We start from the raw sequence: 57,671 nt of genomic DNA, 5'->3' as shown, positions 1-57,671 counted from the left end.
AGCTCCATTTTGAACCTCTGTAGTTTCAGGCAAGCACACGATATGGGTCTGCTCCCATGAAGCGTTATTGAATACGACTACCTCACGCGCGGATTGATCCCGAGCTAATAACGAGACGGAACGTTCCCACTCCTTCCGTCCCATAGATAGAGCCTCGTCATACTCCGCCCGACTGTCTTCATACACCTCACGAATCGATGAGCCCGGAATAATATCGTGGAATTGATTCCGTAGAATAATTTTCCAACCCTCCAGTAAGGACTGATGGGGATCAGCACCTGCTTCACGTTCGCTCCCGTTTAACAAGCTGCCCATCACCTGCAGCCATTCCGTTTCCCGATACAACAGCTCCAGCTTGCGGTTCATCCGCTTGTTGTATGCTTGGCTGGTATAGGTGCCTCGGTGCAGCTCCAGATACAGTTCTCCATCCCATGTATGCACATAGGATTGTGAATGTTGAACCTGCTGCTGCAGCTCTTCAAAATAGGTGTCGGCGCGTCCAGTTTTCACAGCTGGAATGCCTGGTATCTGATCCAGCCTGCGTCTCATCTCCAGCATTTCGCGGTTGACTCCCCCGCCTCCGTCCCCGTAGCCATAGGCAAGCAGTAACGAAGAGTTCAGCGCTTTGTCCCGGTAGCCTTCCCAAATCCCCTGCACCGATGTCGGCGTCACTTTCCCGTTGTACGTATAATAGAAAGCTCCTTCGCTCGAACCGGGATCCGGTGTCGTAATAAAATGCGTCAAAACTTCCGAACCATCGATGCCGCGCCACTTGAATGTATCGTGAGGCATACGGTTGTATTGATTCCAGCTGATTTTGGTTGTCATAAAGGTTTCAATACCGGATTTCCGCAAGATTTGCGGCAGCGCCCAGCTGTATCCGAATACGTCCGGTAACCACAAATACTTGCAGTTCACGCCAAATTCCTCGCGGAAAAACCGCGTTCCGTACAAGAGCTGGCGCACAAGCGATTCCCCGGAAGCTAAGTTGCAGTCTGCCTCCAGCCACATCGCGCCTCCGGCTTCCCATCGACCTTCGCGAACACGCTGCTTAATACGCTCATAAATCTGCGGATAATCCGATTTGATATATTCGTACAGCTGCGGCTGCGTTTGTAAAAAAACATACTCCGGGTACTGCTCCATTAATCGCAAAACCGTAGAAAACGATCTCGCTGCCTTCTCTCTAGTATGCTTCAGCTGCCAGAGCCAGGCCACGTCGATATGCGTATGGCCAATGCACTGAACGACAACGGCATGCAGCTTGGGCATGGCTGAGAGCTCCGCTTGCAGCTGCTTCTGAGCTTCGGCAACCGAGCTGTAAAAAGTAGCACTGCCCGGCTTCGACCAATCAAGGACCAAATAAGCCCGATCCAGCATGGACAACAGCTGATGCCGTTCCGGGCGATGCTCATCCAGCATGCGAACCGTCTCCAGCAGTGCTTTAGACGTATAGTATAGATCATCGCATGCTTCGTCTAGCCAGCACATAGCTGCCAACTCCAGCTTGCTTTCCATCTCACGGTAATTCTGGTAACCGCCCAAACCAGACCACAAACGGAAGCGAAGCTGCACCGCGGATCCTATTAATTTCTCGAGCATAAACACTTCCTCATGATTAGAATCTACGCCCTGATACGGTTCCCCGTTCACAAATAGCAGCGACTCAAAACCGCTATTCGTCCCTTCTCCGGTTTGTCCTAATCGAAACCTGCCGAGTACCTTTCTACCAGCCCATTCAGCTGGAATTCCTACATCAGCAGCCAGCCAATAGTAGACATCGCGTCCTTTCCAGCGGTCCCCTATCCGAATAATACTCCAGTCGCCGTCCTCAGACGGATACTCTCAATATGACCATCTGGATCAAGTTTGATCCGAAACGTATCTATAACTCGTTCATCGCGATAGCGGAACGGTTCTAATTCCTGAATTCGAGCATGTAATTTCTCCACTGTCCAAAACATAAGAACTCTCCCTTCAAGCCTTGAGTAATCACCCTGTAAAATCATATTGTAACGGATGATCATCGCGTGACGTGATAGGCGATCTGATGATTGATAGGGGGGAAATCTATTTTTTCATGCTGTCTATGCTTGATAAAAAATAGAGGCGGAGGAATTCCCCCGCCCCTTCACATCATTTACTTTTCGAGAATGGTCTTCGCAACTGCTGCAAGGTCAAGTATGTCAACAACACCATCACCGTTAACATCCGCCGCTTTGTATTGATCCCAATCCGCATCTGTAGAAGCCTTACCGTAAGCCACGGCCACCAGTGCCAAGTCACCAACGCTGACGTTATTGTCTTCGTTGACATCACCTGATGTACGCTGCACTACCGAGGCTGTGAACACTCTCAGCGCCTCCGTCAGAGCAGTTACCGCTTGGTCTGCTTCCGCTTGCGTGACTGCTGCGTTAGCAAGAACCGCATTAGCACTGTCGATAGCGGTTTGAAGGAGTGCTTTCGAACCAGGATGGTATTGTCCGACCGCAGATCCTTCCACTGCCGCATCATGCTGGCTTTGGGCACTGACAATCAATGTGCGAAGTGCCGTCGTATCTACGCTTACAACAGAGCTTGTGAATGCTTGCAGTGCCGCAGTCAAATTATTGACCGCCTGGGTAACATCAGCCTGCGTCGCATCCGGATTCGCAAGCACCGCCTTCGCACTGTCAATTGCACCTTGAAGCGCTGCTTTGGAGCCTACAGGATACTGTCCTGCACCCGTTCCTTCCACTGCCGCATCATGCTGGCTTTGAGCGCTGGCAATCAGCTCACTAAGCGCTGCAGTGTCTACAGCTGTAATTTGGATGCTGTGCGACGCGCCGTTCACTTGTGTTTCCGCACCTGTATCGTCTGCTACAACCACATTCGATACGGCTACCGATGTTTCAGTCGGCTGTGTCGATGCAGCCTTAAACGTTAAGGTCAGCCAATCTCCGTTCGACTGATGGTCTCCCCCAAGTTAGCTGTAATCAGACGCACTTGACCTGATGTTGCAGCTTTCTCAACAATGACAAATTGTTCACTCAGTGAATCCGCTGAAACAAATTCCAGCTGATCCGGGTCATAGGTAAACGTAATATCCTGCGCATAAGATTGCTGCGCAATTCCTTGAAGACCGTAGGTCAGTGTAATCGACTGTCCGGATTTTACAGTATCGCTGCCGGATAGAAGCGCTCCCGATACAATCTGCAGCTCAGTAACAGCCGTGTGTAGTGCTGCTGCCGCCGCATCAACCTGTTCCTGTGTGGCATTCGTGTCCGCGCTGACGTTGACGGATGTATTCAGCACCTCTTGCAGCGATGCCCACGATTCCGCTGTGTAACTATCGCTGTTCAATGCTTGTGCGGCTGTAATTTCCGCTTGCAGCGACGTCTTATTGACGGACATCAGCTTATACACATTAAAATTGTCGAGCCACGGAGCCCATGACATGGTAGCGCCGGAATTTCGTGTTGCATAAAGCTCGAGTCCGCCAAAGTTGTTGTTGAAGGAGACGCCAGCTGCAAACGGAACCGTCACTGTCGCAGTCTGCGCTGCATCTGCTGCATTCGTTAGCGTGAAGCTTACTAGTTTGTTTTCCATATCGAGAGTTGCACCTACATGATACGTAGCGTTTGCTGTATTAAATCCGCTGCTCGCGACTTGTGTGGCATTCGATGTCGAAAGCACAGTACCGGAAGAAATCAACGTAGGATCGGTTGTATAGACCATTCGATTAGCCGCCCCTGTCGGAACCCCGATGGCAACATACGTATGATGGGAACTGTCTTGGATTCGAAGCTGGCCCGTGCCGCTGCTAGGGGACCCTACATTCCAATCAAACTTGAGCTCCACCTTGCTGCTTGCAACCGGCGTGGCTAATGTTTTGTAAGCACTGCGTGCACCGGTTCCGCCACCCGTGAAATTGAGCACCTGACCCGTTACACCTGACGCTGGGCCTACCGATGCGGCTATAGCGCCTGCTGTGCTGCCCTTGGTGACACCCCAATTAGAGCCTGAGGTTTGATTTTCAAAGCTTTCGCTGATCGTCGGAACATACACACTAGTCGTTACCGAATAACCGCCGTCCACGGTAGTCGCCTTGATGGTGGCCTTTCCTTCCGTAAGTCCTGTTACCACTCCAGATGCATCAACCGTTGCTACAGACGGATTGTCTGAGCTCCAAGTCACTCGTGTATTGGTCGCATCGACAGGTTGAATGCTTGCAATCAATTGTGTCTTTGGCGCATAAGCCGATGGGTTGGTTCCTGAGAAATAATCCGAAGCAAGATGATATTCAGACGTATTCACACTTACACCCGTGACAGCCGTTTGATCCGCTTGCACGGTAATATCGGCTGATTTGGTATAGCCGCCATCCTGTGTCTTGGCCGTTATCACGGCATTTCCAAGTGAAACACCCGTTACGTTCCCATTCTGATCTACGGTTGCAACAGTAGGGTCCGAGGTACTCCAAGTAACTGCTTTGTTATACGCATCGGCAGGCGTAATGACTGCGATTAGCGGCATGGTGGTACCCGGCACGAGATGCAGGATCGACTTATCCAGCGTAATGCCGGATACCGCTGTCGAGCTGATTGCTGCCGTTCCTATAGACAGGATGGCACTTGTATGATCTGTTTTTGTATCCGTATAGGTCGCGTTCGCGCTCAACTGCACCAGATACCCCGGATAGTAGCTTGGAGGCGTTACATTCCACTCTACCTTTTGCGATTGACCGGGTTCAAGGCTTCCGCTTACGTTCCCGCTCTTTATCGAAACAGTCCAATCCGTTGGTGTATCCAGATTCACACTGCTTACCTCAATAGGCTGAGTTCCATTGTTTGTAAGAACCCCTGTGATCGTTTCTGTTTGACCGCCAGCAATGGTTGTAGACGGTGATGTGAGTGACATCACTGCGTTGTCTGTAACCGTCGGCGATACGCCGGAGAACAGCGTGCCGTAGTCTGGACTATTGTTCATTTGCACAGGAACGCCGCCTGCATAATTTCCAAGCTGCTGAAGACTTACCTGCCCAAGCCCAGTTGATGTACCGTCAAGCGCCCAGACCGCTATGGCTACATCGTTGCTGCCGTTTGGATTCAATACACCTGGCGGCAGGGAAAAGAGATGCTGAGGGCCTAAGTTATTGATATATTGGCCGACAAGCCAACCGTTGACATAGATATAGGCGCGATAGTTCTTGGAATCCGAGTCGCTGATGTTTAATCCCAGAGGAACATCGCTCATCGTTGGGAAATTCAAATCGAAGGACGTCCGATACCAGGCAACGCCTTCAGGGAGTCCGCGCTGTGACCAGTTATCCGGAAGACTAACGTCACTCCAGGACTGCTGCGGGAACCCTGGCAGCGCCCAGCCGTTGTTCTCTCCAAATAATCCTCCTGCATTCATCACACCGCGAGTTGGATCAGCAAGCGTTTCTCCGCCTTGATTTCCTTGAATTTTCCAAGCAATGGATGTGGATGCTCCTTCTACAGATGCCTGAAGTAGACCACGAGGACTCTTCTGGGCATCGTTAGACCCGCCATCTTCGTCATGCCCCATATTTTGCACCATGACCGCTACTACGTTGTCACCGTCTTTGTTCAAAATGTCAGATGGGAACGTGAACTTTTTGGTACCGCTGAGGGAAGAACCGAGATAAGACCCATTCAGCCATACCGCGTACGCCCCGTTGTCTCCTCCTTCGCCGTCAAGCGTAATCCCTGTTTCGTTGCCGCTAGCTGTGAAGTGACCGCGATACCAAATCATCCCGTGATGGAATCCGTAATCATCCGCATACAAAACCGTTGGAGTTGAAGGCTTCGTCGGATTGTTGGTTGTCGTATGGTCCGCTGCAGTCCAAGAGGAATCATTGAAGCCCGGGCTTGCTTGCTGTGTTTCGTAGGAAAACTTCCAATTGGAAAGCTGCGGAACCGCAATCGACGCCGGCGCCGAAACAGAGAATACATAAGAACCGTTTGGCGTTGACGTCGCTTCCATCGCAACCCCATTCCATGTAATCTGGCTGGATGGCGCTCCGAAAACTTCAATCGTACCCGCTTGCTCACTGTCGCCTTGAAGCGCTAGTGTTCCATTCACATCTGTCGATGCAGAACGCAGTAAATAAGGACCTTGTACCAGTACAGCCCCGCTTCCTGTATCACTGCGCCAGAACGTGCGGGCTGTTGTCTCGGTTGTCAGCAGCAGTAGAAGCTCCTTGTCTCCTTCTTGGATAAGTACCTTCGCTGCGCTCCCGTCATGTGTATAATTCAGACGCAAGTCGCCGGTTGCCTGATCATACGTCGACGTTACATCCCCGGATAAAACCGTGACGGTCGGCTCTGAAGCGTACCGTAAGACCGTTTCACCATCAGACCCTTGCCCGCCGTAAAAAAGTGCGGTATCCCGATTTCCTTGTGTCACATGCGTATACAGATTGGAAGTCGAATAGACCAGATGCTCCGAGCCCAGCTCGTAATTGGCGACCAAGAATTTAGACTCTTGTCCGTTTATTTCTATGGAAGTGCCCTGTTTTTGCGGAATGGTATATGTGCCATCGCTGCTCGTCATGTTGAGTGTAGTTGTGTCTTTCGTTGTTGATGCAGCATTGCTATGCCGCAGTATGTAAAACTGGGTACCCGTATCCGGATTTTTCAAAGCATTCATCGTCAGATTCGCATTGCTAGGAGCAGCAGCGCTTAGAGAATCCGTCTTCGTGAGTGGAGTAAGGGTTTGATACATGGTGGCAAGAAGCTTCTCCTCATTATATTTGTCCCCGATTTGACGGCTTTCACTGATCGCCGCCGTGTAATCATAGGAAGAATATACCCCAGGAAATGGAAGATAGCCCCAATTCGTTCCTCCGTAGGTCATATAAATGCTCATCATGGTAGCGCCTTGCGAAACCACGTGATTGTAGACAATGTTCTCGTAATTCTCGTTATGCGATGGCGCTAGCGCGGGAAACCCTTTTCCGCCCCAAGGATCGAACCAACCGCCGCCGAGTTCAGCAATAAAAATCGGACTATTAGGAGCAAAATTATGAGAATCTCCGTAATAGGTCGGAAGACCGCCAAGACTTGGATAACTGTCAAAAGCATACATATCGGGTGCACCTGTTCCGCTTGCCCACGTTCCTCTAGGACCGCTCTTGTCGTTGTGGAACAAAGGAACATTGATGCCGTCAGCGTGTGCTTTGTCCGCAAGCTGCTTCATATAGGTCGAATCCGAGCCCGTATACTCATTCTCTACTTGATACAAAATAACACTTCCGCCATTTGTAATCTGGTGATTAGCAATAATGGAATCGATTTGAGTCAACCATTCTTGATAAGCCTGCGTATAATCGGACGCCGATGAGCGTGCACGGCCGGATTGCTTCATGAGCCAACCTGGGAAGCCGCCGCCATCCGTTTCGGCGTTGATGTACGGTCCCGGTCTAGCGATCACGTATATCCCAGCTTGCTCGGCCATAGTTAGAAGTTTGTCCACATCACGAATACCTGTGAAATCATACTGTCCAGGTGCCGGAGAGTGGAAGCCCCAGTTGAAGTAAATAGTAACCGCATTAAATCCGGCGGACTTCATCTTTTGCAGGACATCGAGCCATTCGGATTGACTTGGCAGACGCCAATAGTCAAACTCACCTGAATATACGAATGTACGCTTGCCATCAATCATAAGAGAATAATGATCGAAGGAAACGGTGTGCGAACCGGTTAAAGCCTGTGAAGCTGGCAGTGTAAATGTTCCTTGGTTCTCTACTTGGAGGACCGGTTGTGTATCGGCATACGTGATCGCAGGTGTCCCCACCAACGAGATCGACAAAGTAATACCCATAAGATTGACGGTTACTTTTTTAAAATATTTACCTAAATTAGTCACGCTTCTCCTACCTTTCTCATCCTCGATAGCGCTTACAATGAATAGCAGCTTGATGATGTTTGATGATACATATTGATACAACCTTAACCGTCCCATATCGGTTCAGGACAACGTTAAACGCCTATCCGCCTCCTCCTGCACAACGAAAGGTTTGATACAATTTGTATCATTAACATCATAGTAAATGAGTTCCTATATTTATTATTGATCATAATCTTCTCGATGTACACTTAAAATTCTCATTTTTTATATCAATATTCTCATGTAATGAGGCCGTACCCAGACTGTGATCGTCCAGGCACAGCCTATTCGGTAGAATTTCATACCGGCCAGCTTCGGGATTTTGTTTTATGATGCACCTGCACCTACTATGAATAATAGATAAAATTAGCTTTGATCGAGGCGGAAATTTGTAATTCACCGGGCTGAATTGGAGTACCTTCACTTTTCGCATATAACGGCGCAGCATGATAGGGCGTTGGGCCTTGCATACGTGATAACTCTTGAACCAGACATGGAGTAGGATGAACCGTCACGCCTAATGTTCTTGCTATGGTTGTTGCCTTGAGCAGGCTATTTTTGATCGCGATGGATAATGCATGATTGTAGGCGATTTCTGGATTCGCCATGGTGAATTGAATGCTCGAGACCGTGTTGGCCCCATATTTCACGGCAGTATCCACGATGCTTCCCGTCATATCGATGTGATCGTTGGTTATTTGGAGCAGATGGGTTACTTTATACCCCCTAAACAATTGCTTGCCATCTTCATAGTTATATTGAATGTCAATACTGTACTGCGTTGTTTGAATATGTTCTTTCGGAACGGATAATCGCAGCAAGGCTTCGATGATATGAGTGACAGAGCTTGCATTTTCTTTTTGGGCCTCCGTTAGGCTTATACTCTCTGATATCACACCAAGAACGATAATGGCCTTGTTGGGTGCTGCTGAGACCGTTCCTTCCCCTATGACTTCCATCGTTTTGTGCCCACCGGAGAAAAAGGGTGAAGCGATTGAAGGATATGGTAACCTTGGTTGATCGTGCATGAGCTTTCCCCCTTCATTATTCATACTTTACTTTCCCTAATGTATGGACATATTTCGTCCATGATTCTCATCTTCTGGCTTGGGATTCCACATCGCAGCTCTATCACCAAATTGAAAGGAATTTTCTTTCTTCTACACGAATGTGTATGAATTCACAACAATTATGTATTCACATCTTTCAGAAAAAGGAGAGAGCCTCATGTCTCTGCGTCACAAGATCATCTTCTTTATCGTTCTTTCCTCGATCCTGCTCATGTCCGTTATCGCCGTTTTGGCTGAAAAAATAGTGATGCAAAACTATCTGGAGTTGGAAAAGCGCGATACGCTTTTATACACCAATAGGGTGATTAATTTGATAAATGAAGATATAAACAAACTGTATTCCATCAACATCAGTTGGTCCTGTTGGGATGATAGCTATGAATTTATGGGAAAGAATGGAGAGTCGAGTTCAGATGACCCTTACTTAGAAAGAAACTACAGCTCTGATGACTTTTCTACGAACGGGTTTGAATATGCGATTTACTTGAATAATGACCATAAGGTCGTGCTCGCCTTGGAATATAACAAAACGACCGGTACTGTGGATGTTTTGAATGATAAGTTGTATGCCTACATTCAGAGCCATGCCGCTCAGCTGCAGGCTAAGCAAGATCCAAAAATCATTACTGGCGGCATCGTTCATGTCGATGAACAAAACATTCTCTTGAATTCCTCGCCGATTCTTAAGAGCGACTTCACCGGGGATATGCGCGGTACTTTAATCCTGGGGCGCGCCCTCGATGAGGACTACACCCAATCCATATCGGACAGAATGCTGATCTCTGTTGAGCTAGAACCTGTGGACCAGGCGCCTCTTCAAGGCTCCCTGCCAGTGGCCAAGCTGCCTGAGCATCAGATTCTTCCCCATTCGGAGATCTGGACGGTTCCTCAAGACAGCAATACCATTACCGGATACAGCCAGATGTACGACCTTGAAGGCAAAGCTGCGTTTACGCTCAGCATATCTCAGCAGCGGGATATTTATCGCCAAGGTCTGCAAAATTTCCGCTTGCTGGTAATATCCTTATTCCTGTCTGCGATCATGTTCTCCCTCATCGTGCTGATCTTCCTGAATCGATCGGTGCTGCGAAGACTTGCAACCTTGACTGCAAGCGTGGACCGGATTACGGAAAGCAAGGATATTACAGCACGATTTCAAATAACCGGTAACGACGAAATCTCTTCCTTGAAGAAAAGCTTCAATAATATGATGGGTGAACTCGAGAACTATCAACGAATGCTGCAGCATCGTGCCAATCACGATACGTTGACGGACTTACCGAATCGACAATATTTGAGGGAACGCTTCGAGCAGGAGATGCAAACCGCTCGGGAGTCGGGGTGCAAATTAACTGTCGTCTACGTGGATCTAAACAATTTCAAAGAGATTAACGATCATTACGGTCACGAAGCAGGTGACCGCCTGCTTGTTCATATCGCGAATAGTTCTGCGAAGCAGTATTTCTGAACAGGAATTTGCTGCAAGGGTTGGAGGCGATGAATTTCTATTAATGTCGCGGTTTTATACGAGTAAAAAAGAGGTTGAAGCCTGGATTCATCAAGTGGAGAACAAGCTGCAGACTGAAACATTTCGTATTGGGGGAAGTTATATATCGGTTTCGGCCTGCTTCGGAATCAGTCTGTATCCCGATGACGGCGATGATTTAACCACACTAAGCCGGCATTCCGATCAGAGGATGCTTGATGCTAAACGCAAAAAAGAGGAGAGAATACCTCGGTAAGAGCAATCTGTATCAAAATAAATACGTGCTATTGTAAAACAAAATAGCCTTACTTACCGATACATGTAAGCGTTATTTTGATATTTAATGAGACATTGGATTGAATTCTTATTTCGTCCTGTGATATTCTAAATTAATATAATTTTTTTGAGGTGAAGATTAATGCAGTCAACTGATGTTCAAAAAGGCCCTGGAGCTTACTCGCGGACGAACCCGTTTCCAGCGAAAGTTCTCAAAAATGTTAACTTAAACGGAACCGGCTCGAAAAAAGAAACGCGGCATCTCGAATTATCCTTACAAGGCTCCGACCTTTCTTATCTTCCTGGCTATGCCCTCGGCATTGTTCCTCAGAACGACCCAGAGCTGGTAGCTGCTCTTCTTGAAGAATTAAAGTTGGATGGAGATACTATCGTTACGGTTGGTAAAGAAGGCGATTCACTTACACTTAAGGATGCGCTGACCAATCATTTCGAAATTACGCTGCTATCCAAAAAGATTCTACAACAAGCAGTAGAATATTCGGAAAACGAAGCATTGAGAAATCTCTTGTTAGCTGAGAACGCAAATCAGCTGAAAGAATATACGAACGGCCGCGATTTACTCGATATGCTGCGCGATTTCGGTCCATGGAAGGCTTCGGCCCAAGAAATCGTTTCTCTTTTAAGAAAAATGACCCCTCGTCTCTATTCCATCGCCAGCAGTATTGCCGCTCATCCGGATGAAGTGCATTTAACAATTGGTGCTGTTCGCTATACAACTCACGGACGTGAACGCAAAGGTGTATGCTCCGTTCAGGTTGCCGAGCGTATTCAAGAAGGCGATACACTGCCAGTATTTGTTCAAATCAATAAACACTTTCATTTGCCGGAAGCTCAAGAGAAAGATATCATCATGGTGGGTCCGGGGACAGGTATTGCTCCGTTCCGTTCCTTCATTGAAGAGCGCGCCGTGACGAAAGCAACAGGAAGATCCTGGTTATTCTTTGGAGACCAGCATGCCGCGACGGATTTCCTTTATCAAGACGAGCTGGAAGGCTATCAACAAGACGGCGTTCTGACCAAGATCGACGCTGCTTTCTCCCGCGACAGTGAGCAAAAAGTATATGTACAGCACAAAATGCTGGAGAACAGCCAAGAATTGTTTGAGTGGCTGGAACAAGGAGCCTACTTCTACGTGTGTGGAGATAAGACGAACATGGCGAAGGATGTCCACAACGCACTTCTTCAGATCATTGAACAAGAAGGCAAACTTTCCGCTGAAGAAGCGGAAGCCTATCTTAGCGAACTGCAAAAGCAAGGACGCTACCAACGCGATGTCTATTAATAGGTAATGCAAAAAGAGTGACTTCTCATTCGCTGACAGCGAGTATGGAGTCACTCTTTTTTCACATATGTATATGTCGCAAAATAAATGATTCTACCTTTTGTATGTCGAACCATTGATGTAACATCATGAATTCAAGTATAAGGAGAAATTGCTCAAATGTTCAAATTAACGGTTAGTAAGAAACTGTACGGTATGGCTCTGATCATCATTCTTTTATGCTCATCTTCGTCCCTGATCGGTAACAGTATTATGCGAAGCCTAGGAGAGACAATAAACAAAATAGGATCTTCATCCATGCCCTCTGTGATCTTATTAGGCGATATGCAAAGTTCAGTAAATCTTTTAGACCGAAACAGTGTATTGTCTGTTTTAATTAAAATGATGCCTGCGGGAGGACCTCCAAATGGTACTACTCCTTCTGCGAAGGATAAGAATTCGTCAGCAGCACAGCCTGACATAACAAATGACACCCTAGAAACAATGAAAAAAACCGCATCAAAAATGGACGCAGATATTGAAACCTATAAGAATAACTACATTAATTCTGATAAAGAAAAAGAGCTTTACATGGTATTTTATACTTCTTGGGTCAAGTATAGAGATGTCGTCATGTACAATTCGGGAATTACCAAAGATACAAAGCCATCTGAAGAAATGGATCAAAATAAAATTCCAGAATTATACGAAGCGACTTTAAAAAGTATTACAGATCTAAAGGATTACAACGTCTCTGAAGCTGAAGCAGTGATTAGACAATCGGAGCATAGTAGAGGATTAGGAAGTCTTGTACACACCTTAGCAGCAGCCTTAAGTGTGATTCTAGGCTTACTGACAGCATTTCTTACTGCAAGATCCATTACTAGACCTCTCTCCAAAATTGTAAATCAGGTTAAATTGGTAACAAGGGGGAACCTGCGGGTCGATCCCGTACAAATCAAATGCAAAGATGAGATTGGAGAGCTTGCAACAGATTTTAATGAGATGTGCCTATCTTTACGTACGATGATGAACACGATTATTGAGAACTCCCTCATCGTGGCCTCAACATCCGAACAATTGACAGCAAGCGCTGAGCAAACAAGCACGGCAACGGAACAGATTGCGACCAATACTAACGACATGGCGGAAGGCGCCAAATTACAATTACAAAGAATATCCGCCACATCTGATACAGCTTTAGGGGTCTCCAAACGAATCGAACATATATCAGAGAGATTTCATTCTGTAGCCAATCTTATTATGCGAACACAGGATAAAGCCTCTAAAGGGAATGCCGTCATCAGCTCTACCATCAATCAAATGAAAGAAGTTCAGGATAAAGTTGTCCAATCCTCTGATTCCGTGAATCATCTTGCACAAAAGTCTGCTGAGATTAGCCAAATCACATCCATGATTAGTGAGATCGCAGCTCAGACCAATCTATTATCCCTTAATGCAGCCATCGAGGCTGCTAGAGCCGGGGAAGAAGGAAGAGGTTTTGCTGTTGTTGCCTCTGAAGTACGCAAGCTGGCCGGACAGTCTGAAGATGCATCAAGGAAAATTTCCAATCTCATTGAAGAGATCATGTTAAGTACCAATCAAGTCATGCTTTCTATGCAAGATGGAGTGAAATCTCTCTCGATCGGCATGGATCTTGTTGAAGGTGCTGGAGCTTCCTTCTCTGACATTGTTCAATCTGTAGAAGAAGTAGGAATGGAAACAAATCACGCAGTCGAAGAATCAAAATCGGTAAATACAAGCGCCATGGAGATGGTTACTTCCATGAAGGAAATCGCTGAGATCGCTGATCGTACATCCTTAAACACTCAAACCGTCGCAACTGTAGTTGAGGAGACGATGGCATCCATGGAGGAAGTATCCGCAAGTTCTAATATGCTTTCAAAAATGGCAGATGGCTTGAGCGAAGCCGTTTCGAATTTCAAAGTGTAATCGGATTAGAAGATTCGCACACTATAAAAGAGGCCCACAGTGCATAACTAGCTGTGGGCCTTAGACTATTGATAAAGCGGAAATGGGGAGCTCAGCAGCTTTCGAAGAAGCGTAGTTTACAAGCTGCCATTGATATCTTTTTGCAGACTTACTGAAAATACAGTCCCTTGAGAAGAGCTTGACAGCAATTTAATTTCGCCGCTAAGCTCTTTCATGATCATTCTGCAAAGTGGCAGCCCTAGCCCCATACCTCGTATTTTATTCTGCTTACGTTCCCCTCTGAAGAAATTTTCAAATACATATGACTGCTCATGCTCCGGAATCCCCGCACCTGTATCATGAACTTCCATGACCGCCACTTCTTCATGTTGGATCAATATCACCTTGATCAAGCCTGTGCCTTCAGTAGAGGCTTTGGCATTGTTCAACAGGTTGACCAGGACCTGCTTTAATCTGATACCGTCCGTCATTACGAATACAGGATGGTCGGGGACTGACATCTCCACTTTTACATCACCGGCCGTTTCGATTAGCGACCATTGCTGGATGGCTTCCTTGAGCCATTCGTTCAAATTTATTTGTGCCGTCTGTATTTTTACAGCACCTACAGCATAGGAGTTAAATTCAAGCAAATCCTCCACCATACGCTGCAAATGCAGCGTTTCTTTATAGCACAAGTCCATAAATGTACGGGCATCCTCCCCGGTGACCACCTCATCCCGAACCGCTTGGACAAGTCCGCTAATTGAAGTCACCGGCGTCTTGAGCTCATGTGTAACACCTGCCAGCAATTTCGTTCGAAGGTAATCAAGCTGGCCGAGCTTCACCGCCATTTCACCAAACGACTCGTGCAGCTCGTACAATTCTTTCTCCTTTGCTGTGACTCTTTTTTCTGCAGGATACGAGCCGTTCATAATTTGCTTAGCTCCATCCGCCACCTGTTTCAGCGGTTTGATTAAACGCCTTGTCAGCACATACAGAATGCTCCAGCCCAGTACGAAGGTAACGGCGAACATAAGATACACCGTTTTTTTATAGTCAGGTACATCAAACATTTCATCCGGAACTAACAGGAGATATAGATATCCTATTGTCCTCCCTTGCCATTGGTATCGCTTAACAAAGTAAGAGGTCTCCGCATCCTTCATACGAATCGGAAGGGGATCATCACCGGTCTCAACGTCCCGCTGCGTATTGGCAACCTGAACCAACTCCAAGGGCATATTGTCCGGATGGGCACTTATCATCCTGCCATGAGCATCCACGAGATAGATCATAAATTGGGCCGATGATTTCATGTCTTTGGCTATGGTGTCATGAGTGATATCGTCTATATATCGGCGATCTCCCGGCTCCAGACGTCCCTCCTTCACTTGAATGACGGACGACAGCACTTGAAATAGCTTACGCCCAACCTCTAAATGCTTCTGTGCTTCCTTCATCTCCAAAAAATAAAATGAACCGGCACCGATAATAAGAAGCCCGACTGCCAGCACGATCATATAGCGGATCGTCCAATATTGCAAAAGCGTTTTACGCTCACCTGTTGATTTTAACACGTGCCTGGTACCCCACTCCCCTAATTGTTGCGATCTCTCCTTCTTCCGATGGCCAATCGCGCAGCGTTTGCCGAATCCGGTTGATCGCCAAATCGACGGCTCGTTCACTGCCTTCGTAATCGTAGCCCCATACATTCTCAATGAGCTGATCCCGGGTCAATGTTTGATTCGAATGGGTAAGCAAATACAGCAGCAGATCCAAGTCCTTTGGCGTAAAATGGAGCTCCGCACCATGTAAGTGAACGGCGTGCGATTGGAAGCCTACCTTCAGGCTGCCAAAATACTTGGCGTCATCTTGCTCGAATATGCGTTCCGAACGCCGCAGAACCGCATTCACACGGGCAACTACTTCTTCGCCGACAAACGGTTTCGTCATATAATCATCTGCACCTTGATTCAATCCCTGCAGCTTATCTTGAATCGTGCCTAGTGCCGTGAGCATGATCACCGGACAAGCACTTCGCTCTCGTACAAATTGGAGCATGCTCCAGCCTGAGTCATCCGGCAGCGTAACATCCAACAGCACAAGCACCGGCGGATATAGTTCAAACGCTTCCTTCGCCTCCTTGCAGGTATACGCTTGCCGGATGAAATATCCTTATTTTTCCAGATAAACCTTCAGTACCAAGGAGATTGTTGTGTCGTCTTCAACAATCAGAATTTGTCTCATGAATATCCCGCCTTAACCAACGTTGTGGGTATAATGCATATTGTCGTTATTTAATTCTTCATGTCGAATGTTTCCTCCTCCCTCAAAGAAAAAAGGGACTGTCCGCAGACAGTCCTGAGTTTGTTGATCAAGTAGGGTTCACTAACGAAGGGAGAATTCATTCTCATAAAAACGTGGAGCAACGCTACACAGCAAAAAATGAATACATATCCTCCGAGAGCCTGAACTTCGTATGCACAAATTGGTTGGATTTCTTGTCATAAAGGTAATCCTGCTTCCACACATCAGTATGTTGAGTAATTTGGGAAACGGCATGCACAAGATCCTCTGCTTCTTTATTCGTCATAACCGGGTGCAAGGAAATGCGGATCCATCCCGGCTTCTCGTTCAAATAACCGGCATCAATGCGATTAGTGATGGCTTTGGAATCGGGTTTTTCAATGCCGAGTAAGTAATGGCCGTAAGTTCCGGCACATGAGCAGCCCCCTCGGGCCTGGATGCCAAAACGGTCGCTTAACAGCTTTGTAAATAAGTTATAATGGATCGATTCCGAGTAAAAGGAAATGATGCCAAGCCGCTCCGTTTGATCCGGCTCCAGCACCTTGATTTGAGGGTTATTCTTTAATCCGTTCCATACAATATGCAGCAGCTCTTTTTCTCTTTCCTGAATCGACTTCAGGCCCATTTGATCCTTCAGCTTGAGACTGAGCGCGGTCCGAATCACTTGCAAAATGCCAGGCGTCCCCCCGTGCTCACGCTCCTCAATATCATCACAATATGCCTTCTCTCCCCAGGGATTGGTCCACTTTACCGTACCGCCTCCGACCGTATCCGGTATACGATTCTTATACAACCGTTTATCGAATAAGAGCACACCGCAGCTGCCAGGGCCCCCGAGGAATTTATGAGGAGAAAAGTAAATAGCATCTAGACGTTCCATAGGGTCAGCAGGATGCATGTCCATATGGATATAGGGAGCAGCGGCGGCAAAATCAACAAAACAAAGCCCGCCATATTCATGCATAAGTCTCGCCATCTGGCTGTATGGGGTGCACACTCCGGTCACATTGGAGCATGCGGTGAAAGCACCGATGATCAGCCTCCGGTGGCGATTCGCTTCCAACAGATCTCTTAAATTATCAAGGCTAACATTACCGTCCGCTCCAGGCTCCAGTACCTCAACATCTGCTGTAGTTTCAAGCCATGATGTATGATTCGAATGATGCTCCATATGCGTAACGATAACTAACGGACGCTCCTCATCTGCCAAATTGACTTGAGAAGCGAGCGATTCCGGAATGCGCAACCCCAGTATGCGTTGAAACCTATTGATTACACCTGTTGTTCCGGAACCGCAGGTTAACAGCACATCTTGCTCAACATCCGCATTCACATGTTGTTTGATCACAAGTCTCGCGTACCGGTACCAGTTACTCATCATCTCTCCAGCTGCACTGGCTTCTGTATGCGTATTTGCCATAAATGGCCCTACGATTTCCGTTATTTTCTTCTCAATCGGCCCGTACAACCGCCCGCTTGCTGTCCAATCTGCATACACCATTTTCTTCCACCCATAAGGCGTTTCAAATCGGTGATCAACCCCAACTACACAATTTCGGTAAGCTTGAAAAAATTTCTCTAATGTTGACATCTGCATGTATACCTCCGCTATGATTGCTTAGGTATAACTTAGCATTGCTAGATTGTATTCAGATTTTAAAAAAGATGCTCTTCAGCACATTTTCCCGTTGTTTTTTGAAATACTTCTGAAATATTGCGAGCAAGCTTTAATATTCTCCTTTAATCACAAAGAACGAGCCCCGAATGGTACCAGCTAAAGCAGACTTCATCTTGGCGAACTTAAACTTTCCTTCTAACTCCTGCGGTACGTCCATCCCCTCCGAAAGTTTAAAACCAACGGCCCGTTTTTTGGGGTCATCTATCGTGTACATCACATTGATCCCGAGACCGTCCTCATAAAAGACGTAGGCAAATTTAATATTTTCCACTTGAAAGCGCGACGTTTCCAAAGGCTTGGCCGCAAACTCAATATTGCGTTCTTGTAGAACCCGGTTCACGTAGTCAAGGGTCTCCTGACTTTCACTAGCAGGAACAACCGTAAAGACATGCTTGTATTTATTCATAAAATAACGGGCTTCATGCGCACGTAATCCAGCTAGCGCTTCTGCTACAGGTGAAGACTCTAAACCAGTCGTAGATACCGTTTTAAAATCAACGACGTTAGACATTTTCATCTCTCCTTACAGGTTTTTATTTGGTTTCTAGATGACAAATCATGGAATTACTTTACCATAAAAATGCATGATTAAAAAACTTTATCCACATCAATCTCCTGCTTCAGTTTGGAGTTCGGTTCGGTAATGCTTGGGAGAGAGTCCCTTTACCTTTTTGAACATTTTGGAGAAGAGTAACGGGTCGTTGTAGCCCACGGACCGGGATATGTCACCGATCGAAAGCTCTGCATTTCCCATCATTTCGCAGGCCTTATTGATTCGGCAGCGAATCAAGTAGTCTTGAATGCTCGTATTCATCCGTTGCTTGAATAATGAACACAAATAGCTCCGATTCAGCCCGATTGCATGTGCGATGTCCTCCATCGTTATTTTTTGTGCATAGTTGACTTCAATAAGGTCCAGCACTTTTTCAACGTAAACTTCTGAACGAACTGACTTCGGACTGTTGGGCTCAACCGGTCCTGACTCCACCAGCTCCGAAAGCATGAGATACAGCAGCCCGTTTAATCTGGATTCACGAGATCTAGGAAAATCCTTTTTTGAATCATCCATCATCTGAATATACCTATATAATCGATCGTCACTATTATAGTGAAGGATTGGCGATGATAACGTTAAACCTGCTTGTTTAAGGAGCCATTCAGCCAGTGTTCCGTTAAAGCCCACCCAGCAATAGGTCCACGGATGTGAGGCATCCGCTTCATAATAGGTGACAACACCCGGGCAAATGAGAAAACCTTGTCCCTTCCCTAGTGTGTACGTTGTACCTCCAACCTCAAAGCTGCCCCTTCCTTCTAAAATGTAATGAAGCAAATAGTAATCTCTTACAGCTGGTCCATGAAAATGGCGGGGGATGCACGATTCTATCCCAAATTGAGTGAGGTGCAGTTCTGTGTGATGCTTGCTCTTTTGCAAATACTCAATCATGATACATCTCCTATGTTTTCAAGCATTATACCATATTAATTAAGTACCACGCCATGTACGATAAAGCTATTATCATATATCATTTCACTATATAGTGTTGCCAGTTTTTCACATTTCATCAAGCTTAAAGACATCTTATTGTATCAAATGCGTTTCGAGCCAAACACGATAACTGAACTTTAAATTCTGGGAGGAGTTATTTATCAATGGCAATTATCGTTCAAGAGAACCCTTTACTGTTTCACCTTACAACTTCCAACATGAGTTATTTTATTCAGATTGTAAACGGATATCCTGTGCATGTTTATTGGGGAGGCAAGCTGAAGCATCGTGGGCCGATGAAGGATTTATTGATCCACACTCCGGAAAAGGCCGGCTGGATCGGCTGCCTCAGGAATACCCTCAGTATGGGAGCGGAGACTTCCGAAATCCTGCCTATCAAGCAGAACTGAAGGATGGAACGCGCATTACGGAATTAAAGTATGAAGCCTACCGAATGATGAAGGGAAAGCCCTCGCTAACCGGATTGCCGGCTGTTTATATCGAAGATGAGAACGAAGCCGATACGCTGGAGTTGGTATTGAGTGATGCCTATTCAGGACTTAAGGTAGTCCTGCTATACACCATTTTCGCTGATCGAAACGTCATCATTCGTTCAGCTCGCTTCAGCAATGAAGGAGATAAGGACCTTCGACTGCGCAGGGCGCTGAGCGCTAGTATTGATTTTGCGGAGAAGCGCGATTTAGAAATTACCTATCTCTCCGGTGCCTGGGCCCGGGAAGGTAACCTTACACGCAGAGCGCTTCTGCAAGGTGAAACCCGGATCGATAGCAAGCGAGGTATGAGCAGCCATCAACTCAATCCATTCGCCGCTTTGGTCACCTCTGAGACGACGGAATGCCATGGGGATGCATTCGGCTTTAGTTTGGTGTACAGCGGTGGCTTTGAAGCGGTTGCAGAAGTAGATGCGTTTGGCTCTACCCGATTTAGCCTGGGAATAAACTCATTTGACTTTACATGGCTGCTCGCTCCGGGAGAGAGCTTCCAAACACCGGAGGTCGTGATGGTATATTCGGGCCAGGGGCTCGGAGACATGTCCCGCACGTATCACCGCTTGTATCGTACCCGACTGTGCCGAGGAAAGTATCGGGATGAAGAGCGGCCTATCCTCGTAAATAACTGGGAAGCGACCTATTTTAACTTTGATGCGGATAAACTGGTCTCTATCGCGGAAGAAGGCTCCAAGTTAGGTATCGAGCTGTTTGTCCTGGATGACGGTTGGTTCGGAAAACGGGATTCTGACAATTCCTCTTTGGGAGATTGGTACGAAGATCGCCGTAAGCTGCCGGATGGACTTGCGGATGTTGCCGCACGCATCAATAAGCTGGGTCTTCAATTCGGACTCTGGTTCGAGCCCGAGATGATCTCTCCCGACAGTGAGCTGTATAGAAAGCATCCCGACTGGTGCCTGCATGTTCCGGGGCGGAGACGCAGCGAGGCCAGATGGCAATTCGTGCTCGATTACACTCGCAAAGAGGTGCGCGATTACATCTATGACTCACTTTCTGCCATTTTCACCAGTGTGCCGGTTTCCTACGTCAAATGGGATATGAACCGCTGCCTGACAGAAATCGGTTCCGCAGCTCTGCCTCCTGAACGCCAGGGTGAAACCGCCCATCGTTATGTACTGGGTCTCTACGAGCTGTTGGAACGCGTGACTGCTGATTTCCCTCATATTCTATTTGAGAGCTGTTCAAGCGGCGGCGGTCGATTTGATCCCGGTATGCTTTATTATATGCCTCAAACCTGGACCAGTGATAATACGGATGCGGTGGAACGTTTGAAGATCCAATATGGCACAAGCCTTGTTTATCCGGTAAGTACAATTGGAGCGCATGTGTCAGCTGTGCCCAATCATCAGGTCGGACGAATAACACCTCTGGACTTCAGAGGAGATGTCGCCATGTCAGGTAACTTCGGATATGAGCTCGACCTGACGAAATTCACCGATGAGGAGAAAGAGACGGTCAAGCAGCAAGTCGCAACCTACAAGCAGTTTCGAGGCTTGGTTCAGAAGGGCGACTTATATCGTCTCAAGAATCCGTTTGACGGAAACGAGTCGGCATGGATGTTTGTGTCTGAAGACAAAAGCGAAGCGCTCGTCTATTATTTCCAAGTGATGGCCGTTCCGAACGCACCGCTCCGTGCCTTGCACCTAGACGGTCTAAACCCGGAATTCGAATACGAAGTGCAGTCCAGTAAAAGCGAGGAACGGACAATCCGGGGAGGAGACAGTCTTATGCTGGTGGGTCTACCTACGGTCTTCGGACAAAAGGACTACGAAAGCGGTTGGTTCAAGCTTCAGGCTGTAAATCTGGATCATGTTTGAGCAAGTGGACTCGGGAGCGTGAACCATGTTTTTTATCCGAATCATGAATGATATGAAAATGAAGAAGAAGCTGGCCATCACATTCATCTCAGCAGCTGTCCTTCCCCTCATGCTCAGCGGTCTGTTCTTGACTGCGAAGCTTCGTGCAATCGTTATTCAGGATGCCTTCCTGCAGGTATCTGGCAATGTGGAACGCGTCCGTAAACGTACGGAAGAATTGATGAAGGTTCCGCTAGATATCTCCTATCGATTAACGACGGACAATAAGATGAAGCTGGTAGCCGGCCGACAGTATAATAGCAATCTCGAAGTGATTCAGGCCTACAGGGGATATACGGACATACGGGACTATCTCCAATTGTATAAAGAGATATCCGGCATCCGTGTTTATACAGTCAATCCTGGAGCGCTTAATAACTGGGAATTCATCCAACCAGACGATGACATCCTATCGCAAGACTGGTACAAGGAAGCTATTGCGCGGAAAGGACTTGCAGGCTGGAATTTAATCAAGGATGAACGGGTCAATGAAGAGTATCTTAGTCTGATTCGTTCCTTTTCCTTAGATCCTCCAGGGCGAACAGGGGTCTTAGTCATTAATGTAGACAAGCACCGATTAAGCTCTATTCTGGATCAGGAGTCATTCCAAACTTTTATCGTGGATGACCGTAATCGCATCGTCGCATCCAATGACGCGGCACTGTTCGGTAAGAATCTATTTGAAATCCATACTGACGAGAACGTTCTGTCCCAACAAACAGGCAGCTACGATGGAATTGTGAATGGCCATGCGTCCAAAGTGGTTATTGCCAATTTGAATCCGGAAAACAGCTGGAACGGGCTTCGCATCATATCCATTTTTACCGTATCCGACATTACCCGAGATGCCAATCAAGTAATCCGGCTCGGCATCATTGTGATCTCGGCCAGTCTCATCTTCGCAGTTCTGCTCATCTATGCTTCTGCTTCTCTCCTATCCAGGAGGCTTTACCGCTTAAGCAATCATATGTCCAAGGTAGGATCGGGCTCTTTGGAAACGTATCTCCATATCGACGGAAAAGATGAAATCGGGCTGCTATCCAGACGGTTCAATTCGCTAGTCAGAAGCATCTCTCAACTAATCCAAGAAGTCCAAGAAACGAATCGTCAGAAAAGTCTTGTTGAGCAAAGGCAGAATGAAATCAAGTTTAAAATGCTGGCGAGCCAAATTAACCCGCACTTTCTATTCAATGCGCTCGAATCCATCAGGATGGAGTCCCACATTCGCAAACAGGACGATATTGCACATGCGGTATGGCTGCTAAGCTCATTACTCCGAAGCAGCCTGGAAGCTGGCAATGGCAAGATTACACTTCGTAAGGAGCTGGAGCGAGTTCGTTGTTATCTGGAAATTCAAAAATTCAGATATGAAGACCGATTGGAATATCGCTTCAAGGTGGAACCCCATCTAGAAGAGCTGCCCATTCCACCACTTATTATTCAGCCTCTAGTTGAAAATGCCATTATACATGGCTTGGATAACCGCGCAGAAGGGGCCTACATTGAAGTGGAGGTCATGAGCGTTTCGGAGGGGATCCGAATTAAGGTAAGCGACAACGGTGCTGGCTTTCCGGCTGGTCGTCTCTCCCTCATGCAGGAGGAGCTTTCTGCAAGTGTTGATGAGCAGGAAGGCCAACGAATCGGATTGCGCAACGTCAATGACCGTCTTGTTCTGCTATATGGGACAACCAGCTGTCTGCAAATCGAGAGCGAGCCAGGGAACGGCACAAGTGTTACATTTTTCATTCCAGGAGGGGTGTCACGATGCTGAAGACCGTTATTGTGGACGATGAGCCTAAGCTTCGTCAAGGTCTGCAAACCTTGATTCCATGGGGAAGCCTCGGCTTTCAAGTTATAGCTGCGGCAGCTAATGGTCAAGAAGCCTTGAATGTCTTGAAGTCAGATATGCCCGATCTCGTGATCGTCGATATCCGCATGCCCGTTATGGACGGGTTACAATTCATACAGCATGCTTCAACGCTAGGTGTTCATTTGCATATGATCATTCTCAGTGGATATGCGGACTTTGAGTACGCTCAACAAGCGATCAAATTCGGGGTTGATGGGTATCTTCTTAAACCTGTAGATATCGGGGAAATGACCGCCCTACTCAAGCAAGTGCGAGAGCGGATTGAAGAAGAACGTCACCAAGGGGAGCTGCGGCAGCTAGGAATCATAAACCGGGATTTCCTTTTGCACCGCCTGCTCATCCCGCAAGGAACAACCGAGGATCCGATCAAGATGAGGAGCAAGACGAAAGAAGCCGATCTATTGTGGGACAACTATGAAGCTGTGGTCATCTATCCGCAGGTCTTCGAAGAGGACCGTACCGATGAACTAGTCCGGATATGTGCCGGGTTAAAACCCAGGATAGAAAGCCTGATGTTGGGACTTGTAACCATTCTTGCTCCCTATACCGTGCTGCTTCTGAGCCGAGCCGCTGCGCGGGAATGACAAGCGTAAGGATTTTTACAACGAGCTTCGTCATGTAATAGGAGATGTTCCATTCGTCGCAGCGACCGGAGGAGTTGTATCAGCACCTGAGCATGTCTATTATTCCTATGTCAGAGCCCAGGAAGCCATCAAACAAGCATTTTTTAGCGAGAAGAATCGACTTCTAGGACTGAATCCACCTCTCTCCCCTACTCCGGCCTCTCCTTCTCTATCCGACGACCTTACCGAAGACGTGATGGGGACCTTCATCTTCCGTTTGTACTACAATCTTGATGTTGGAAACCAAGACGCAATCCTTCCCATATTGAAAGAGGCGGCAGCTTCGTTCATCCAGCAGGGACAAGATGAGAGATCTGTGAAAGAATCGTTCTTCTTTCTATCCAACGCCGTCATTCATAAGCTGACAGCCGAATCCCGTATGGAGCAGGAAGGCGCTATGACGGTTTCTCTTTTTTTAAACGGAATCTTTCAGCATACACATATGGACGATCTCGTAGCAGAGGCTCACCGCTTCCTCATCACATTAGCAAAAGAAACCGAACCGGGAGGCCATGAGCAGGATTTTAAAAGAATGATCGACTTCATTAACAGGCATTATGCCGACAATCTGAAGCTGGACACATTGGCTGGAATGCTGGGTTACAGTACCGCCTATTTGGGACAGCTTTTCAAGAGCAAGACCGGGGAGTACTTTAACACCTATTTGGACAAAGTACGCATCGAGAAAGCGAAGGAATTTCTGGGTCGTGGTATGAAGGTTTACGAAGTGGCCGAGCGAGTTGGCTATACGAACGTCAACTATTTTCACAGCAAATTTAAACGCTACGAAGGGCGATCTCCCTCGGAATATAAAAATCCATAATTTTTGGATGATTTTACCCGTAATCCGTTATATATGCCCTGCTCTCTCCTTGTTTTATGATGGATGTAAGAAAGGGGGGAAATAAATGAAAACGGTAACAATGAATGAGAAATACGCATACAAACGTACACAGCATGCTTGGAGGGCTATTCATAATCAGAAGTATCTGTACTTTATGTCCATTCCGTTTGTCATATGGGTTTTTGTCTTCCAGTACTTGCCTCTGTGGGGATGGACAATGGCCTTCCAGAAATATAGGCCGGGCGTTTCATTTTTTAAACAAAAGTGGGTTGGTCTTGAGCATTTCCGTACATTATTTCAGGACGCCCATTTCTACCTCGTGCTGCGGAACACGCTGGCCATGAGTTTGATGGGTCTTGTCGCAGGCTTTATCGTGCCGGTCCTCTTTGCGCTTCTGCTCAATGAGGTTCGTGTTCAGATCATGAAACGGTTTGTTCAGACTGTATCTTATCTGCCGCACTTTGTTTCATGGGTAGTTGCCGCTGGCATCATCACGAAAATGCTTTCAACAGACGGCGGTGTCGTGAATGATCTTCTTCTGGGCCTGCACATCATCGACCGGCCAATCCAGTTCATGGCGCAAGGAAATTGGTTTTGGGGAATTGTCACGAGTGCCGATGTGTGGAAGGAAACAGGCTGGAGCGCCATTATTTATTTGGCAGCCATAGCCGGAATCGGACCTGAATTATATGAAGCTGCACGTGTGGACGGAGCAAGCCGCCTCAGGCAGATGTGGCATGTTACGCTGCCGGGAATCCGCCCGACGATCATCATTCTCCTGATTATGTCCATTGGTCATCTGCTCGGTACAGGCTTCGAGAAGCAATTCCTGCTAGGCAATCATATGGTCATCGATTACTCTGAAGTGCTTGATTTGTATGCGCTTAATTATGGTCTGGGGATGGGGCGCTATTCCTTCGGTACGGCGATCAATATCTTTAATTCCGTGATAAGCCTGATCCTGCTGTTTGCAGCTAATGGCATCTTTAAGCGCTTTACCAACGAGAGCATTATGTAAGGAGGATGGATGGCATGGAGGCTGTCAATAGGACGAAGCCGGTTGGCCGACTGAAAAAAAGCTGATGGCAAAACCGGTGCAAGATCATGTTTTGGAAGTGATCGTATATCTTTCCATGTTTGCGGTCACCGTTCTGACGTTATATCCATTTTTAAACGTGCTCGCCATCTCTTTTAACGATTCTGTGGATACGGTTAGAGGTGGAATCACGATCTGGCCAAGACAATTCACATTGAAGAACTACGATTTGATATTTACCTTCAAAGGAATGATTACAGGCTTTAAAATATCCGTACTTCGTACTGTTATTGGTACCTTAGCCGGCTTAATCAGCGGTTCCATGCTAGCCTTTACCCTGTCACGGCATGATTTTTCGGCAAGAGCATTCATATCCGCCTTTCTTGCTATGACTATGTATGTCTCCGGCGGGTTGATCCCCGGATTTATCCTCATGAAGGATTTGCACTTAATCGGTACATTTGCTGTCTATATTCTGCCCGGTCTAGTAAGCGCCTTCAATGTCTTCGTTATCCGGTCCTTTATCGACGGACTGCCTTATGCGCTCCAAGAATCAGCAAAGCTGGACGGCGCTAACGATTTCACCATCTTCTGGCGTATTATTCTCCCGCTTTGCAAACCGGCTCTAGCGACGGTAGCCCTCTTCTTGGCTGTGGGGCAATGGAACTCCTGGTTCGATACGTATCTTTTTAACGGGTCGAACGAATCTTTGACCACGCTGCAATATGAGTTGATGAAGATTTTGCAAAGTACAACAACAAGCGCTACCAATTCTCAAGATTCCGCGAACATGGCTCAGCGCATGGCGCAGGTCTCGCCTGAATCCGTCAAAATGGCCATCACCATCATCGTGACCGTGCCGATTCTGATTGTCTATCCTTTTTTACAAAAATATTTTGTTAAAGGCATGACACTTGGCGCGGTAAAGAGCTAATACACGAAGGTGCTTCAGGTCCACAGCATATGCCATTCAATTTATCACAAAAAATGGGAGGTTTCGCTTTATGAACTGGGGAAAACAAGGAATTCTCAATTCTACTATACTTACGCTCAGTCTAACCGTAACACTTGCAGGATGCAGCAGCTCGACCAGCCCGACTCCGAGTGAAGGAACCAAGCTAGAAAGCGGCGCTCCATCCGGGGTAGGCTTAGAGCCCATTACACTGAGCTATTTTTCAGAGGATCCCAGCACCAATTGGAACAACATGAAAGACGAAGTCGGCAAGGTCATCACGGAGAAAACCGGTGTCACTTTAAACGCTGAATTTGCCGTTGGTGATCCGGTCCAAAAAATTTCGCTTATCGCCGCAACAGGGGACTATCCGGATTTAATCGCGGCCAAAGCGGATGTCGGTAAACTAGTCGATGCCGGTGCTATTATCGATTTAACGGATTTGATCGACAAGTACGCACCACACATCAAAAAAATGCTGGGCGACAAGCTGGTTCGAACCAAGTACAGCTTAGATGATCCCTCGATCTACGCGATTCCGACTTGGTCCTCGGTCGATGAGAAGAAGCTTAAGGCTGACGGAGGTTTCGAGCTTCAACACCGTGTTGTCAAAGAGGCTGGATACCCGGAGATTCACACGGTTCAGGATTTTGAAAAGGTCATCCAGAATTACTTAACCAAGCATCCGACTGACGAGAATGGCAACAAAAATATCGGGCTTTCTCTGAATGCCGACGATTGGCATATGTACCAGGTAACCAACTCTGGCTTCCAGACGACCGGAGGACCTGACGACGGTGAATACTTCATTGATCAGAAAACGTACCAAGCGACGTACCACTTCCGCCGACCGGAAGAAAAGGAATATTTCCGCTGGTTGAATCACATGAATAACGTCGGACTTCTCGATCCGGAAAGCTTCATACAAAAGACTGATCAGTTCAAGGCGAAGGTTGCTACTGGCCGTGTCCTCGGCCTCGCAGACCCGGAATGGGACTATGGCGATGGACAAAATGCATTAAAAGCAGCTGGAAAATTCGATCAGACCTACGGTCATTATCCAGTCACGCTGAGCAAGGATTACAAGGATACCAGCTTCTGGCCTGCCGGGTTTGACGGCGGATATGGGATCTCAATCTCAAGCAAGTGTAAGGACCCCGTACGAGCCATTCAGTTCCTCGATTTCCTCGCATCAGAAGAAGGACAGATCCTAAACAACTGGGGCATTGAAGGGAAGCATTACACGGTTGAAAACGGCAAGCGCACCATTATTCCAGCTGTACAGGAACGAATGAACAACGAAATCGCAGCGTTCCAAAAAGAATCCGGTGTAGGTCTATATTGGAACATCATGGTCCATTACGGCGACGGCATCAAGGATTCTACAGGTAATTATTTCACTCGTAATTACCCGGAGCTGCTTACGGCAACCTACAGCGAGCCTGAGAAGGAGGCTCTGAAGGCCTATAAAGCCGAGCACTGGAAAAACCTGTTTCCTAGTGAAGAAGAATTCCAACCGAGGGCATACGGTGCAGCCTATACGATGTCACTGCCTAGTGATGATCTTGCTGTGATCTTGGGGGCCAAGATGAAGGACATTACCTGGAAGCGCATTCCGGAAGCTGTCCTTTCCAAGCCGGAGGATTTCGATAAAATCTGGGATGCCTATATGGCAGAGCTGGAAAAGTCCGGTGTGAAAGAAATGGAAGCCGCCTATACGAAGCATATTCAAAGCCGGATCAAACTGTGGTCCACAAAATAGTTGGCAGCGCTAAAGAGATGACTTCTGTGTGCTCAGGAGTCATCTCTTTTTTCATTCTTTATTGAGTTAGAGCTGTTTCACTCTCTCCCATATTTCCTGATTCACAGGAATACCATTCTTTAAGTTTTCCTCGCGCTCTCTCGCTGCCCTCTCGCCGGGATAAAGGATTTCGCCGCTTCCAGCCGTCGTGGATGAAGACTTAATCGACTCAGACATATTCGTTATGTAAGCATCGGCATATTCTTCACCTGCATAGGATTTCGGATTAATCGCAATGAATACTTGGGATATTCCAATTTCTTGTCCAGCTGCCCCTATATCAGCAGCAGATCTTCCGGCAGATAAGGCAGCAACCATCATATCAATCGCAATGGAAAGTCCCGATCCCTTCCAATAGCCCGCTGGAATCACCGTGCCTCCGTTTATGATGGCATCAGGATCGTCAGTGAGATTCCCCTCAGCATCATAGCCTCCCGTAACAGGCAGTTTGTCTCCCCGAAGGGAATAAGTCTGAAGCTTCCCGAATGAGAATTGAGACTGCGCCATATCTAACAGAACATGACGCCCATTGGATTCAGGAATGGATAGGATAAAGGGGTTATTCCCTATGCGATTCTCAGTCCCTCCCCATGGCGGCATATTCGGAATCGTATTGGTCATGCAAATACCGATACATCCTGCGTCAGCTGCCCTTAGCCCATAGGTTCCGCCACGGAGCCAGTGATTCGTATTTCTAAGAGCAACACAGCCTAGGCCAAATTGTCCAGCCAGTTCAATTGCTCGATCCATAGCAATGGCCGCATTAATCGGGCCGAATCCCATCTGTCCATCCCATTGTTCCAGGGCTCCTATGGCATGTAGCTTAATCGGCAGCGCACTCGGCTTGATAGCCTCTTCGTCTAGATATTGAACTATGGTGGGGAACCTGTTCAAGCCGTGGGAATAAACGCCGTCACAGCTGTTATCCGTAATAATGGTCGCCCCGATCTCTGCTCTTTCGTCTTCAAATCCCCTAGACAAGAGAACTCTTTTGAGCTCATCTTTCATTTCATCGTACGGTACACGCATGTCCAAACCCTCCAGTTAACCGCATCGGTTATGATTGGTACGCCAATTTCTGTACAGTAATAGTTTAGCATTCTGGAATTCCAGCCTCAAATTTGTAGACTTACGAAGATGAAACATCGATCCGTTTTTGGCAGGTTCATTTAACTATTGAAATAGCATGCGTCTAAATGATCCTGCGGAATCAACCAAAAGTCAGCACGCTAGAGCAAAAAAAAAGCCGAACCTCAGTCTAATTGAGGGTCGGCTTCTTCCTTTGAGATCGAGTTTATCTGTTTAAAGCGCGTGCCAGCGCATGAACGTATTCTTTTCTCGCTTGTCTGCTTATTTCCGTGTCGTGGAAAATTTTCTCAAAACCATGGAAACATCCCGGATACAGATGGAATTCGACCGGAATGCCTGCCTGAACCAATCGGTTCACATATTCTATCGTTTCGTCCCGAAATAGATCCAATTCTCCCACACAAGTATACGCAGGCGGCAGTCCGCTTACATCTTTGGCACGTGTAGGCGCCGCATACGGCGAAACATCATCGGCATTTATGTTGCCAAGATACATGCTCCATGCAAGCTGATTCTGTTCCCTGTTCCATAATTTCGGAAACATATCTTCATTGATCTCATAGCTTGATGCTGTAACATGGCGATCGTCAAGCATAGGACACAATGGCATTTGAAAAGCAATCTTCGGTCCTCCTCTGTCACGAGCCATAAGAGTCAGAGCCGCAGTCAATCCGCCCCCTGCGCTTGTGCCGGCAATTGCTAGCTTAGACGTATCAATATGCAATTCTTCTGCCTGAGCCACCATCCACTCCAGCCCTGCATAACAATCCTCAACAGCCGCCGGATACGGGAATTGCGGAGCAAGCCGGTAATCAATGGAGACTACAACACAGTTGGCTGCAAGTACAAACTCTTCACACAGACCATCATCTAATTCATAGTTACCTAGCACGTAGCCTCCGCCATGAATCCATAGCAGTGCTGGCAACGCTGCACTCGTTCTGTTCACTGGCTCATAAATTTTAACTTTCAGTTCCGAATCCGGTCCTTGGATACTTAGCTTCGTACTCTTCACATGAGGGGATTGTTCTATCTTTGGGATCTCAACACCCTCCGGCATCCGCGGATTACGCAAATCAAAGACAGGGAGCCTGTCCATTATGTTTCTTAATTCCGGAAGCACATCATTTACATTTTTCATACGAGTCTCCATTCTGCCGCAGTCGCTCGCGGCACAAATTTGTAAGGAAATATGGTATGCGACCTCACCATACCAGCTAATATCTTTATCGTACAGTTGGGAATAGGTTAAATTCGTGTAATACTTGTTCTGCCTTGTCCAGATCAATTGTTCCTTGATAAACTTGTTCTAGCACCTCATCCAGAAAATGATCTGAACCCCTACTTGTAGATGCCTGATGAGATCCCGCTTCGGAACCGTTCAATTCTTTTTCTAAAAAACTTGCAAATTCACGGAGGGTTGGGTGATCATATACCATAGTTGCGTTCATTGCAGTACCATACCGTTTATTGATGCCCCTCATCCATTCTACCGCTATAATTGAATCCAGCCCTACGTCAATAAATTTATTGTCTACATCGATATCTTTCTGATCCACATATAATACATCAGCAAGACTTGTTACCAATTCTTTTTGCAAAATATCCAAGGAGATGCCCTTATGTTCGGCAATAGTGGACTTTATTTCATTGTCATGCCCGCCTTGCTGCAGTACTACACTTACCGGTAACAGGTTGATTGGCCGCCTGGTTGGCAAAATCGATTCAGCCGCTTGTATTCCCTGCCCGTTTACTTCATTTTCCAAATACCTCGCGAACTCTCGAATGGTTGGATAATCATACACGATAGTCGCTGAAATCGAAGTCCCATGTTGTTTGTTGATAACCCTGATCCATTCTACCGCTATAATCGAATCCAGTCCTACGTCGATAAATTTTTTGTCGATATCTATATCGTTCTTGTCTACATACAATACTTCCGCAAGACTTGTTGCCAGTTCTATTTGCAAAGTGTTCAAGGAGATGTCCGACTGTCTCGTGCTATCGGGTTTACATACACTGTCAAGCTCGCTTTGCGGCAATATCATGCTGGCTGGTGACAAAGTGATAAGTTGCCTAGTTCGCAAGTTCGGACCAACGCTTGGATGCATGATCGGCGCAGCGGCTGTCTGATCCGAATGGGACGGAGGCAATGCCACATTCTCCTTGCTAAGGTGGGAATCACTTAGTTCAGAGTTAGTTGCCGGCTGAACAGCAGGAGGTCGAGACGGTACGTATTCCTGCTGTAACAACGGGGTCGGGGCAGCATCCTGACTGATTTTAGCCCGGCTAGCTTCACGTTTCATCCCGGATATCCAGTATCGTTCCCTGGCAAACGGATATGTGGGTAAACTAACGCGTTGAACCCCGTTTCTCGCATCAAGCGTTTTCCAGTCGATTGGATATCCCTTAACCCACAATTCAGCTATTTTCCCAACCTTTCCTCTGGCCCCCCAATTATGAACCAGCTCCTGCAAATCCTCATCTTCAGCCAAGAAGTTGACGATTTCCTTGCCCTGCTTGATATTGCCCTTCCAACAGTTGGCATGCAATTTGTTCCCCTGCAAGAAGGCTTCCATCTGAGCAATCAGCTCTTGGGTATCCCCAGCCACAAATATCACACGTTCATCCATTGCTTCTCGACCTACTTGAAGCGTGTACGCCAGATTTCGTAATCTGCGCTTTTCATCTTGGGAGCCACTTTGTGCTTCCGCTTGTTCCACAGGCCAAATTCTTTTGATATGTTCTACATAAACCCGTACATATTCATTCAGACGTTCCGGATTCTTGGCTGATAGTGGAATTAGCAGCTTATCATCTGTGTTATGAATCTCCATATGATCGGATTCTTCTATCCGACTTGGAATATATTCCTCCAAAATGATATGCGCATTACTTCCCCCGAAACCGAAGGAACTAACACCTGCCCGTCTGGGGGTTGAAGAATGATGATTAACCTCCCAAGATTTTGTTTTGTTGACAATATAAAATGGACTATCGCTCATGTTGATGACAGGATTAAGCTGCTCGAACTGAACACATGCAGGCAAAGTCTTGTTCTTCATTGAAGCTATGACTTTTAGAACTCCCGCAATACCCGCTGCAGACTCTAGATGCCCGATATTGGTTTTAACCGACCCTAAACCGCAGGTTGATGGTTCCATCTTCTTGTCAAATTTCTTACATAGTTGTTGAAAGGCCATCTTCAGACCATGAATTTCAATCGGATCCCCCAGCGGTGTACCAGGGCCATGAGTTTCTATGTAGCTCACAGAATCAGGACTAATCCCTGCTTTTTCGTATAAATCGGCTATTAATTCCGCGTGTGCTTTTGGATTTGTAATGGTTAGAGAGTTGGTTCTTCCTCCATGATTCGTACCTACTCCTTTAATTACGGCATAAATATGGTCCTGGTCCTCCACTGCCTTATCCAAAGGCTTAAGCAAGAGAATGGCTCCTCCCTCGGCGCGTACATAGCCATCAGCTCTTTCATCAAATGCTCTGGACCTTCCTTCTTTAGAAAGCATCCCGCCCTGGCTGAGTGCAATAAATCGTCTTGGGGACCAACAAATATTCACACCGCCGGCCATCGCATAGTCACATTCTTCATTCTCAAGCGAACGAACTGCCTGATGAATCGCTACTAGTGAACTGGCGCAGGCTGTATCTAGTGTGATACTCGGCCCGTAAAAATCAAACCAGTACGAAATCCGGTTGGAAATGATGGCGTTGGATGTGCCGGTGGGAATATAAGCATCCACTTCTTGAACGTTTTTTTCAATAAGTTCGGTATAGTCCGTGTTGCAAACACCCATGAAGACACCTGTCTTTGTACTCTTCAGCGAACTTGCTTTGTAGCCAGCGTCTTCGATAGCCTTCCATGCAAGTTCAAGGGCAATTCTCTGCTGAGGATCCATCGTTGTGGCTTCCCGGGGAGAAACATGAAAAAAAGACGCGTCAAAGCAATCAGCGTCATCGATAAATCCTCCCCAAACACTATTCGTTTTGTTAGCCTCACTTTTGGGATCGCCGAAAAACTTCTCCTTTTCCCAGCGATTCGAGGGAATTTCCGTTATCAGGCAACTTTCGGATTGCAAATGATCCCACAATTCATCCAAATTATCGGATTTAGGAAACCGAAGACTTACTCCAATAATGGCAATTCCATTCTTGTCTTGTGTTTTGCGAAATGCTTGGTTATTTTCTGTTCCCATAGTACCCCTCTCCGGACTGTATCCATCCAAGCGTCTTTAGCCCTGTTTTTTTTCAACAAAATCAACAATATTGGACAACGAAGCAAACACATTCATGAACAGATCCTCGTCTGACATCTCAATATGCAGATCATCTTGTAAAAATGTAATGATGCCCATGTATCCTTTTGATTCGATGATTCCCGCTTTGAACAGGTCCGTGTCCTCGGTTATGTCCTCTCCGAAATTAACCAAGAACCTTTCTTCAAGAAATGATTTTACTTTCTGTGCATGATCCATTTATTCAAGCTCCCTATTCATTTATTTTTTCAATCTTGTGCCCAATAATCGTACACACTTTTCGAATCCATAAGAGACGACCATCCTGTTCCACAAAGCAGGAAGCAATCTCCGGATCCTTTAGTCCCCTATCGAGCAATTCCTTAATTCGTTTGTTGCTCTGTTCACTCTGTACTACATGTCCCACATAATCATAGAAGTCCAGTTTTGATTCTGATTCAAAAACACTTGAAAGCTTGATGCCGCTTTCTTTGTAAAGATTGAAAAATTCACGTTTCGAGTACGTTTTAAAATGACTGGCATCAATGAGCACTTCCATCTGTTCGAAAAAATGGTCCTGCTTCTCATTATCGTATGCCATAATATCCTGAATACAGATACGTCCGCCATCTTGACAGTAATTCACCATGCCGGAAAACACTTTCTGATAATTTTTCATATGATGGAACGCCGATCTTGAAACAACAATTGAAAATGGATGTTCCTCAAGTTCAATGTTTTCGACATCCTGACAGTGAAACCTAACGTTGTTCAGATGCCGTTTCATCGCATGTTCACGGGCTATGCCTATCATTCCTTCTGAGATGTCTACCCCTTGTACACTCTCAACAGCCCTAGCGGAAAAGAGAGAAAATGCCCCTGTGCCGCATGCAACATCCAACATACGATCCTCTTTGGAGAGTCCACAAAAATCAGAAAGCCCTTTCAACATTTTCTCATCCTGTGTGACCGACCAGTTATCGAAATTTTGTGCGCCTTTATTAAATTGCTCGATAATAATTTGATTTTCGCTCATAGCAGCTCACCTATTCTATAGTCAGAAAAAATCTCCTTATAGCTGATTTTCCCGCTTGAATTTTTTTTGATTTCATCCACCTCAAATATACGAGCATTGTCAAAATCAATTTTAAATTTCTTGATCAAAATCTCTCTGATCTTTTGTTTATAGATAGGGTTGGTTACGGCGATCTGAAGCAGCTCGTCATATCCACCTGCTGCGCAATCAAAGCCCTGCTGCCGCAAGTAATGTTCGATTTCATCGAGGCTTACCCGTTTCCCCACAATTTTAATAAACCGGCTATTTCTGCCGACAATATAGAAAAAACCGTCTTCATCAACATAGGCAATATCATGTGTGTTCAAGCATCCCTTGTGTTCATCTCCGTTGGCGAGATCATGTCTGCTGCTCGCGTAACCGAGCATAACATTCGGCCCTTCATAATAAAGTGCGCCTTCTACGCCTGCGGCTGTAATCTGTCTTCCCTCCACATCTCTTAAGTAGAGTTTGCCGCCTGGGATCGCCACACCTATACTCCCGCTTTTCGCAGAATTGTATTCTGGGGGCAAGTAACTCATTCGCGCAGTGGCCTCAGTCTGTCCGTACATCACAAAAAACCGAATACTCTTTTTCCTTGAATATTCAGCATATTGCGCGACCTGTTCAGCTCTGAGTTTACCTCCTGCCTGAGTGAAATAGCGAAGGGATGGCAGTTCCATATCAAAGAAGCGTAATGTTCTTAACATCTCATAGGTATAGGGAACTCCTGAGATGGAGGTTGCCTGATGTTTTTTGAAAAAGTCCCAAAAGTCCTTTTTAATGATCGAATGACCTATCAATAAAATAGTTGCCCCGACATACAAATGGCTATTAATCACCGATAGGCCATAGACATAATTCATAGGCAACGTCGTAATCGGCCTTTCGGACTCATTCAGTTCCAAATACTCTGCTATGGACTTAGCATTTTCGTTAATATTGGTACGTGACAGCCGCACCCTTTAGGGGAGCCGGTTGAACCCGATGTAAGCATAACTAAACTCAAATCCGGATGAATCGGATCCTCACTGCGGTAACCGGTTTTAACCAACTCATAAGTTTTAGGGTTCGAAATGTAAGGGTGCACAGGCTCCCTCGGCTGCCAAATATATTCCGGTTGATAAATCTGGATGATACGCTCCAGCAGTTCAATGTCAGTAGTATGCTCAACCAACATAACAGCATTTCCGCCAGCGATCCCCCGAGGTATCCTATTAAGGCTTCTACAGAATTTGTACATGTAACGAGGATAAGCACCTTTTTTCTTCTGGAAACGAGTTCCCAAACTCCTGAACCCTATTGGATAATTCATGGTAGGTATAGCAGTTCTCATCCTCATCAATAACAGCAATATTGTCTTTAAATTGATTTAAGTCGTAAAAGAGGTCCATTGGGGTCTCCTTATTTATGCCTGATAAAATTAATGATGAAATAATCGAAAATCTGAATTAGCCATGACAATGCCATATTCTTCACAAGCTTTTATGACACTGTTGTCTCTTATTGAACCGCCAGGCTGAACCAAATATTTGACCCCGCTCTGAACGGCCCTGTCTATATTATCTCGAAAAGGGAAAAAGGCATCTGAGCCTAATGATACATTGCTTAATCCTGACAACCACTCTTTTTTCTCATCAGCAGTCAGTTTTTTAGGCACTTGCTCAAAGATATGCACCCAGTGCTCCATTTCCTTCAACGTTACATCGTCTCTAAGATATTGGTCGATTGCGTTATCTCGCTCCGCCCTAGATATTCCATCTTTGAAACGTAATGCAGTGACAGCGGGATGCTGTCTCAAATACCAGGTGTCCGCCTTGGATGCCGCCAGCCTTGTGCAATGAATCCGGGACTGCTGGCCTGCTCCACAGCCAATAATTTGCCCGTCATAGGCAAAGCAGACGGAGTTGGATTGTGTGTATTTCAATGTCACCATCGAAAGCATTAAATCCCGTTTGGCTGATTCAGGGAACTCATAGCCTGTGATTACGTTGTCCAGCATATCAAACCTTGGCAATTGGTTGTTCCTTTTTTGCTCAAAGGTAATTCCATATACTTCTCTTTTTTCCAAATCTACAGGCTCATAGGAAGGGTCTACTTGAATAATGGTGTATGTTCCTTTTTTCTTTTTCCGCAGGATTTCCAACGCATCACTACTGAAAGAAGGAGCAATAACCCCATCAGAGACTTCCCTGCTGATCAATCTTGCAGTAACAGCATCAACCGTATCGCTCAAAGCAATAAAATCGCCATAAGAGGAAACCCTGTCAGCTCCTCTGGCTCTGGCATATGCCGACGCAAGGGGTGAAAGTTCGAGCTCATCAACAAAATAAGCCTTTTTCAAGGTGTCGTTCAAAGGAATGCCTACGGCTGCACCGGCAGGGCTTACATGCTTAAACGAAGCCGCTGCAGGCAGATTTAGAATTTGCCGCAGTTCCTTTACCAACTGCCATGAATGAAACGCATCAAGAAAGTTGATGTACCCTGGATTCCCGTTTAATATGGCAAATGGTAGTTCACCTTCTTCCCTGTACACCTTCGCAGGTTTCTGATGAGGATTGCATCCATATTTTAACTGAATTACACTTTCCGACATGACATCTCATCCTTTGTCTCGTATATGATGGTATACATATTTTTCTAGATCTTGTGATATGATTTCCAGCAATTGCTCTTGATTCTGATCCTCCCGTAGGAATAAGTGATCTCCAGATACCTCATGAAGTTCAAATGTCCCTTGGGTCAGCTCTTTCCAAGCATACATTTCATGTTCTTGAACCTTGTCATCCCTCTTGCCGTGAATCGCTGTAATGGGAACATCAAAACCAGCTTCCTCAGCTGCTCGATAGCTATTAACCATTTGCAATTCCGCGAGTCTTGTCGGCAAATACAATCTTACCAACTCCTGGTTCACATCATTCTCCGAAGTAATGACATTCACCATATCTTCATATTGTTCCGGTGATATGCTTGAAAGAATATCCGGTCCGGGAATATCCCCATACCCAATGTTCTTAAACTTTTCCCTTGTAAATGAAATCAAAGGATTAGGCAGGATCGTCGGCGACGAATATGCTCCAACAAACAGATGCATCGGTTTATTGTCGATTTCCTTCCATAACCTATAGGCCAAACAGTATACGAGTAAAGCGCCCGCGCTATGGCCATAGAAGGCATACGGCCGATCAAGTTCAGGAAGAAGTACCTCTTTCATTACTTCCACGGCCCTATCCATTTGATCAAATGCTTTTTCCTTGACCCTGTTCTCTTTCCCTGGCAATTGAATCGGGCAAACTTCTATATAGTCCGGCAGCTTTGCCTGCCATTCACGGTATAAAGAAGCTCCGCCGCCGCTTCCGTACGGAAAGCAAAACAATTTCATCTTAGCCAGCGGATTGGATTTCCGGTGCGCAATCCATAAATGAATGTCCTTCTTCACATGTAACGCTGCCTGGTTCTCATCCATACTGGCGACCCTGTCTGGTTGTACGGATAAAAGCGGAAGAATAAATTCGGCTATCTCGCTGATGCTTGATCCCTGAATGAATATTTCTATAGGGACGAATATTCCGAGCTCTTTTTCAATCTTTACTTTAGCCTCAATTCCCACTAGTGAATCCATGCCTACATTCATAAGAGACTCATTGATATCCATTTCGGATATCGGCATTTCAAATATGGAAGCAAATACCCCTTGTAAATATTCCTGGATGATTCCTTCCCATTGTTCTAAGCCTGTACGTTTCAAGCTTTTTATGACTTCAAAATCGTTTTCTGCATCCTTTGCCTCTTCCGCTTTTTCCAGTTGCTTTTTAAAGGCCTTTTCGCGCTCCTTGCTCAATCCCTTCATCAAACCGCTATGAATTCGAGCGATCAAATTTCCATTTTGGTCAAAGAGCCTAAATACTCCTTTCAGTTCATTGGAAGCTTCTTGAACCTCCTCGAGCACTACGTGGCACCACAATTCCTGAATGTCCGGCTGGTAATTGAAAGCAAAACCTTCCCACTTCGTAACCATATACTTGTAGTCTCTGACTCTGTTCTTAGGTAAAGCTGCATGAAATAATTGGGCGCAAGCATCCAAAACACCTGGATGAATGCCCATTTTGTATTCATTTCGCGTTTCAATTCCGGCCGGGGGCTGGAACCTTGCCAGTGACTCACCCTCTGTAGTCCACACATGTCCGATCCATTGAACACTTTTTCCCAAGGAAAGCCCTCTTTCCTCCTGGACTTGCCGATAGAATTCCGAACCGGAATACTGCTCAGTACAGCGGATTTTGAGTTCTTTCTCCAAATCCTCTCGCACCGGGAGCATCAAATCCTTTTTCCCCAACAACAAACTTCCGTTTACATGCTTGTTCCAATGACTGCCATTCTCAGAACTATAGAATGCAAATTCTATCTCTCCATGATCTCCCTGGGATAAGGTTAAGGAAAAGTTTACCATTCCATGTTCAGGAATAACCAAAGCACTCAAAAACTCCATTGCTTTTACATGAAAGGAGTTTCCGTAGATTTTGCCAACTGCCCGGCACAGAATTTCCAGATAATACCCTACGTGCACGACCCCATGGGTATCTTTTAAATCGGGAGCAATATCTAAACTTAGAAGATATTCGATTTGTTTTTCCTTTAAAGGAGAATACACCATTCTTCCATCTAAGAAGCTGCCGCCGCTTTTTCCTTCGTGATTTGCCGTCATTTTCACCATAGGACTTTCTTGGTAAGGCAGAGTCTCGCACCAGTAATGCTTTCTTTGAAATGGGTACGTCGGCAAAAGTACCTTTCGTCTGGTATATCCCAGATCAAAACCATGCCAGTTGATATCCAATCCCAAACCATAGAGCTGACCCAAGACATGTAATAGACGATCCCAAATGTTTTCCTCGTTTGAGTACGTAAAGTACTGACCTCCAGAATAGGAAACAATATCCTTCTGAACATCCGGACTGATTCCTTGACCGATTTCTAAGAAATGTCTGAATCCCTTATCAGCAAGTGATTGGATCCCTTTCCGAATATCAGGCTCAGCATCCAAAACCTTTGCCCAATAAAGTCCCGACACGGCCTCCTGCTTGTCAACGGACCTTCCCGTACTACCAGAGTACAAACGAATACGGGGCTGGTCCAGGGTATGACTAGCACCTGCTTTAACCTCGAAGCCCTCATGCTCTAAAATGAAGGCCAACGCAGTATGGATGCTCATGACCCCTGCTGCACAAGCAGCTGCGAATTCCCCGATGCCGCTTCCCAAGAGCGCAGCAGGCTTAACTCCCCAGCTGTCCCATACTTGTAACAAGCCCAATTGCAAAGAGAATGATACGACTTGATTCATAGATCCTAGACTGCCTGAATTCAACAGTAAGGAATCATTTAGGATATAAGGCAAAAATGATATGTCGGTCATTTGCTTCTGTTGTTCATCGCACAGCAGCAACGTCTCCCGGAAAACCGGCTGTGTTTCATATAATGCTTTAGCCGCATCTTTCGAAATTCCGTCATTACATAAAAAAACGAGCTTCGGATTGGATTTTTCTTTATTTTTGTGATCTACCCTTCCTGCTCCAAGCTTGCTGCCATACTCCGAAAGCTGGCTTTTCATATGCTCTAGACTTTGGGCATAAAAAGCAGTTCTATGTGAAAAATGATTTCTGCCGGCATTAGCCGTAAAGCATATATCCGCCAGGTTTTCATCGCTATTCCCTTCGAAATACTTCTCATACTTCGATACCAATTGTATCAAAGCACTGTCGTCCTTTGCAGAAAGAGCCAGAATATGCAAGGGTCTTTCGATGGAGACGCGACCTGAAATTTCGCCAGTGTCGGCGGTTCTTGGCGGTTCGGCAACAATGACATGGGCATTGGTGCCGCTGAACCCATAGGAGCTGATCCCTGCAATCAGCGGTTTTTCGCCCTTTTCCCATGAAATGGCGCTATCCGGTACAACCGCAGGAATCTTCTCGAGATGAATTCTTGGATTCACCGTATGAAAATGACGATTGGCAGAGATCTTTTTATTCTGAATACATAGTACGAGCTTGATTAAGCCTGCAATTCCGGCCGCACCCTCCAGGTGACCTATATTGCTTTTTACAGACCCGATAATGAGAGGGTCCTTCCTATTACCATCTTTGCCAAACACCTCGGTAAGTGCTTGGAATTCAATGGGGTCGCCCAGAGGGGTTCCCGTACCGTGTGCCTCCAGGTAACCGACTTCGCTCGGTAAAACGCCTGCTTTTTCCAGCGTTTTCGAGATTAATTCTCTTTGTGCCGCACCATTTGGAACGGTCAACCCGCTCCCAGGTCCATCCTGGTTCACACCGCTCCCTTTGATGACGGCCAGAATCGGGTCGTTGTCCCTCATTGCGTCTGAAAGCCGCTTCAATACGACTACGCCACAGCCCTCACCACGTCCGTAACCATCGCCGCTTGCGTCAAAGGTTTTACATCTTCCGTCCTCAGCAAGCGCATTTAATCCGCAAAGGGATACGAATCCCTCTGGCGACAGCAATAAATTGACTCCGCCGGCTAGCGCCAGTGAGGTTTCTTCTCTTTGCAGGCTTTCACAAGCAAGGTGAACAGCTACCAGAGAGGATGAGCATGCGGTATCTATAGAGATCGACGGACCGTTTATGCCTAACATATACGAGATCCTTCCAGAGGCGATATTAGACATAACACCTGTCAATGTGTAAGGGTTATTATCCTTGCGAGCACGCGGCAAAAGCGCATATTCCGAACCGATCATCCCGACAAACACACCCGTTTGGGTGCCTCTGATGCTGTCAGGGCAAATACCTGCCGATTCTAGAGCTTCCCATGAGACTTCCAAAAGCAGTCTTTGCTGGGGGTCCATTTCAGAGGCTTCTCGTGGGGAGATACCAAAAAAACGTGCATCAAAGGCTCCTACGTCCTCTTGCAGGAATCCCGCCTCTTTGAGGTACATTTTACCTGAAGCATCCCGGTTCTGATCGTAAAAGTCATCAACGTTCCACCTGTTTCCGGGCACCTCAACAATGCCATCGCCATTCTCCTGTAAAAAATCCCAAAATGACTGAGGATCTTGACATCCTCCCGGAAAGCGGCATCCCATACCGATAACCGCGATGGGCTCATTGCCCTTCTTATGCTTATCAAGGTCTGACTTTAATTTTTTAATTGTCTGTAACGAGTTGTTCAGCAGCGTCAGGTAATCTTCCTGTTTGACCCCAGTCCCCATTAAACCGAACCTCCTTCAAGATTATTTCACCGTACATCAACCCATATCGATTTGAGCCAACAAGTCTCTCAATTCATTGGCTACAAGCTCCAAATCCGCCGAAGTGTTTTCTTGCGGCCCGCCTGAAGTTAGAAGAACCAGTTCTTCAAGGAAGGATGTTTGCTCCATTGATTTGCTGCTGCTCACATTTTGACGCTCCAATTCGGAAAAAGGTATGAGGTCGAGCACGTGTTGGGATAATTCCGCAATGTTGGGATAATCGAAAAGGGCCGTATCAGAAATGTCGATGTTCAGGCTGTCTCCCAGCAAGCTTCTGAATTGTTCCGTCATGACCGATTCCATCCCCATATCGAAAAACCCCCGGTGAAGCTCCGGCACATCGTGGGGATTGAAGGCAAGCAGTGTCGATATTGAGTTTTGGATATATTCCTGAATCAGTTCCAGCCGCTCCCCTTCCATAGCCATACTCAGTTCCGTCAAGAACTTTGAATGGCCGGGGCCGCTTTGATTCTCTTCTTCCCGTACAGTTGTTACCTCTATATCTGTAAAATCTTTAACGCTCGGGGTATCATTTATTAAATCCCCGACCCAATAACTTTCCTTAGAGAAAGGATATGTGGGCAAAGGTACTCTGCGCGGCGTTCCCTGCTGATATAGTTGATCCCAATCAACTTCCATCCCGCCAACCCAGAGTTCCGCTATTTTGTCTGGCTTTATGTTTGGATATCCGTCTGCAATAAGACTTGCATCATCCAATGCAGGCAATTTATGACTTCCCGACTCGATATTCCCGAAATAGATACCTCCATTGTCATCACCTTTCCTTGGGTTCAGGAACAATTCAAGCTTTCTCGCTATTTCTCCTAGACCTTCGGCAGTAAAGGCAAGTCTGAACGGCATCGGGTCCCGCCCTGTTTGCAGCGTATATATGATGTTGTGAAACTTGTTAGGTTCCCGCTGCTCCCCGATCGACTTCTCAACATATTCCTTCAGCAGTCGGGCATATGTGCGCAAGTTGTTTTCTTTTTTGCCGACAACACAAATACGGCAGGATTTGTATCCTGCCAAGCACTGCGTGTTCTATCAGGTTGAGCATCATATTCCTCTACGATCATGTGTACATTCACTCCTCCGGCTCCGAAAGAACTGATCCCGGCACGCCGCGGAACAACATGATCCTCGCCGTCAAGCTGGATTACTGGCTGCTTCCAATCGCTAAGGCCTTGTTGGACAAAAAACGGCGTATTCTCAAAGTTGATATTCGGATTCACACGATCTGAATGGATCAAGGTCGCCGCCAGCTTCTTATGCTTCATTTGGAGAAGCACTTTCGTCAACTGGGCAATCCCGGCCGCAGCCTCCAAATGGCCTATATTCGACTTCACCGAGCCTATGGCACAATACTGTTTGTCCGCTGTGTAACTGGCGAAAGCGTCGCTTAATCCCGCGACTTCAACCGGGTCGCCAAGCTTGGTCCCCGTCCCGTGAGCTTCGACGTAGCTAATGGTGCGCGGGTTGATATTGGCAGTTTCCAGCGCTTTTTTGATAACTTCAGCCTGGGCAACGGGATTCGGAACACTATACCCGAATGTTTTCCCGTCATGATTCACAGCCGTTCCCTTTATTACGCCATAGATATGGTCAGCGTCGGCGATTGCTTTGCTAAGCGGTTTCAATAAAACAGCCCCGACACCCTCCCCAGGAACGTAGCCATCCCCGTCCTGACCAAAAGAACGGCAGCGTCCGTCGCTTGCTGCAAACTGGCCAAAACACAGCGCCATGTACTTACTAGGGTGCAGGGACAGGTTCACGCCGCCCGCAATGGCCATTTCGCATTCTCCACTTTTTATGCTTTCACAGGCCAGATGGATCGCATAAAGGGAGGAAGAACATGCGGTATCGACACTCAGACTCGGCCCTCTCAAGTTGAAAATGTAGGACACTCTGTTCGCAATTGAATAAATCTGGGAATTAATCGGTGCCATATTCCCTTTTTCAAACTCTTTTAACACATGCAATTGGTAATTATTGAAGGTTACACCGGCAAAAACGCCAACCGGACTCCTGCCATCACCTGCGCTGTCATCTCGCAAACGCTTTTTGGTATAACCGGCATCCTCCAAACAGGAAGCTGCCGATTGCAGGAACAACCTTTCCTGCGGATCCATATAACGGGCTTCAAGCGGCGAAATTTGAAAGAAGGACGGATCGAATTTGTCCACATCCGGTAAAAAGCTGCCCCATTTGCAGTACATTCCCCCGGATTTTTTGCTGCTTCCGCTTTCCTGCTTGTAGTATTTCCGGTAGTCCCAGCGTTCCTTGGGGATCTCAATTACACAGTCCATTTCGTCCTCAAGGTTTTTCCAGAATTCATCCATATTGGCTGCCTGCGGGTATTGGCCGCTGATTCCAATAATGGCTATATCATGATTTGCCGCAGGGCTGCCATGAGTTCGGATATTCGCCGGTTTCTCATCACCCGGCTCCACGGGTCTGTTTGTATGCTGCCGGGCTTGCGCATTCTTTTCCTCTTGAAGCTGGTGTTGAACTTTCTCTTCTATTTGCAGCGCATCAGAGGCAACCGAATGTTGAACCAGCATGTGAACCTTATCTTCATATTCCTTGGAGAAATACAGCGCCAGCGTTCTTATGCTCTTATATGTAAAAAATAGAGTCGATGGAACCGGACCAAAGATTTGCTCCATTTGCTCGTTTAATTGCTGAACGACAATAGAATCGACTCCGTACTTATCAAAGCCTGTATCCGGATCAATTCGTTCTGGCTTTATTTTTAAAATACGTGACAGCATGCTTACAAAATATGCGACCATGAAGGCAAGGATTGCTTCAGGTTCTTCCTTGTCTGGGGTATGACACTGCACCGACAAGTCCAACTTATCGGGAGGCTCCGGCAGATCGACGATCCCGTTTACCGGGGGGTGAACTGTATTCCCAGTTGTGGCAGTCTCCCCAGAAATCCAATAGCTCTCTCTTGCAAATGGATAACCAGGCATGTTGATACGGCGCGGCCGGGAGCCATCATAGAGCCTGCCCCAGTCAAGGTCCAAACCCTTCACCCACAGCTCGGCAATGTTTTGCAGCTTTCTACTCCGAATCCAGGTATCCAGAATGGCTCTGGCATCTTCATCGTTTTCAAAAGCCGTCACTTCGCCATTACCCTTATGTACCTGAGCAGTACATGTGGCCGCCGTTGGATTGTTAAGAATAAAACCTTCCAATGCTTGTAACAAGCTCTCTCTTGAATCCGCCGGAAAAGCCAGACGATACTCCATCGCTTCCCTGCCTGCCTGCAAGGTGTAGGCGAGGTCAGCCAGGTTAAGGTCATCTTGCGCGTCGATCCAGCCCTTTATGGATTCTGCATAGATGTGTAACTGCTGCTTGCTTTTAGCCGACAGGACAAAGAGCACAGGATTCATGCCTGTGCTCTCCCGCGTTTCTTTTTGTTGTTCCGGAAGGTACTCTTCAATGACAATATGTGCGTTTGTGCCGCTGAACCCAAATGCGCTAACAGCAGCACGCCTCGGCTCTCCCGCAGAGGTTTCCCAAGGCTGCAGACGCTTATTGATATAAAAAGGGCTGTCAATTAAGGATATATGCTCGTTTAGTGAATCAAAGTGAACGGCAGGCGGAAGCATCTTGTGCTTTAAAGCCATTAGAACCTTGATAACCCCAGCTACACCAGCAGCTGTCAGCAAGTGTCCGATATTACTTTTGACCGAACCTAATGCACAGTAACTTTTATTATTTGTATAGGACTTAAACGCCTCAGTCAGCGCTTCCACTTCAATCGGATCTCCAAGCTTCGTCCCCGTCCCGTGGGCTTCTATCAGTGAAATGGTTTCCGGATTGATGTTAAATCGATTGTATACATCCTGCTCCAATTGGATTTGTGAGTTTACACTAGGTGCAGTAATTCCGTTCGTTTTTCCATCCTGATTGACTCCCCAACCGCGAATCACCCCATAAATGGGGTCGCCGTCCCGAACTGCATCGGAGAGCCGTTTTAATAAAACGACCCCCGCCCCCTCGCCGGGAACAAATCCATTGGCTTTGGCATCAAAGGTGCAGCATTTCCCATCCTTGGACAGCATTCCTGCTTTGCTGGTCGCGATATGCATGGAGGGCCCGATCATGATGTACACCCCGCCTGCCAATGCCAAGTCACTGGTTCCTAGCAGCAGGCTGTTGCAGGCTTCCGCGATCGCCACTAGCGATGAGGAGCATGCTGTATCAATAGCTAAACAGGGACCTTTCAAGTTTAACAAATAAGAAATCCTCGCACTTAAAATGGCAGTCGACGTCCCAGTAAAGAGCTGCGCGTTAATTGCCTGAATGTCTTTGGATTGTCCGTATTCATTAGGCACACATCCTACAAACACGCCGCACCGGCTTCCGGATAGGGAATTCGGGTTTATTCCCGCGTCTTCGATACAATGCCAGCAGTTTTCGATAAACAATCGCTGCTGCGGATCCATCCACTCTGCTTCTATAGGTGAAATATTGAAGAACAGGGGATCGAATTTGTCCACATCCTCAAGAAGTCCCATCCATTTGCTATAGGTTTTTCCCGGGACCTTTGGATCAGGATGGTAATGGTCCTGAACCGACCATCGCGCGGGAGGAATTTCCGTTATACAATCTTTCCCCTGAGCTACGTTGCTCCAGAACTGGTCCAGATCCTTTGCTTCAGGGAATTGTCCCGATATTCCAATAATCGCGATCGAATCCTGCGAGACTTGGTTCCTGTGCCCATCCGGTACCTTTTCCGGTGCCTTTTTAACCTGGATATCAGTTTGATCGGTTTTGAACATGGATTCGATCCTGTCTCTGACTTCAGGCTGGTTCACAAAGGTTCTTTGATGCATCTGCAATTCATGATCAAACGTTGGACGCACCTTGTCCCGAATGGATTGGGTCATAAGGTCTTTAAGTGCAATCAATGATTCCCTGGGCGCTTGAGCTAACTCTTGGGCCAGCTGTAACGCATAAGGGAGCACCTCATTTCTAGGCAAAACCGGGAAGAGAACTCCTTTCGCCTCCAATTCCGACCCGCGGAACTGCCTTCCGGTATACAAAATTTCCTGTGCAAGAGCTGTACCGAATTTTTCCGGAAAAATTAATGTTGCTCCAGCACCAGGGGTAAATCCATATTTCATATAGTTGCTGGAATAATAGCTCTCCCTGCTCATCACAATAAAATCGCAGAACATTCCCATGGCCCAACCGGCGCCAATTCCATGCCCCTGCATGGCAGCGATGACAGGAATCCTGCAGTCCAGAGCAAGGCTATAGATATTGATATCGGTAAACTTTACCCTGCCTTCCTGTATGGCCAACAGCCCTTCTTTGGTGCCGCCGGAGGCAAAGTAGCTGTCAAACCCGGTTAGGATCACTACTTTAAGGTCGGCTCCGGCCTTAATCGTTTCAAATGCCTGAACCAACCCGTCGGCTAGCTCCTTAGAGAATGTATTTTTATTGACGCGGTCCTGCATCGTCACCAGAGCAATCCCCGAATCAATCACCTGCAGATCAACTGCCTTCTGCTGCAAAGGTTGATCCGGGGCCGTACCCATGAGCTTATTCAATTCTTTCTCAGCATTTTCAGCGCTTAATTCACCCTTTTGAAGCGCACGGAACACATCTTTTGCATTCATCCATAACCCCTCTTTAAAAGTTTTGAGATTTTATTTGGTTTGATGAAAAAGCCGTTCAGCCAGATCTATATCCAAAGTGCCCTGTTGAACATGTTGGATCAGCTCATGCAGGGAAAGCGAAGAATTGGATGGCAAAGATGGCTGGCTCCATCCTTTTCCGTGCTGATTCAACTCTTTTTTCAGCAATGCGGACAACTCTCTAATCGTCGGATAATCATAGACCCTAGTTGCCGCAATAGACAGTCCATACTGTTTATTGATGGTTTGAATCCATTCTACGCCGATAATAGAATCGAGTCCCATGTCCGTGAATTTCGCATCTATATCCACATCAGACAGTTTCATGGATAAGATCTCCAGCCAAGCTTTCCATCAGCTCCTCCTGCAAATGTTCAAGAGATATTGGCTGGGGCTGCTCCGAAACCCTGAACGGCGGTGAATTTTGAACACCGGCTGAATGCAGGGGCTTCAACTCGATTGATGGTTGTATATTTTTCGCCTGAGACAAGCTTGTTGCGGCACCCTCCGCACTATGGACTGCAGCGCTGTCTTTTTTGTCCATTTCTTTTTGCAGGAATTTCATGAATTCCCTGAGATTCGGGTAATCATAGACTTTGGTTGCAGGAATGGACAGTCCGTAGCGTTTGTTTATAGCTTGAATCCACTCCACACCTGTGATGGAATCCAGCCCTATATCCATAAAGCTTTTATCTTTATCGACATAAATCCGGCCGAGGGATAAAGTGTCCGCCAAACTTGCCGCTAACTCTTCCTCCAAATGATCCGCCCAAACCGCTTTTTTCGCTGGGATGGAGGCTTCTGTCTCATGGCTCTTCACTTGCTGCCCTAACGGAGTGCTTGGCCATGACAGCCCAACAGATGGACGGCTTTGCTCTATCGTTCCCGTTACTGTTTTGTGGTCCCAGGATAAAGGTTGAAGAGAAATCCCGCTCGGCTTGGCTGCTGCATCGCTGAAGAACACCTCCTCCGAAGCCACAGTCTGGCGCGAGTACTTCAACATTTCTGTATCCGGCTGTTGTCCGGACAGTTTTGCCGCATTTGGACTCGCCGATGCATGAGCTGCATGATTGACCGCTTGAGGCGTTACCGTGACTTGTGAAACTCCAGTTTCAGACACACCGATCCAGTAACGCTCCCTGGCAAAAGGATACGTAGGTAAGCTAACTCTTTGCGGCTTCACGTTTCCGTACAGCTTGTTCCAGTCAAAACTTAGCCCCTGAACCCAAAGTTCAAGAAGCCTTCCGTATTTTCTCTTGTTCATCCACGCCTCAACTGCCCTTTGTAAATCCTCATCCGCTGCAAACAGCGTCACAGTCTCTTTATTGCGTTTAGCCTGTCCCCTGTACAGCCCCTCAACGCCATCCTGCCCTGTGACAAATCCCCTCAGCTTCTCCTCCAATTCCTGTAAGGAACGGACAATAAAAGCCAAACGTTCTTCCATAGCTTCGCGCCCCACTTGAAGCGTATAGGCTATATCAGCTAAAGAAACATCGGCAAACTGACCCTCCGCGATCCCATTCAAAAACTGCTGGGCCTGGGCTTTAAGCCGTTCTTCACTTTTGGCCGAAAGGACAATCACTGCGGGATTCTTCGCGCTGATCGATGCTTGAGGCCTTTCCGCTCTTTCCGGAATGTATTCTTCGATAATGACATGGGCATTCGCTCCACCGGCTCCAAAGGATGAAATCCCGGCAATTCTCGGACATTCTATCTTTGTTCCGTTTAGCTCAACCACGGGGCGCTTCCATTCGGACAGTTCCCGCTGGAGAACAAATGGCGTTTTCGCAAAGTTGATATTGGCATTTAACTCCTTGGCATGCAGGCTCGGAGCAATCTTCCGGTGCTGCATTTGCAGGACAATTTTTGTTAATCCGGCAATACCTGCCGCAGCCTCGAGATGACCGATATTGGATTTTACCGAGCCTATGGCGCAGTAGCTCGTATCCTGGGTATCTTTGCGGAAAGCCTGAGTAAGCCCTGTGATTTCGATGGGATCACCGAGTTCCGTTCCCGTCCCGTGAGCTTCGATGTAGCTAACCGTGCGGGCATTTACGCCAGCTTTATCCAGCGCCGCCCTAATTACCTCTCCTTGAGCATTTGGATTTGGCACGGTGTAACCGTTGGTCTTTCCTCCGTGATTAATACTGGTACCGCGAATAAGAGCATAAATATGGTCGCCGTCTTCCACAGCCCGGGATAACGGTTTTAGCAGGAACGCCCCTACTCCCTCTCCAGGCACAAATCCGTTAGCGCCTTGTCCGAAACTTTTGCACCTGCCGTCAGCCGAAAGCATTTTCTGAGCGCACAACAGGACATAGTTGGAAGGGTGAAGATACAGGTTGACTCCGCCTGCAATCGCCATTTCGCAATCTCCGTGACGGAGGTGTTCGCAGGCTTCATGAATGGCAGTCAGCGATGCCGAACACATAGTGTCTATAGGCATGCTGGGCCCTTGAATATCCAAGGTATAAGAAATCCGGTTGGCCACAGAGCTAAAAGAAGTGGTAGGATAAAGCCTTTTGCCCTGCTTCCACAGTTCGGCTCCGTACAAATCGAAGCCTGTTTTCGTAATTCCGGCGAAGACACCCACCTTCCGTTTATACTGTACCGCAAGCTGCTCTCTGGTATAGCCGGCGTCCTCTAAGCTTTCCCAGCAAGACTCCAAGAACAGCCTCTCCTGGGGATCCATCCCCATCGCCTCGCGAGGCGAAATATTGAAGAACAGCGGGTCAAAGTCTGCAAAACCATCCACAAATCCTCCCCACTTGCTATAGCTTTTGCCTTGTGCTACTGCCTCCTGGGCATCATGATGGTAGAATCCTTCCAACGGCCAGCGTTCTGGGGAAATCTCGGTAATACAATCTTTCCCTGCCTGTAGATTCTCCCAATACTCTTTCAGATTTTGGGCCTGCGGATAACGGCCCGAAATGCCGATGATGGCAATAGGTTCCTGGTCCCTCTCAGCGTCGGAGGAGACGGGAGCTTTGCTCCTTTTCGCTTCTGCGGAAAGGGTAGAAGGAGAATGGACTGCGGAATGAAGATTGAGTGGCTCATTTACAATCGGCCTGCCCAGATTTTCAAGCCCCGCCCATCTGAAGCACTCCTGTGCATAGTCTGCAATCAGGTATTCAGCCAAAGCTTGCAGAGTCTTATATTCAAAGAACAAGGTTTTTGACAATTCTCCAAAAATTACACTGAGCTTTTGATTGAGCTGCATGATCATAACCGAATCCACTCCGTAGTTTTCCAAATGTTCATCGGCATCGATCTGAGAAACACTCATTTTGGTGATTTCTCCGAAAATAACTTTCATTTTGTGAACAATTCTGTCCTGCAAAAAGTGATGTTCCTCACGCCGGCCGGATTCATCATTCAAGTGCGAATAAATCTTGGGCGAGTCCTTCCGCATATGATCCTGCAGTTTGGATACATCTCCCTCGAACACCAGCACCTGACTTTTCCCTGAAGCTAGCCCCTGATATAAGGCCTGAACACCGCTCGAAGTCTCCATAGCAACCATTCCAATGCGTTGCCGCATGATCTCTTCCATCTCTTCGTTGATTTGCATGCCGCCTTCTTTCCACAGCGGCCAATTCATGGAGAGCGTTTGTCCCCGGCGTTGACCGGAAATCACCAAGCTGCTGCGGTATCCGGCATAGGCATCCATAAAGGCATTGGCTGCTGAATAGTCCGCCTGCCCCACATTGCCCCATGCGCCTGTCCCGGAGGAAAATAACACGAAAAAGTCAAGAGGCAGCTCTTTGCTGGCTTGATCCAGATTAATGAGCCCGGTGACTTTAGGTGCGAGAACCTGCTCGATCTCTATGTTGTCTTTTTTCAAAATAAAGCTGTCACGAATGACTCCGGCACTGTGAATGATTCCATCAAGGGTTCCATATTTCTCGGTGATATCGCGGATCATTCCTGTGACAGCTCCCATCAGAGCGATATCTGTTTGCCTGTATTCTACCTTGGCGCCCAGTCGTTCTAACTCCTTTAAACGCGCTTCTTTCTCCATACTTAAAGGAGACCTTCCGGTAAGAACCAACACGGCATCCTCGACCTTTAAGGCTATATCCTTAGCGAAAATGAGTCCCAATGCTCCGGCTCCGCCCGTAATCAGATAAACGCCCCGATCTTTCCATGGCAGGGCTGCCACTTGGGATACTTCCATCTCGCTCCAACCGGCAACGCAGCGTTTTCCGTCTTGATAGCTGATTTTATAATCACCAGGGCAGAGGCTGTTTTCCATCAGTTTCTCCGCAACGCTTTCGTCATTCTCCTCGATCCTTATGATCTGCCCTACAAGCTTTGGATTCTCCAAGCGTGCGGTTTGTAACAACCCCGACAGTCCGAAATAGACCTGCTGCTCCTCCTGACCCGGTATGACAATCTGCATCAATACCTGCTCCCTGGGTTTGCTTTCAAACATGCTGCGGATTTCTCTGAACACCTTCAAGGTATAGTCCTGGAACCTCTCATCTATTCCCACTTTGCCCGACTGCAAGGAGATACAGCGGACGCCGTCCATTCGAACTGCGATGTCTTCAGGTGAAATCCCGCGGGTTTCGCATAGTATGACCAAATGCTTTTCATAGCTTGGTACTGCTGCTTCATAGGCAATACCGCTTTCCTGCCAGACTGGCTGGAGCATCAGCTTTCTTGACGTTGTCGAAGGTTGATTGGCAGCTGTAGGGACATTCATTGAAGATCCAGTACCGGAAGCCGCCGCATGATTACCGTACTTTGCCAAATTTCCAGCTGTCCAATAACGTTCCCTAGCAAAAGGATAGGTTGGCAGGCTAATACGGCAAGGCTTCGCATCTCCGTACAACTGGTTCCAATCTACTGCCAATCCCTTTACCCACAGTTCCACGAGCTTGTCATAGTTGTTTGTTTCAACCCACGTTCTGATGGCATCCTGCAGTTCTTCATCCGATGCAAAACCAGCCAGCTCATCCTTATTTCGTTTGACTCTACCGCGGTAGAGTCCGTCAGCCTCATCCACGCCAGCCAGGAAGCTCTGCAATTTCTCGGTAAGCTCCTGCAATGACTTTGCTGTCATGGCCAAACGCTCTTCCATCGCTTCTCTTCCCACCTGTAGGGTATAGGCCATGTCGGGCATGTCTTCATCTCTGAAATGCCTCTTCCCGATTGCGGCCAGTAACTGGTCAGCTCGTTCCCGGAGCCTTGCTTCGTTCTTAGCCGACAGGATGATGACTGCAGGGTTTCTCCGTGTGATGGCAAGGCGAGCCCGTTCCCGCTGCTGCGGCATATACTCCTCAATCACGATATGAGCATTTGCTCCTCCGGCTCCAAAGGATGAAATACCGGCAATTCTCGGGTATTCTCTGACGACTCCGTCAATCCTTGCTACCGGCCTTTTCCACTCCGCCAGCTCTTGTTGAACAATAAATGGGGTACTTCCAAAGTCAATGTTTGGATTAAGAACCTTTGCATGAAGCGAAGGCACCAACTGACGGTTTTTCAACTGCAGCAGTACTTTTGTCATTCCGGCAATACCTGCCGCACTTTCGCAATGTCCAATGTTCGACTTGACCGAGCCGATTGCGCAAAATTGCTTTTCCTCAGTTTCTTGCTCAAAAGCTCTTGTCAATCCGGCAATTTCAATCGGATCTCCCAGCTCTGTGCCCGTTCCGTGGGCCTCCAGGTAACTGACAGTCCGTGGATGGACGCCTGCGCGCTTCAAGGCATCTACAACCAGTTGGAACTGTGCATGGGGATTGGGCACCGTATATCCGTTGGTCTTCCCTCCCGCGTTCAACGCACTCCCTTTGATCACTCCGTAAATATGGTCCCCATCGGCAATCGCCTTCGCCAAAGGCTTTAATATAACAGCCCCAACGCCTTCGCCGTCAACAAATCCGTCGGCTTGATCTCCAAAAGCCTTGCACTGGTCTCCGGGAGAGATCATGGTCATAGACGCCAGCCTCATGTAGTGAGCCGGGTCTACGATTAAATTGACTCCGCCTGCAATAGCACAATCACTCATGCCGCTGTACAGACTTTCCAAGGCTAAATGAATAGCTGTCAAGGATGAAGAACATGCGGTATCTACCGCCAAACTCGGCCCCTGGAAGTTAAATAGGTACGAAATCCGGTTTGCGATGGACCAATAGCTGACCCCTGTTGGGTAGTTGGCGTTCATAACTCCGGCAAACACTCCGACTTTTCTGCTTTCGCAAAGATTTAGCGGCGTATAACCGGCGTCTTCAATGCCCGCATACACAACTTCCAAAAACAGCCTCTCCTGCGGGTCCATCATCTCAGCTTCTGCGGGAGAAATCTTGAAAAATAAGGGATCGAATTTATCAATATCGTCAATAAATCCTCCCCATTTGCTGTATATATAGCCCTTTTTGCCTTTTTCTTCATGATAGTATTGCTTCCAATCCCAACGGTCCTTAGGAATTTCAGTAATGCAATTGCTGCCGGTCTTTAAATGTTCCCAAAGTTCAGCGATATTATTGGCTTGGGCATAACGCCCTGCGAGGCCGATAATGGCAATATCCCGAACTTCCGAAACCCGCGGGGCGTTCGCTTCAGTTCCTACAGAACTGTGCTGCAGAAATCGTCCTCCTCGCCTCGGCATCGGTACTGGCAGCCTATACGCCAGCGGGGCGGCAGTTTCATCAATTCCCGGAATTTCCTCGAAAGTCTGAGCCTCTTCCTCGCCTAACAGAGCTAATAACGAATCCCTTTGAGTTTTCATAAAATGCCCGACCAAAGCGTCAATAGTTTGATACTCAAAAAATAAGGTACTGCTGACATGATTGAATACCTTTCGCATGGTATTGGTTAATTGAACAACCAAAAGCGAATCAATTCCGTATCTTTCCAGAGGCTCTGCAGTGTCTATTTTATCAACAGGAAACTTGAGCGTATCAGCTACCAGTTTTTTTATATACGCCGTGCTTTTCTCCTGCAATGAATCCGCTGCTTTCCCGCCTGCCTGCTTCACGTTCTTTTTCTGGACAACCTTAACTTCCACAGGAACCGCTGCTTCAGAAGCGGCTTTATTGTCTTTCTTCCATGCAGGCCATTCTTCTGGCTTGAACCCTTGCTTTTGTCTTACAGCTCCATTACTTGCAGCAGTAATGATCTGCTGCCCCAAACCATTCGCCTCAGGAATCTGGAAACATACCGAATGGAATCCTTCGCCTTCCAGCACCTTCCTCCAAGCTTGCGCGGATAACCCCGGACATCCCGGAATGCGTAGAGCTGGATCTTCGTACAGCCACCATCCTTCCAATAGACCAAAGGTCAAGTGGGCAAACAGAGAATTGGTAATAAGCTCATTTAGAAGAAGCTGGCCGTTCTTTCTAAGTAATGCCTTTGCATTGCGCAAGGTATGACGAATATGGGTTGTGGCATGCAATACATTGGCGGCGATTGCCAAATCATACGCACCTAACTCGATATTCTGTTCTCCAACAGGCTGCTCCACATTAAAAATCCTGTAGGTCAAATAAGGATTCTCAGGACCATACTCTTTCTCCGCATGGATCAGAAAAGCTCTCGAAACGTCGGTATAGCAATATTCGCCAATATGCTCCCGATACGGGCCCAGCTTCTTGAGGACCATGCTGCTGGTTCCTCCGGTGCCCGCCCCGATTTCGATAATCCTCACCTGCGCTGACGGGTCTTGCTCTATTCGCTCAGCTACATATGCTGTCACTAAGTCGGATAATACCTCGTTATAGTAATCCGCTGACGGATTGTTCTTGTAAACCCCTTCCACTAACTCCATGGAGGAATTCGGGAACATAATGTCAGTAGGCTGGACCTTACCGGTAAGAATTTGCGGCAATGAACCCAGCATGGCCTCTAATAATGCCACCTGGGCTCTCATATCTGGATGTTCCAGCCAGTCGCCCTTCTTCCGATCCCATTCCTGCCATGCTGCTTCAAGATCCACCTCTCTTGCATCGGTAAGCACCTTGAATGCGGCTCCATCAAGCCTGATATAGTTATTCCGGGCTAAGACCGCGATACTTTCTTCCAGCCACTTGTCGTATAAGGAGCAAATCCCGCTTTTTTCCTTAAGATCTGCTGCAGCCGTATTCTCTTCTGCAAATACCTCCATGGACTGCAGCTGTCCCCAAAGCAGCTTGCACAGCAGATTGTCTAATTCTTCCTTTTGCTTCAGCGTCCCCGCTTGTTCGTCCTCCAACTGAAACTCTTGTCTTGTGCACACATTCCTGTATTCTTCTGCCAAATACCCTGCCAGTTTGTGGATGGTTTCATGTTCAAAAAGTTCAGTGTGAGAGAGTTCAAGACCACACGCTTCACGGAGCCTGTCCGCAAACTCTGCTGCTTTGTAAGGATCAAATCCGCATTCCGTTAAACGAACATCGGGATCTATTTGATCAGCATGAACATGAATTAATTCACTCGCTATTTGTGTCAAGACCGCCTTCATTTCATCCAGTGATACCCCTGTGCTCACCATATGAGCAGGCGGAACAGATTTGTGCATCAGTTGAACGCCAATTTCAGGACCATCTGGGTAGACTGTAATCGAGTCCTGTACATCCATTCCATCCAAAACCAACGGTTTTGTGGTTTTCATAAAGGCCATTTGGTTCATTGGAGCATCAAAAAGCGATTCCAAAGCTTTCCAAGCCTCTGAAGGCTCAATGGAACCTATGCCTGCCTGAACCATTCGTTCCTGGTAGGACTTGGAGGCTACGATTCCGACGCTCCCCCAATATCCCCAATTCATCACCTTCACCGCACTGTCCCGTTCAAGTGCCAGCTGATGGGCAAAAGCATCCTTAAAGGTACACCCAGAAGCGTAATTACCCTGTCCGGCAGATTTCAGGAATGAAATCATCGAAGAAAAGAACAGCACGAAATCCAAGGGCTCTTCTTGCATAACCTGAGCTATCCGCACACTCACATCCACCTTGGCTGTAAGCCCGGCCTTGAATCTTTCCTCATCCATGTTTGCAAGGCTTTGGTCCAGCAGCACAATGGCAGAGTGAACCACTCCATGAATCTTCGAATGTTTCACTTTGATTTCATCATAAGCCTCTTGAAGCGCCTTCCGGTCACTTACATCGGCACATAGATAAACAGGCTCCGGCCCCAGGGCTGCCAACCTCTCCAACTTAGCTTGAATAGCCGCATCCTTGTCCCTACGTCCGATCCATACAACCTGCGCTTGCCAGTTACGGATAACATATTCGCTCCAAGCTTCTCCGATGCCGCCTGCTCCTCCGATCACTACATATACGCCACCGTGTCTATACATAGGTTCGCCCGAAGGGATATCACGCACCGGAATTAGCTTCTGCCTGTACCATTCTTGATTACGGTACACCCAAGCATCCCCGCGGGGGTCTGAGGGCAGAGCGAACATTTCTTGAACGGGCCATTCACAGCCGGCTTCCAAGTCTATTACCCGCG

General features: G+C 47.1%; 27 protein-coding genes and 4 pseudogenes (2 of these 31 cut by a window edge). 10 read left to right on the top strand and 21 right to left on the bottom strand.

The genetic code is table 11. The annotated features are described in order from the left end of the window. From L0M14_RS06515 to L0M14_RS06500, 4 genes and pseudogenes are all read right to left on the bottom strand, one after another. Positions 1-1,964: pseudogene (locus tag L0M14_RS06515) on the bottom strand (alpha-mannosidase) (it extends 1,197 nt beyond the left edge of the window). A 176-nt stretch (positions 1,965-2,140) separates the two neighbouring features. Then, positions 2,141-2,869, bottom strand: coding sequence for a dockerin type I repeat-containing protein (locus tag L0M14_RS06510; protein WP_235121378.1), 729 nt, complete (start codon positions 2,867-2,869; stop codon positions 2,141-2,143). Positions 2,870-2,928: 59 nt separating this feature from the next. Beyond that, positions 2,929-7,872, bottom strand: a complete 4,944-nt coding sequence (locus tag L0M14_RS06505; RefSeq protein ID WP_235121377.1) for a beta-galactosidase — start codon at positions 7,870-7,872, stop codon at positions 2,929-2,931. A 368-nt stretch (positions 7,873-8,240) separates the two neighbouring features. Further along, positions 8,241-8,921 (bottom strand): SIMPL domain-containing protein, encoded by a 681-nt coding sequence (locus tag L0M14_RS06500; RefSeq protein WP_235121376.1) that lies wholly within the window; start codon positions 8,919-8,921, stop codon positions 8,241-8,243. A 199-nt stretch (positions 8,922-9,120) separates the two neighbouring features. Here L0M14_RS06500 and L0M14_RS06495 point away from each other — a divergent pair, with 199 nt between their 5' ends. The 4 genes from L0M14_RS06495 (at position 9,121) to L0M14_RS06480 (ending at position 13,960) form a co-directional block, all read left to right on the top strand. Beyond that, complete coding sequence (locus L0M14_RS06495; RefSeq protein ID WP_235121375.1) at positions 9,121-10,431, top strand: CHASE4 domain-containing protein; 1,311 nt, start codon at positions 9,121-9,123, stop codon at positions 10,429-10,431. After that, positions 10,391-10,705 (top strand): diguanylate cyclase domain-containing protein, encoded by a 315-nt coding sequence (locus L0M14_RS06490; RefSeq protein WP_235121374.1) that lies wholly within the window; start codon positions 10,391-10,393, stop codon positions 10,703-10,705. The genes L0M14_RS06495 and L0M14_RS06490 overlap by 41 nt, the downstream gene beginning before the upstream one ends. Positions 10,706-10,867: 162 nt before the next feature. Next, entirely contained in the window at positions 10,868-12,028 is a 1,161-nt protein-coding gene (locus L0M14_RS06485; RefSeq protein ID WP_235121373.1) for a sulfite reductase subunit alpha, read from the top strand. Between the two features lie 159 nt (positions 12,029-12,187). Beyond that, positions 12,188-13,960: a HAMP domain-containing methyl-accepting chemotaxis protein gene (locus tag L0M14_RS06480; RefSeq protein ID WP_235121372.1), complete on the top strand. Its 1,773-nt coding sequence runs from the start codon at positions 12,188-12,190 to the stop codon at positions 13,958-13,960. A gap of 116 nt (positions 13,961-14,076) precedes the next feature. On the opposite strand, the gene L0M14_RS06475 is transcribed toward L0M14_RS06480, so the two are convergent. The 5 genes and pseudogenes from L0M14_RS06475 to L0M14_RS06455 all read right to left on the bottom strand — a co-directional run bounded on the left by L0M14_RS06475 (position 14,077) and on the right by L0M14_RS06455 (position 19,371). Further along, the gene (locus L0M14_RS06475) at positions 14,077-15,519 is read right to left on the bottom strand and encodes a sensor histidine kinase (protein WP_235121371.1); all 1,443 of its coding nucleotides are present in this window, start codon (positions 15,517-15,519) and stop codon (positions 14,077-14,079) included. Further along, positions 15,500-16,189 (bottom strand): annotated as a pseudogene (locus tag L0M14_RS06470) (response regulator transcription factor). Before L0M14_RS06470 ends, L0M14_RS06475 begins: the two are co-directional and overlap by 20 nt. 184 nt (positions 16,190-16,373) lie before the next feature. After that, on the bottom strand, positions 16,374-17,840 hold the full coding sequence (locus tag L0M14_RS06465) for an aminotransferase class V-fold PLP-dependent enzyme (protein ID WP_235121370.1): 1,467 nt from the start codon (positions 17,838-17,840) through the stop codon (positions 16,374-16,376). A gap of 136 nt (positions 17,841-17,976) precedes the next feature. Further along, positions 17,977-18,438, bottom strand: coding sequence for a phage tail protein (locus tag L0M14_RS06460; RefSeq protein WP_235121369.1), 462 nt, complete (start codon positions 18,436-18,438; stop codon positions 17,977-17,979). Positions 18,439-18,534: 96 nt separating this feature from the next. Then, complete coding sequence (locus tag L0M14_RS06455) at positions 18,535-19,371, bottom strand: AraC family transcriptional regulator (RefSeq protein WP_235121368.1); 837 nt, start codon at positions 19,369-19,371, stop codon at positions 18,535-18,537. Positions 19,372-19,577: 206 nt separating this feature from the next. Here L0M14_RS06455 and L0M14_RS06450 point away from each other — a divergent pair. The 6 genes and pseudogenes from L0M14_RS06450 (at position 19,578) to L0M14_RS06420 (ending at position 28,886) form a co-directional block, all read left to right on the top strand. After that, positions 19,578-21,760: pseudogene (locus tag L0M14_RS06450) on the top strand (alpha-galactosidase). Between the two features lie 25 nt (positions 21,761-21,785). Then, positions 21,786-23,570 (top strand): sensor histidine kinase, encoded by a 1,785-nt coding sequence (locus L0M14_RS06445; protein WP_235121367.1) that lies wholly within the window; start codon positions 21,786-21,788, stop codon positions 23,568-23,570. Further along, positions 23,564-25,115: pseudogene (locus L0M14_RS32200) on the top strand (response regulator). Before L0M14_RS06445 ends, L0M14_RS32200 begins: the two are co-directional and overlap by 7 nt. Positions 25,116-25,200: 85 nt before the next feature. Continuing rightward, positions 25,201-26,154, top strand: coding sequence for an ABC transporter permease (locus tag L0M14_RS06430; RefSeq protein WP_235121364.1), 954 nt, complete (start codon positions 25,201-25,203; stop codon positions 26,152-26,154). 64 nt (positions 26,155-26,218) lie between these two features. Next, positions 26,219-27,106: a carbohydrate ABC transporter permease gene (locus tag L0M14_RS06425; protein ID WP_235121363.1), complete on the top strand. Its 888-nt coding sequence runs from the start codon at positions 26,219-26,221 to the stop codon at positions 27,104-27,106. Positions 27,107-27,176: 70 nt separating this feature from the next. After that, positions 27,177-28,886: an ABC transporter substrate-binding protein gene (locus tag L0M14_RS06420; RefSeq protein WP_235121362.1), complete on the top strand. Its 1,710-nt coding sequence runs from the start codon at positions 27,177-27,179 to the stop codon at positions 28,884-28,886. 66 nt (positions 28,887-28,952) lie between these two features. On the opposite strand, the gene yiaK is transcribed toward L0M14_RS06420, so the two are convergent. The 12 genes from yiaK to L0M14_RS06360 form a co-directional block, all read right to left on the bottom strand. Then, positions 28,953-29,954: a 3-dehydro-L-gulonate 2-dehydrogenase gene (gene yiaK / locus L0M14_RS06415; RefSeq protein ID WP_235121361.1), complete on the bottom strand. Its 1,002-nt coding sequence runs from the start codon at positions 29,952-29,954 to the stop codon at positions 28,953-28,955. A 265-nt stretch (positions 29,955-30,219) separates the two neighbouring features. After that, entirely contained in the window at positions 30,220-31,155 is a 936-nt protein-coding gene (locus L0M14_RS06410) for an alpha/beta hydrolase (RefSeq protein WP_235121360.1), read from the bottom strand. 85 nt (positions 31,156-31,240) lie between these two features. Then, a complete protein-coding gene (locus tag L0M14_RS06405; RefSeq protein ID WP_235121359.1) occupies positions 31,241-34,228 on the bottom strand; it encodes a type I polyketide synthase in 2,988 nt (995 codons plus the stop codon). Between the two features lie 36 nt (positions 34,229-34,264). After that, the gene (locus L0M14_RS06400) at positions 34,265-34,507 is read right to left on the bottom strand and encodes an acyl carrier protein (RefSeq protein WP_235121358.1); all 243 of its coding nucleotides are present in this window, start codon (positions 34,505-34,507) and stop codon (positions 34,265-34,267) included. 13 nt (positions 34,508-34,520) lie between these two features. Continuing rightward, positions 34,521-35,303, bottom strand: a complete 783-nt coding sequence (locus tag L0M14_RS06395) for a class I SAM-dependent methyltransferase (RefSeq protein WP_235121357.1) — start codon at positions 35,301-35,303, stop codon at positions 34,521-34,523. Then, the gene (locus tag L0M14_RS06390; protein ID WP_235121356.1) at positions 35,300-36,229 is read right to left on the bottom strand and encodes an AMP-binding protein; all 930 of its coding nucleotides are present in this window, start codon (positions 36,227-36,229) and stop codon (positions 35,300-35,302) included. Before L0M14_RS06390 ends, L0M14_RS06395 begins: the two co-directional genes overlap by 4 nt. Positions 36,230-36,744: 515 nt before the next feature. Further along, a complete protein-coding gene (locus tag L0M14_RS06385; protein WP_235121355.1) occupies positions 36,745-37,917 on the bottom strand; it encodes a phosphoribosylaminoimidazolecarboxamide formyltransferase in 1,173 nt (390 codons plus the stop codon). A 6-nt stretch (positions 37,918-37,923) separates the two neighbouring features. After that, a complete protein-coding gene (locus tag L0M14_RS06380; protein WP_235121354.1) occupies positions 37,924-42,543 on the bottom strand; it encodes a type I polyketide synthase in 4,620 nt (1,539 codons plus the stop codon). Between the two features lie 36 nt (positions 42,544-42,579). After that, a complete protein-coding gene (locus L0M14_RS06375) occupies positions 42,580-43,557 on the bottom strand; it encodes an acyl carrier protein (protein ID WP_235121353.1) in 978 nt (325 codons plus the stop codon). Beyond that, complete coding sequence (locus L0M14_RS06370) at positions 43,533-48,218, bottom strand: beta-ketoacyl synthase N-terminal-like domain-containing protein (protein WP_235121352.1); 4,686 nt, start codon at positions 48,216-48,218, stop codon at positions 43,533-43,535. Before L0M14_RS06370 ends, L0M14_RS06375 begins: the two co-directional genes overlap by 25 nt. Positions 48,219-48,248: 30 nt before the next feature. Further along, a complete protein-coding gene (locus L0M14_RS06365) occupies positions 48,249-48,563 on the bottom strand; it encodes an acyl carrier protein (protein WP_235121351.1) in 315 nt (104 codons plus the stop codon). After that, positions 48,550-57,671: the 3' portion of an SDR family NAD(P)-dependent oxidoreductase gene (locus tag L0M14_RS06360; protein ID WP_235121350.1), read on the bottom strand. 4,828 nt of this gene lie beyond the right edge of the window; 9,122 of the gene's 13,950 nt are visible here — the last part of the coding sequence; the start codon falls outside the window, past its right edge; it ends in the stop codon at positions 48,550-48,552. The genes L0M14_RS06365 and L0M14_RS06360 overlap by 14 nt, the downstream gene beginning before the upstream one ends.

The organism is Paenibacillus hexagrammi (assembly GCF_021513275.1).
Taxonomy (GTDB): Bacteria; Bacillota; Bacilli; order Paenibacillales; family NBRC-103111; genus Paenibacillus_E; species Paenibacillus_E hexagrammi.
Note: the sequence above shows the minus strand (reverse complement) of the source record. Positions and strands in the feature narration are given on the sequence as shown.

Bases quoted from the DNA above. Each gene is read 5' to 3' on its own strand.
- L0M14_RS06370 (WP_235121352.1), bottom strand. From the start codon at position 48,218: ATGAATGCAAAAGATGTGTTCCGTGCGCTTCAAAAGGGTGAATTAAGC.
- L0M14_RS06460 (WP_235121369.1), bottom strand. From the start codon at position 18,438: ATGTCTAACGTCGTTGATTTTAAAACGGTATCTACGACTGGTTTAGAG.
- L0M14_RS06445 (WP_235121367.1), top strand. From the start codon at position 21,786: ATGTTTTTTATCCGAATCATGAATGATATGAAAATGAAGAAGAAGCTG.
- L0M14_RS06485 (WP_235121373.1), top strand. From the start codon at position 10,868: ATGCAGTCAACTGATGTTCAAAAAGGCCCTGGAGCTTACTCGCGGACG.
- L0M14_RS06365 (WP_235121351.1), bottom strand. From the start codon at position 48,563: ATGAAACTGTCTGATGTGGATATAGATGCGAAATTCACGGACATGGGA.
- L0M14_RS06430 (WP_235121364.1), top strand. From the start codon at position 25,201: ATGAAAACGGTAACAATGAATGAGAAATACGCATACAAACGTACACAG.
- L0M14_RS06380 (WP_235121354.1), bottom strand. From the start codon at position 42,543: ATGGGGACTGGGGTCAAACAGGAAGATTACCTGACGCTGCTGAACAAC.
- L0M14_RS06500 (WP_235121376.1), bottom strand. From the start codon at position 8,921: ATGCACGATCAACCAAGGTTACCATATCCTTCAATCGCTTCACCCTTT.
- L0M14_RS06405 (WP_235121359.1), bottom strand. From the start codon at position 34,228: ATGGGAACAGAAAATAACCAAGCATTTCGCAAAACACAAGACAAGAAT.
- L0M14_RS06385 (WP_235121355.1), bottom strand. From the start codon at position 37,917: ATGTCGGAAAGTGTAATTCAGTTAAAATATGGATGCAATCCTCATCAG.
- yiaK (WP_235121361.1), bottom strand. From the start codon at position 29,954: ATGCGTGTACCGTACGATGAAATGAAAGATGAGCTCAAAAGAGTTCTC.
- L0M14_RS06395 (WP_235121357.1), bottom strand. From the start codon at position 35,303: ATGAGCGAAAATCAAATTATTATCGAGCAATTTAATAAAGGCGCACAA.
- L0M14_RS06400 (WP_235121358.1), bottom strand. From the start codon at position 34,507: ATGGATCATGCACAGAAAGTAAAATCATTTCTTGAAGAAAGGTTCTTG.
- L0M14_RS06495 (WP_235121375.1), top strand. From the start codon at position 9,121: ATGTCTCTGCGTCACAAGATCATCTTCTTTATCGTTCTTTCCTCGATC.
- L0M14_RS06455 (WP_235121368.1), bottom strand. From the start codon at position 19,371: ATGATTGAGTATTTGCAAAAGAGCAAGCATCACACAGAACTGCACCTC.
- L0M14_RS06420 (WP_235121362.1), top strand. From the start codon at position 27,177: ATGAACTGGGGAAAACAAGGAATTCTCAATTCTACTATACTTACGCTC.
- L0M14_RS06465 (WP_235121370.1), bottom strand. From the start codon at position 17,840: ATGTCAACATTAGAGAAATTTTTTCAAGCTTACCGAAATTGTGTAGTT.
- L0M14_RS06480 (WP_235121372.1), top strand. From the start codon at position 12,188: ATGTTCAAATTAACGGTTAGTAAGAAACTGTACGGTATGGCTCTGATC.
- L0M14_RS06410 (WP_235121360.1), bottom strand. From the start codon at position 31,155: ATGAAAAATGTAAATGATGTGCTTCCGGAATTAAGAAACATAATGGAC.
- L0M14_RS06425 (WP_235121363.1), top strand. From the start codon at position 26,219: ATGGCAAAACCGGTGCAAGATCATGTTTTGGAAGTGATCGTATATCTT.